Origin of the sequence: Pedobacter jeongneungensis, assembly GCF_039538295.1 — a bacterium.
Lineage (GTDB): Bacteria > Bacteroidota > Bacteroidia > Sphingobacteriales > Sphingobacteriaceae > Pedobacter > Pedobacter jeongneungensis.
Window position 1 is genome coordinate 1 of record NZ_BAABBY010000017.1, and the last position, 57,671, is coordinate 57,671.

Annotated in this window: 49 protein-coding genes (1 of these 49 running past the window's edge); 24 read left to right on the forward strand and 25 right to left on the reverse strand. The window is 38.3% G+C overall.

Annotated features, from left to right (window positions below):
- Nucleotides 1–6: 6 nt before the first annotated feature.
- Nucleotides 7–90, forward strand: coding sequence for an IS3 family transposase (locus ABD769_RS25040; RefSeq protein WP_425568871.1), 84 nt, complete (start codon nucleotides 7–9; stop codon nucleotides 88–90).
- A gap of 71 nt (nucleotides 91–161) precedes the next feature.
- On the opposite strand, the gene dnaB is transcribed toward ABD769_RS25040, so the two are convergent.
- Nucleotides 162–1,724 carry a replicative DNA helicase gene (gene dnaB, locus ABD769_RS23555; RefSeq protein WP_344853823.1) on the reverse strand — a complete coding sequence of 521 codons (1,563 nt, stop codon included), beginning with the start codon at nucleotides 1,722–1,724 and terminating at the stop codon, nucleotides 162–164.
- A 200-nt stretch (nucleotides 1,725–1,924) separates the two neighbouring features.
- Between dnaB and rlmB the strand changes: the two genes are divergently transcribed.
- Complete coding sequence (gene rlmB / locus ABD769_RS23560) at nucleotides 1,925–2,692, forward strand: 23S rRNA (guanosine(2251)-2'-O)-methyltransferase RlmB (protein ID WP_344853824.1); 768 nt, start codon at nucleotides 1,925–1,927, stop codon at nucleotides 2,690–2,692.
- A gap of 160 nt (nucleotides 2,693–2,852) precedes the next feature.
- On the opposite strand, the gene ABD769_RS23565 is transcribed toward rlmB, so the two are convergent.
- A complete protein-coding gene (locus ABD769_RS23565; RefSeq protein ID WP_344853825.1) occupies nucleotides 2,853–3,944 on the reverse strand; it encodes a mannose-1-phosphate guanylyltransferase in 1,092 nt (363 codons plus the stop codon).
- Nucleotides 3,945–3,959: 15 nt separating this feature from the next.
- Nucleotides 3,960–4,928 (reverse strand): KpsF/GutQ family sugar-phosphate isomerase, encoded by a 969-nt coding sequence (locus ABD769_RS23570; protein ID WP_344853826.1) that lies wholly within the window; start codon nucleotides 4,926–4,928, stop codon nucleotides 3,960–3,962.
- A 91-nt stretch (nucleotides 4,929–5,019) separates the two neighbouring features.
- On the opposite strand from ABD769_RS23570, the gene recQ reads away from it, so the two are divergent.
- The 3 genes from recQ (at nucleotide 5,020) to ABD769_RS23585 (ending at nucleotide 8,822) form a co-directional block, all read left to right on the forward strand.
- Nucleotides 5,020–7,209, forward strand: coding sequence for a DNA helicase RecQ (gene recQ / locus ABD769_RS23575; protein ID WP_344853876.1), 2,190 nt, complete (start codon nucleotides 5,020–5,022; stop codon nucleotides 7,207–7,209).
- Nucleotides 7,210–7,290: 81 nt separating this feature from the next.
- Complete coding sequence (gene kdsA, locus ABD769_RS23580; RefSeq protein ID WP_344853827.1) at nucleotides 7,291–8,103, forward strand: 3-deoxy-8-phosphooctulonate synthase; 813 nt, start codon at nucleotides 7,291–7,293, stop codon at nucleotides 8,101–8,103.
- 2 nt (nucleotides 8,104–8,105) lie between these two features.
- A complete protein-coding gene (locus ABD769_RS23585; RefSeq protein ID WP_344853828.1) occupies nucleotides 8,106–8,822 on the forward strand; it encodes a YqjF family protein in 717 nt (238 codons plus the stop codon).
- Between the two features lie 195 nt (nucleotides 8,823–9,017).
- Here the strand turns inward: ABD769_RS23585 and ABD769_RS23590 are convergent, their stop codons facing one another.
- Nucleotides 9,018–10,904, reverse strand: a complete 1,887-nt coding sequence (locus ABD769_RS23590; RefSeq protein WP_344853829.1) for an OmpA family protein — start codon at nucleotides 10,902–10,904, stop codon at nucleotides 9,018–9,020.
- Between the two features lie 36 nt (nucleotides 10,905–10,940).
- A complete protein-coding gene (locus ABD769_RS23595; RefSeq protein WP_344853830.1) occupies nucleotides 10,941–11,564 on the reverse strand; it encodes a 7-carboxy-7-deazaguanine synthase QueE in 624 nt (207 codons plus the stop codon).
- A 107-nt stretch (nucleotides 11,565–11,671) separates the two neighbouring features.
- Here ABD769_RS23595 and ABD769_RS23600 point away from each other — a divergent pair, with 107 nt between their 5' ends.
- A complete protein-coding gene (locus ABD769_RS23600) occupies nucleotides 11,672–12,007 on the forward strand; it encodes a Rieske (2Fe-2S) protein (protein WP_344853832.1) in 336 nt (111 codons plus the stop codon).
- Between the two features lie 320 nt (nucleotides 12,008–12,327).
- Here the strand turns inward: ABD769_RS23600 and ABD769_RS23605 are convergent, their stop codons facing one another.
- The 4 genes from ABD769_RS23605 to ABD769_RS23620 all read right to left on the reverse strand — a co-directional run bounded on the left by ABD769_RS23605 (nucleotide 12,328) and on the right by ABD769_RS23620 (nucleotide 17,535).
- A complete protein-coding gene (locus ABD769_RS23605) occupies nucleotides 12,328–13,209 on the reverse strand; it encodes a bifunctional 5,10-methylenetetrahydrofolate dehydrogenase/5,10-methenyltetrahydrofolate cyclohydrolase (protein WP_344853833.1) in 882 nt (293 codons plus the stop codon).
- A gap of 84 nt (nucleotides 13,210–13,293) precedes the next feature.
- On the reverse strand, nucleotides 13,294–15,081 hold the full coding sequence (lepA, locus tag ABD769_RS23610; protein ID WP_344853834.1) for a translation elongation factor 4: 1,788 nt from the start codon (nucleotides 15,079–15,081) through the stop codon (nucleotides 13,294–13,296).
- 248 nt (nucleotides 15,082–15,329) lie between these two features.
- A complete protein-coding gene (locus ABD769_RS23615; protein ID WP_344853835.1) occupies nucleotides 15,330–16,754 on the reverse strand; it encodes an MATE family efflux transporter in 1,425 nt (474 codons plus the stop codon).
- A gap of 361 nt (nucleotides 16,755–17,115) precedes the next feature.
- Nucleotides 17,116–17,535: an acyl-CoA thioesterase gene (locus tag ABD769_RS23620; RefSeq protein WP_344853836.1), complete on the reverse strand. Its 420-nt coding sequence runs from the start codon at nucleotides 17,533–17,535 to the stop codon at nucleotides 17,116–17,118.
- 70 nt (nucleotides 17,536–17,605) lie between these two features.
- On the opposite strand from ABD769_RS23620, the gene ABD769_RS23625 reads away from it, so the two are divergent.
- The 4 genes from ABD769_RS23625 to pnp all read left to right on the forward strand — a co-directional run bounded on the left by ABD769_RS23625 (nucleotide 17,606) and on the right by pnp (nucleotide 21,412).
- Entirely contained in the window at nucleotides 17,606–17,809 is a 204-nt protein-coding gene (locus ABD769_RS23625) for a hypothetical protein (RefSeq protein ID WP_344853837.1), read from the forward strand.
- 8 nt (nucleotides 17,810–17,817) lie between these two features.
- Nucleotides 17,818–18,294: a hypothetical protein gene (locus ABD769_RS23630; RefSeq protein ID WP_344853838.1), complete on the forward strand. Its 477-nt coding sequence runs from the start codon at nucleotides 17,818–17,820 to the stop codon at nucleotides 18,292–18,294.
- 521 nt (nucleotides 18,295–18,815) lie between these two features.
- Entirely contained in the window at nucleotides 18,816–19,100 is a 285-nt protein-coding gene (rpsO, locus tag ABD769_RS23635; protein ID WP_025146265.1) for a 30S ribosomal protein S15, read from the forward strand.
- A gap of 176 nt (nucleotides 19,101–19,276) precedes the next feature.
- The gene (gene pnp, locus ABD769_RS23640) at nucleotides 19,277–21,412 is read left to right on the forward strand and encodes a polyribonucleotide nucleotidyltransferase (RefSeq protein ID WP_344853839.1); all 2,136 of its coding nucleotides are present in this window, start codon (nucleotides 19,277–19,279) and stop codon (nucleotides 21,410–21,412) included.
- Nucleotides 21,413–21,481: 69 nt separating this feature from the next.
- Here pnp and ABD769_RS23645 read toward each other — a convergent pair whose 3' ends face one another.
- Nucleotides 21,482–22,102 carry a toxin-antitoxin system YwqK family antitoxin gene (locus ABD769_RS23645; protein ID WP_344853840.1) on the reverse strand — a complete coding sequence of 207 codons (621 nt, stop codon included), beginning with the start codon at nucleotides 22,100–22,102 and terminating at the stop codon, nucleotides 21,482–21,484.
- Nucleotides 22,103–22,180: 78 nt separating this feature from the next.
- On the opposite strand from ABD769_RS23645, the gene ABD769_RS23650 reads away from it, so the two are divergent.
- From ABD769_RS23650 to ABD769_RS23670, 5 genes are all read left to right on the forward strand, one after another.
- Nucleotides 22,181–22,765 (forward strand): hypothetical protein, encoded by a 585-nt coding sequence (locus ABD769_RS23650; protein ID WP_344853841.1) that lies wholly within the window; start codon nucleotides 22,181–22,183, stop codon nucleotides 22,763–22,765.
- A 62-nt stretch (nucleotides 22,766–22,827) separates the two neighbouring features.
- Nucleotides 22,828–23,499, forward strand: a complete 672-nt coding sequence (gene rpe, locus ABD769_RS23655) for a ribulose-phosphate 3-epimerase (protein WP_344853842.1) — start codon at nucleotides 22,828–22,830, stop codon at nucleotides 23,497–23,499.
- A gap of 105 nt (nucleotides 23,500–23,604) precedes the next feature.
- Nucleotides 23,605–26,025: a TonB-dependent receptor gene (locus ABD769_RS23660; protein ID WP_344853843.1), complete on the forward strand. Its 2,421-nt coding sequence runs from the start codon at nucleotides 23,605–23,607 to the stop codon at nucleotides 26,023–26,025.
- 481 nt (nucleotides 26,026–26,506) lie between these two features.
- A complete protein-coding gene (gene serC, locus ABD769_RS23665) occupies nucleotides 26,507–27,580 on the forward strand; it encodes a 3-phosphoserine/phosphohydroxythreonine transaminase (RefSeq protein WP_344853844.1) in 1,074 nt (357 codons plus the stop codon).
- 70 nt (nucleotides 27,581–27,650) lie between these two features.
- Nucleotides 27,651–28,601, forward strand: coding sequence for a D-2-hydroxyacid dehydrogenase (locus ABD769_RS23670; RefSeq protein ID WP_344853845.1), 951 nt, complete (start codon nucleotides 27,651–27,653; stop codon nucleotides 28,599–28,601).
- Between the two features lie 152 nt (nucleotides 28,602–28,753).
- Here ABD769_RS23670 and ABD769_RS23675 read toward each other — a convergent pair whose 3' ends face one another.
- From ABD769_RS23675 to ABD769_RS23685, 3 genes are all read right to left on the reverse strand, one after another.
- Nucleotides 28,754–28,900 (reverse strand): hypothetical protein, encoded by a 147-nt coding sequence (locus ABD769_RS23675; protein ID WP_344853846.1) that lies wholly within the window; start codon nucleotides 28,898–28,900, stop codon nucleotides 28,754–28,756.
- The gene (locus ABD769_RS23680) at nucleotides 28,881–29,498 is read right to left on the reverse strand and encodes a hypothetical protein (RefSeq protein ID WP_344853847.1); all 618 of its coding nucleotides are present in this window, start codon (nucleotides 29,496–29,498) and stop codon (nucleotides 28,881–28,883) included. The genes ABD769_RS23675 and ABD769_RS23680 overlap by 20 nt, the downstream gene beginning before the upstream one ends.
- A gap of 137 nt (nucleotides 29,499–29,635) precedes the next feature.
- Complete coding sequence (locus ABD769_RS23685) at nucleotides 29,636–30,415, reverse strand: SAM hydrolase/SAM-dependent halogenase family protein (protein ID WP_344853848.1); 780 nt, start codon at nucleotides 30,413–30,415, stop codon at nucleotides 29,636–29,638.
- A 103-nt stretch (nucleotides 30,416–30,518) separates the two neighbouring features.
- On the opposite strand from ABD769_RS23685, the gene ABD769_RS23690 reads away from it, so the two are divergent.
- From ABD769_RS23690 to ABD769_RS23705, 4 genes are all read left to right on the forward strand, one after another.
- A complete protein-coding gene (locus ABD769_RS23690) occupies nucleotides 30,519–31,478 on the forward strand; it encodes a PhoH family protein (protein ID WP_344853849.1) in 960 nt (319 codons plus the stop codon).
- A gap of 163 nt (nucleotides 31,479–31,641) precedes the next feature.
- Nucleotides 31,642–32,586, forward strand: a complete 945-nt coding sequence (locus tag ABD769_RS23695; RefSeq protein ID WP_344853850.1) for a phosphoribosylaminoimidazolesuccinocarboxamide synthase — start codon at nucleotides 31,642–31,644, stop codon at nucleotides 32,584–32,586.
- Between the two features lie 45 nt (nucleotides 32,587–32,631).
- Complete coding sequence (locus tag ABD769_RS23700; protein ID WP_344853851.1) at nucleotides 32,632–33,009, forward strand: STAS domain-containing protein; 378 nt, start codon at nucleotides 32,632–32,634, stop codon at nucleotides 33,007–33,009.
- Between the two features lie 70 nt (nucleotides 33,010–33,079).
- The gene (locus ABD769_RS23705) at nucleotides 33,080–33,985 is read left to right on the forward strand and encodes a ribonuclease Z (RefSeq protein WP_344853877.1); all 906 of its coding nucleotides are present in this window, start codon (nucleotides 33,080–33,082) and stop codon (nucleotides 33,983–33,985) included.
- Nucleotides 33,986–34,291: 306 nt separating this feature from the next.
- Here ABD769_RS23705 and ABD769_RS23710 read toward each other — a convergent pair whose 3' ends face one another.
- The 3 genes from ABD769_RS23710 to ABD769_RS23720 all read right to left on the reverse strand — a co-directional run bounded on the left by ABD769_RS23710 (nucleotide 34,292) and on the right by ABD769_RS23720 (nucleotide 37,067).
- Nucleotides 34,292–35,245, reverse strand: a complete 954-nt coding sequence (locus ABD769_RS23710) for an MlaD family protein (RefSeq protein ID WP_344853852.1) — start codon at nucleotides 35,243–35,245, stop codon at nucleotides 34,292–34,294.
- A 172-nt stretch (nucleotides 35,246–35,417) separates the two neighbouring features.
- A complete protein-coding gene (locus ABD769_RS23715; protein WP_344853853.1) occupies nucleotides 35,418–36,194 on the reverse strand; it encodes an N-acetylmuramoyl-L-alanine amidase family protein in 777 nt (258 codons plus the stop codon).
- Nucleotides 36,195–36,203: 9 nt separating this feature from the next.
- Complete coding sequence (locus ABD769_RS23720; protein ID WP_344853878.1) at nucleotides 36,204–37,067, reverse strand: N-acetylmuramoyl-L-alanine amidase family protein; 864 nt, start codon at nucleotides 37,065–37,067, stop codon at nucleotides 36,204–36,206.
- 164 nt (nucleotides 37,068–37,231) lie between these two features.
- On the opposite strand from ABD769_RS23720, the gene ABD769_RS23725 reads away from it, so the two are divergent.
- The 5 genes from ABD769_RS23725 (at nucleotide 37,232) to trxA (ending at nucleotide 43,591) form a co-directional block, all read left to right on the forward strand.
- Nucleotides 37,232–39,802 carry a putative LPS assembly protein LptD gene (locus tag ABD769_RS23725; protein WP_344853854.1) on the forward strand — a complete coding sequence of 857 codons (2,571 nt, stop codon included), beginning with the start codon at nucleotides 37,232–37,234 and terminating at the stop codon, nucleotides 39,800–39,802.
- A 3-nt stretch (nucleotides 39,803–39,805) separates the two neighbouring features.
- Nucleotides 39,806–41,050, forward strand: a complete 1,245-nt coding sequence (locus ABD769_RS23730) for a competence/damage-inducible protein A (RefSeq protein WP_344853855.1) — start codon at nucleotides 39,806–39,808, stop codon at nucleotides 41,048–41,050.
- 56 nt (nucleotides 41,051–41,106) lie between these two features.
- Nucleotides 41,107–42,453 carry a dihydrolipoamide acetyltransferase family protein gene (locus ABD769_RS23735; protein ID WP_344853856.1) on the forward strand — a complete coding sequence of 449 codons (1,347 nt, stop codon included), beginning with the start codon at nucleotides 41,107–41,109 and terminating at the stop codon, nucleotides 42,451–42,453.
- A gap of 65 nt (nucleotides 42,454–42,518) precedes the next feature.
- Nucleotides 42,519–43,133 (forward strand): hypothetical protein, encoded by a 615-nt coding sequence (locus ABD769_RS23740; protein WP_344853857.1) that lies wholly within the window; start codon nucleotides 42,519–42,521, stop codon nucleotides 43,131–43,133.
- A 161-nt stretch (nucleotides 43,134–43,294) separates the two neighbouring features.
- Nucleotides 43,295–43,591 (forward strand): thioredoxin, encoded by a 297-nt coding sequence (gene trxA / locus ABD769_RS23745; protein WP_344853858.1) that lies wholly within the window; start codon nucleotides 43,295–43,297, stop codon nucleotides 43,589–43,591.
- A 2-nt stretch (nucleotides 43,592–43,593) separates the two neighbouring features.
- On the opposite strand, the gene pdeM is transcribed toward trxA, so the two are convergent.
- From pdeM to ABD769_RS23790, 9 genes are all read right to left on the reverse strand, one after another.
- On the reverse strand, nucleotides 43,594–44,232 hold the full coding sequence (gene pdeM, locus ABD769_RS23750; protein WP_344853859.1) for a ligase-associated DNA damage response endonuclease PdeM: 639 nt from the start codon (nucleotides 44,230–44,232) through the stop codon (nucleotides 43,594–43,596).
- A gap of 74 nt (nucleotides 44,233–44,306) precedes the next feature.
- Nucleotides 44,307–46,781, reverse strand: a complete 2,475-nt coding sequence (locus ABD769_RS23755) for a ligase-associated DNA damage response DEXH box helicase (RefSeq protein WP_344853860.1) — start codon at nucleotides 46,779–46,781, stop codon at nucleotides 44,307–44,309.
- 295 nt (nucleotides 46,782–47,076) lie between these two features.
- A complete protein-coding gene (locus ABD769_RS23760) occupies nucleotides 47,077–48,666 on the reverse strand; it encodes an ATP-dependent DNA ligase (RefSeq protein WP_344853861.1) in 1,590 nt (529 codons plus the stop codon).
- Nucleotide 48,667: 1 nt separating this feature from the next.
- Entirely contained in the window at nucleotides 48,668–49,696 is a 1,029-nt protein-coding gene (locus ABD769_RS23765) for a ligase-associated DNA damage response exonuclease (RefSeq protein WP_344853862.1), read from the reverse strand.
- Between the two features lie 133 nt (nucleotides 49,697–49,829).
- Nucleotides 49,830–51,998 (reverse strand): S9 family peptidase, encoded by a 2,169-nt coding sequence (locus ABD769_RS23770; RefSeq protein ID WP_344853863.1) that lies wholly within the window; start codon nucleotides 51,996–51,998, stop codon nucleotides 49,830–49,832.
- Between the two features lie 97 nt (nucleotides 51,999–52,095).
- Nucleotides 52,096–52,779 carry a hypothetical protein gene (locus ABD769_RS23775; protein ID WP_344853864.1) on the reverse strand — a complete coding sequence of 228 codons (684 nt, stop codon included), beginning with the start codon at nucleotides 52,777–52,779 and terminating at the stop codon, nucleotides 52,096–52,098.
- A gap of 23 nt (nucleotides 52,780–52,802) precedes the next feature.
- On the reverse strand, nucleotides 52,803–53,579 hold the full coding sequence (locus ABD769_RS23780; protein WP_344853865.1) for an enoyl-CoA hydratase/isomerase family protein: 777 nt from the start codon (nucleotides 53,577–53,579) through the stop codon (nucleotides 52,803–52,805).
- Nucleotides 53,580–53,583: 4 nt separating this feature from the next.
- Nucleotides 53,584–55,665 (reverse strand): ComEC/Rec2 family competence protein, encoded by a 2,082-nt coding sequence (locus tag ABD769_RS23785; protein ID WP_344853866.1) that lies wholly within the window; start codon nucleotides 55,663–55,665, stop codon nucleotides 53,584–53,586.
- A 3-nt stretch (nucleotides 55,666–55,668) separates the two neighbouring features.
- Nucleotides 55,669–57,671, reverse strand: partial view of a helix-hairpin-helix domain-containing protein gene (locus ABD769_RS23790; protein WP_344853867.1) — the 3' portion only. Its footprint extends 31 nt past the window's final position; only the last 2,003 of its 2,034 coding nucleotides appear in the window; its start codon lies beyond the right edge, outside the window — the gene reads right to left on this strand; it ends in the stop codon at nucleotides 55,669–55,671.

A 57,671-nucleotide genomic window follows, 5' to 3' on the forward strand; every position in this document is an offset into this window, starting at 1 on the left:
GAATATATTCACTATTATAATAACGACAGAATCAGACTCAATTTAAACGGGATGAGCCCGATAAAATATCGAGCTCATCAGTCTAATTAATTTTTTAACTTTGTCCAACTTTTTGGGTTCAGTCTAATTTTAATTTGAGGCATTTTTTATGTAGCTATATTTTAAAACGGTGGATCATCGTCATTGTAGTCATCCATTTTGGAAGGGCGGATAATCACATTGCTTTGTTTTTCAAAATCCTGCGATGGATACATTCCTGCAGATGGATCAGCCGCGAACGAATTTGGCGGTGCATTAAAATCATCTTCAAGATCCTGAAATTTCACAAATTTACCTACGAATTTAAGTGGCACAATTCCGGTTTCACCATTACGGTGTTTTGCAATAATTACTTCGCCAATACCTGCCTGCGATCTTCCTTGCTCATCTTCGGTAATGCCGTAATATTCAGGGCGATAAAGGAATAATACCATATCCGCATCCTGCTCAATAGATCCCGATTCACGTAAATCGGATAACATTGGCCTTTTTCCCTGCAAGCCTGGCCTGCTCTCTACCGCACGACTTAACTGCGAAAGTGCCAATACCGGAACATCAAGTTCTTTTGCTACTGATTTTAGTGCCCTCGAGATACTACCAATTTCCTGCTCACGGTTACCACCACCTTTTCCTTCTCCTTTACCATGCATTAACTGCAAGTAATCGACAATTACCAGCTGGATATCGTACTGCGATTTTAATCTCCGGCATTTTGCCCTGAACTCAAATATATTTAGTGCCGGAGTATCATCTATCAATAGGGGAGCTTCGGTTAAGCGGCCAATTTTACTGTGCAGCTGTTGCCATTCCCATTCCTGTAAATTTCCTTTCCTGATTTTTTCCTGCTCAATTTCTGCTTCTCCTGAAATTAAACGATTCACCAGCTGAACCGACGACATCTCGAGTGAGAATACTACTGTTGGTTTTGCAAAATCGACGGTGGCATTACGCGCACAGGTAAGTACGAATGCCGTTTTTCCCATCGCCGGACGTGCAGCGATAATCACAAGATCCTGTTTTTGCCATCCACCGGTAATCCTGTCTAAGCCGGTAAAACCCGTTGGCACACCAGTTAAACCATCAGTTTTGGTACGAAGTTCTTCAAGTGTAGCAAGAGATTGTTTGATGATATCGTCCATTTTCTGGGTATCTCTACGCAGGTTATTCTGGGCAATTTCAAAAAGGCCTTTTTCAGCCTGATCCAATAAATCGAAAATATCAGTCGTATCTTCATAAGCATTGGTGATAATTTCGGTTGAGATCCTGATCAGTTCGCGCTGGATATATTTTTGCGAAATAATCCTCGCGTGAAATTCAATATTAGCTGCAGAAGCAACACGGTTGGTTAAATGCGTAATGTAATAAGCCCCCCCAACCATTTCTAACGAACCCAGCGTACGCAGTTCTGAAGTTACCGTTAAAATATCTACAGGTTTCGATTTCTGGAATAAAATGTGGATCGCTTCAAAGATTTTCTGGTGAGCGATGTTATAAAAAACTTCAGGCTTTAAAACGTCGATTACTGCTGACAGAGCATCTTTTTCGAGCATCAATGCACCTAAAACGGCTTCTTCCAGGTCTAATGCCTGTGGGGGAATTTTCCCTTGTGAACTAATGGTATTGCTTAATCTGCTTTTTCTAGCAGTCATACTGTTCTTTCCGCCTTGTTCATTATCGATACTCATTCAACAAAAGTAATCAAATTTTGACGGGGTTGTTTGAATTAGTTACTACTTGTTTGTTAACAAATTGAAGTATAATCAGATTAAATTTTACAGGCTTTTATTAAATCGTAAAAAATTTTAAACAATTAAATGTTAATAATAAGAATATAGATTAGGGCTAAAACATTTATTTGAATACTTTTGCCTAACAATTTCAAAACATGGATAATTTTAGAAGACCGCAACGCGCAAAAGAGAATAATGAGTTTGTATTCGGCATCAGGGCCGTAATAGAAGCCGTTAAAGCTGGAAGAGATATTGAAACCATTTACCAGCAACGCGGTTTGGGCGGCGAATTATTTTTGGAGTTGAAAGCACTTTTGAAAGATACACTGATCCCGTTAAATTCTGTTCCGGTAGAAAAACTGAACCGGATGTCGCAGAAAAACCACCAGGGGGTAATCGCCGTAATTTCGCCGATTACTTACCAGAATATTGAAGACATCGTTCCGGCGGTTTTTGAAAAAGGAGAGGTGCCCTTAATATTAGTTTTAGATAGCGTAACCGATGTGCGCAACATGGGCGCAATTGCCCGTACCGCTGCCTGCGTAGGCGTTCATGCCATTGTAGTGCCTTTAAAAAATGCTGCACAGATTAACGCTGATGCCATAAAAACATCTGCCGGAGCGTTGTTTAGTATCCCGATCTGCCGTCATAGTAATTTGCACAAAACCTGCCTGTTTTTGCAGGAAAGTGGTTTACAAATTGTAGCTTGTACTGAAAAAACAAATGATTTTATATATTCCCCTGATTATACCATGCCTACCGCAATTGTAATGGGATCAGAAGATGAAGGCATTTCTAACGAGCTTTTAAGAGTGGCCGATCATTTGGCTAAAATACCAATGGCAGGTAAAATTGAATCGCTCAATGTGTCTGTTGCTGCAGGCGTAATTCTATATGAAGCGGTTAGACAGCGGGGGAAGTAAGGAGGGATGTAAGATGGAAGAGGGGAAATGGATGATGGGGAATTAATGGAAAATGTAAAATGGGTGATGGGGGAATTGATGTTGATGTAAAAGGGAAAAGGTAAGATGGATGATGGGCAACTATGCTACATCATCCATCTTACATCTCACATCTTCCATTCTAAATAAACTTGTTTCCGAAGCGTGATTTTACCTCTGCAACAAACTCTTTAACACGTTGTTCTTCATCACGAGGGCAAATCATCAGCATATTGTTATTTTCTACCACAATATAATCGTGCAATCCCTGTAAGATCACCAGTTTATCTTTCGGAACATTAACCATACAGTTCGACGAATCGAACATAATGACCTGTTCTGAAGGGATAACTGCATTGCCAACGTAATCTTTCTCTGCCATTTCGTAAATAGAAGCCCAGGTGCCTAAATCAGACCACCCGAAATCAGACGGAAGCACATAAACATTCTCGGCCTTTTCCATGATGCCAAAATCGATCGATATATTGGTACATTGTAAATAGGCATTATTGATAAACGTTTTTTCGTTTTCGGTATTCAGTTCCGATCGGCCCAGACTGAATATTTCATACATGTCAGGCAGGTGTTTCTCGAAAGCGTTCAAAATGGTTTTTGCCGACCAGATAAATATTCCCGCGTTCCAAAGGAAATCACCACTTTGCATAAATGATTTTGCTAAATCAAGGTTTGGCTTCTCAGTAAAGGTTTTAACTTTATGCAGATCGGTGTCGGTATTAAGCACATAATCAGTGTGTTGTATATAGCCATAACCTGTATCCGGACGATTTGGTTTAATACCCAGCGTAATTAAACAATCGTTTTTAGAAGCTGCATCCAACGATTGCTCAATCGATTGTACGAAACCATCTATATCGGCAATGGTATGATCAGAAGGCGCTACAACGATTGTGGCATTTGGATTTAATTCGGCAATTTTTAAACTGCCATATGCAATGCATGGTGCTGTATTTCTAAGTAGGGGCTCAGCCAGGATCTGGTTAGGACTTAACTGGGGCAACTGTTCTTTTACGAGGTCAGAATAAATCTCATTCGTAACTATAAAAATATTTTCAGGAAGACAGATTTTTAAAAACCTGTCGTACGTACTTTGTATTAAAGTTTTACCTACACCGAAAAAATCGATAAACTGTTTTGGGTATTCTGTTCTGCTTACCGGCCAAAAGCGACTTCCGACGCCACCGGCCATAATTAATGCATAATAATTTTTATTCATTTTTTATTTTAAAAATTACACAATGCCTTCGTTAAGGAGATCGTGTAAGTGGATGATGCCAAAGTAAGTATTTTGTTCCAGAACTAACAATTGTGTTATATTGTTTTGTTTTATAATGTCTAAGGCATCAACTGCCAAAGCATCAAATTGTATGCTCTTAGGGCTTTTACCCATAATATCTTCGGCTTTTAAACCAGCAATAGAATTATTGTTTTCCAACATTCTCCTGATATCGCCGTCGGTAATCACACCTAATACATGGTTAGCTGAATCAACAACAGCAACAGCCCCCAAACGGTTTTTACTAATTTCAATTAGTACATCTTTTACAGATGCAGTTGGGCTAATAGATGGTTTTTCGTTTGATAAGGCTAAATCTCTTGCTTTTAAATAAAGTTTTTTACCCAATGATCCTCCGGGATGGTATTTGGCAAAATCTGCTTCATTAAATTCCCTGCATTCGAGCAGGCAGATTGCCAATGCATCGCCCAATGCCAATTGTGCAGTGGTGCTGGTGGTAGGGGCTAAATTATGTGGACAGGCTTCTTTTTCGAACGAAGTATTTAAAATCAGATCAGCCTGTTCTGCCAAAAATGAATTTAATTCGCCAACCATCCCGATCAACAGATTATTAGACGTTTTTAGCAGCGGAACCAATACTTTAATTTCTGGTGTATTCCCGCTTTTGGATAAGCAAATCACAATATCATCAACCTGGATCATACCCAAATCACCGTGTATGGCATCTGCAGCATGCATAAAAATTGCAGGGGTACCTGTTGAATTGAAAGTAGCTACCATTTTTTGCGCAATAATGGCACTTTTCCCGATACCGGTTACAATTACCCGTCCTTTGCCCTGTAAAATACTTGATACGACTTTTTCAAAATCGTTATCGAGATTCTTTGCAACATTTAATATTGCTGCTGCTTCGAGCTCTAATGTGCTTACAGCCGATTGAATTATTGATTTTTTACTTTTCAAAGAGAAAATAATTGTCTGTTAATACTTGAAATTCTTGTAAAATTATGTTATTTTGGATACAAAAATAGCATCGCATATTTTATTACACAAAATGGACGTGAAAAAGTCGTTATTTGATAACCTACAAAATTTCTTCGGGTTTGATAATTTCAAGGGTGATCAGGAGTCGATCATTACAAATATTTTAGAAGGCAATAACACTTTTGTTATTATGCCAACAGGTGGAGGGAAGTCTATTTGCTATCAGTTACCCGCTTTAATGAGCGAGGGAACAGCAATTGTTATTTCTCCATTAATTGCATTGATGAAAAACCAGGTAGACCAGTTAAGGGCTTTTGGTGGAAATGACAGTATTGCACATTTTCTTAATTCATCCCTAAATAAATCTGAAATTACTCAAGTTAAATCTGATCTTTTAAGCGGTCAGACCAAATTATTGTATGTTGCGCCCGAATCCCTGGCGAAGCAGGACAATATTGAATTTTTAAATCTGATTAAAATCTCCTTCGTTGCAGTTGACGAAGCGCACTGTATCTCTGAATGGGGGCACGATTTCAGACCAGAATACCGTAAAATCAAACAGGTTATTGCGGGTTTAGGAGATAATATTCCAATTATTGCATTAACAGCTACCGCTACACCAAAAGTGCAGCAGGATATTATGAAGAACCTGGGGATGACGGAAGCAACATTGTTCAAATCGTCGTTTAACAGGCCAAACCTGTTCTACGAAATCCGCCCTAAACGAGATATTACCAAAGAGATTATCAAATATATTAAATCAAATCCGGGTAAATCGGGGATTATTTATTGCCTCAGCCGTAAAAAAGTAGAGGAAGTTGCCGAAGCCTTAAACCTTAACGGAATCAGTGCTTTGCCTTATCACGCGGGTTTAGATCCCAAAGTGCGGGCCGAAACGCAGGATAAATTTTTGATGGAAGATGCTGAGGTTATTGTGGCCACCATTGCCTTTGGTATGGGGATCGATAAACCGGATGTACGTTTTGTAATCCACCACGATGTGCCAAAGAGTATGGAAGGTTACTACCAGGAAACAGGCAGGGCCGGACGTGATGGCGGGGAAGGTGTATGTATAGCTTTTTACTCTCAAAAAGATGTAGATAAGCTGGCCAAGTTTATGAAAGATAAACCGGTTTCGGAACGTGAAATTGGTACGCAGATATTAAAAGAAGTGATTGATTATGCAGAGTCGGGCGTTTGCAGGCGTAAGCAGATTCTTCATTATTTTGGTGAAAACTTTAACGAAACTGGCTGTAATTGCATGTGCGACAATTGCAAAAAGCCTAAAAAACAGTTTGATGCTGAAAACCAGTTATCTACCTTATTAAAGTTTATAGAAAAATCAGGCGAAAAATTTGACGATGCACATTTGTTGAACGTTTTCTTAGGCTTAGAAACCGCACAAACCATTGCCTATGAGCATAGTAAAGTGCCCGAATTTGGTGTTGGAAAGGAAGATGGAGAACTGATGTGGAAATCGATCATCCGTCAGGCTGTTTTAAACAATTACCTGTATAAAGATATCGATAATTATGGTTTATTAAAATTAACTAAACAGGGCAGGGATTTTATTGTAAATCCTTACAGCCTTAAATTTATATTAAACGAACCAATAGAAAGTGGTGCCGACGACGATGATGATGATGTAAAACAGGGCACTGGAGCTTTAGACACTCATTTGTTATCGTTGCTTAAAGATCTCCGCAAGAAAATTGCCAAACAGAAAAGTGTGCCACCCTTTGTTGTTTTCCAGGATCCATCTTTAGAAGAAATGTGTACACATTATCCGATTACGATGGAAGAACTTCGTCAGATTTCGGGTGTAGGTTCTGGTAAAGCCATGAAATTCGGAAGTCCTTTTATCGAATTGATCAAAAAATATGTAGAGGATAACGATATCGAGCGCCCGATTGACCTGATTATTAAAACCCAGGCCAATAAATCGCAGATGAAGGTTTCGATTATCCAAAATATCGACAGACAGATCGGTTTAGAGGATATCGCTGATTCAAAAGGCATTACCTATGAAGAAATCCTTAAAGAAGTAGAATCTATCGTTAATTCTGGCACCAAACTTAACCTGAATTATTTCATCGATGAAGTAATTGATGACGACCGCCAGGATGAAGTTTTCGATTATTTCAGGGCTGCAGAAAGCGACTCTATAGACGAAGCATTGAACGAATTAGGTGAAACCGATTACACCCGCGAAGAAATTCAATTGATGCGGATTAAATTTATGTCAGAACTAGGAAATTAAAAATTAGACGTGAGATATGAGATGCTAGATTTGAGATAAACTCACATCTCATGTCTCACTCTCATGTCTCACATCTCAACTATGCTTAACTATTTAGATAAATTAAAAAATACAGATTCAGGGAATTTCTTTTTAATGGCTGGTCCATGCGCTATCGAAGGCGAGGATATTGCCATGAGGATTGCTGATAAGATTATAAATATTACCGATAAACTGCAAATTCCATATATTTTTAAAGGCTCCTACCGGAAAGCGAACAGAAGTAAAGGCAGTTCTTTTACGGGCATTGGTGATGAAAAAGCCTTGCGCATTTTAGAAAGAATCGGTAGAGAATTTGGTGTGCCAACCGTTACCGATATCCACGAAAGTGGCGAGGCGGCCATGGCTGCAGCTTATGTAGATGTATTGCAGATTCCTGCATTTTTATGTCGCCAAACCGATTTATTAATCGCTGCTGCCGAAACCGGCAAAGTGGTAAACGTTAAAAAAGGCCAGTTCCTTTCTGCCGGTTCGATGAAATTTGCGGTGGAGAAAGTAAAAGAAGCCGGAAACGAGAAGGTAATTTTAACCGATAGGGGCAATACCTTTGGTTACCAGGATTTAATTGTTGATTACCGTGGCTTACCTGAAATGCAGAGTTTTGGCGTGCCTGTGGTGATGGATTGTACGCATTCTTTACAACAGCCCAATCAAAGCAGCGGCGTTACCGGTGGTAAACCCGAATTGATTTCGACTATCGCCAAAGCTGCCATTGCAGTTGGTGCGGATGGTTTATTTATCGAAACACACCCTGATCCGGCCAATGCAAAATCGGACGGTGCCAATATGCTGCACCTGGATTTACTGGAAGAAACATTAACCAAACTGATCAGGATCAGACAAGCCATACTATAATTTTGAACAGCCCGAAAGTATTTCTCACTGCCGGATGGCGAAAACTGGCTTTGGCGCAATATGCGGTTGATAAAGAAATACTTTCGAAATATTTGCCCCCGCACACCGAACTGGATGACTGGCAGGGGAAATATTATGTAAGTTTGGTTAGTTTTATGTTTGTTGATGTAAAGCTGCTTGGCTTTAATATTCCCTTTCATACCAATTTTGAAGAGGTTAACCTAAGGTTTTACGTCAAATTTAAAGATGGTGAAAACTGGAAACGGGGAGTGGTATTTATTAAGGAATTTGTGCCTAAACCAGCCATTACCTTTGTAGCCAATACCATTTACAAAGAAAATTACCAAACATTCCCGATGAAACATGTTTGGATTGAACAAGGGCACCAGCTCGAAGTAGATTATTTGTGGAAGAACAAAAACTGGCATAATTTTTCCGTAACTGCCGCTTCAAAAGCTGAAGAAATTTTAGCTGGTAGTGAAGAAGAATTTATTACCGAACATTATTGGGGGTACACTAAAATTGGCGCCAATAGAACTTCCGAATATGGTGTAGAGCACCCGCGCTGGCTGGCGTATCCGGTAAAAGATTATAAAATTAATGTCGATTTCGGAATTAATTATGGAAATGATTTTGCTTTTCTAAATCGGGCCAAACCCGATTCTGTAATGCTTGCAGAAGGATCGGAGATCAGGGTATTGAAAGGTAAAAAGTTTTAATTTTTATAAAGAAAACGTCATCTAGACCGTACTTGAGAGATCTGCATAGATTTCTCCCTGCCCATAGCAGGCGGGCATTTCGCTTTGCTCCAGTCGAAATGACACTTTTTTTATAGCATGATGGATTCTGAAACAAGTTCAGAATGACGGATCACATTAGTCCTATTGGTTGGTGTCTCACCAACCCAAATAAATCTAAACCTTCGTAATCACAAACGATGTTCTCCGGTTATTTTTCCTTCCCAATTCCGTTTTATTATCTGCAATTGGTTTACTTGCCCCAAAACCTTTAAATGTAAGTCTTTTCGCATCGATGCTATTTTTAACCAAATATTCGTAAACGGCATTGGCACGGTTAAACGATAGTTTTTCGTTCAGTTTATCATCTCCAATATTATCGGTATGTCCCTGGATTTCGATCTGAACAGTTTCATTTTGGTGCAGGAAATCAATAAGTAGATCCAGTTCGCGGATAGACGCGGGCAAAAGGTTAAATTTATTGGTATCGAAAAATATATTTCTTAAGGTAACATTTCCTCCCTGCTTAATTTTTTCAATATATACTTCAATCTGGTAAGGTTTATTGATGTCGCCGGTTTTGAGTTCGAAATTTTCTGAATAAAACATATAGCCTTCCGCATTAACATTAAACAGGTAATCACTTCCCATAGGCATTACAGCTAAAAACTGACCGGTTTCAGGATCGGTATAGTCATCAAAAACAGTTTTATTAGTTTTTAAATCCACTACCTGCACATTGCTTTCTATCGTTTTTTTTGTGTCCTTGTCCCTCACGATTCCCTTTACATAAGAAACTTTTAACGGTTTTGCTGATTCCGGTATGCCAAAACTATAAATATCCTGCAAACCAAATCCACCTTTTAAATTTGAGGAGAATAATCCGAAATTTCCATCAGCACTTACAACTAAACCACTTTCATCTTCGAAAGAATTGATCGGATAGCCTATATTAACAGGTTTCTGCCATTTACCATCGTTATCCATGCGGCTGTAGAAAATATCTTTATTTCCGAATCCCGGCCAGCCATCTGAAGAAAAATACAGAGTTTTCCCATCTGCATGCAGAAAAGGAGTGTTTTCATCGTAAATGGTATTGATATCAGGGCCGAGATTTACAGCTGGTCCCCATTTTGCATCATCGGTAATGGTACTTTTCCAGATATCATAACCACCTGATCCACCCGGGCGGTTGCTGATAAAATATAATGTCCTGCCGTCCGGACTGATTGCAGGCTGAGACTCCCAATATTCTGAATTAACAGGTTTTCCGATGTTATAAGGTTCGCCCCAGTCTTTTCCTTCGCGGTGTGAAACGTAGATATCGCACCTGCCTAAGCCATCAGGACGGTTGCAACCTGTAAAAAATAAATATTTACCATCAGGAGAGATCGTTTGTGCACCTTCATTATATCGCGTTGTATTTATTTTACTGGATAAGGGCAAGGCGACGTCCCATTTATTGTTTTTAAGCTGTGAAGTCCAGAAATCTTCATTTCCATTCATCTGGCGCGTAAAAACCAACGTTTCACCATCTGCAGTTAAAGCAGGGAAATATTCGGCATCTGCTGTATTTACACCTTCACCTAAATTTGTTGGACTATATTTTACAGGCTTTTTTATTGCTGTAGATGCAAAATCACAATCAAAAACGTATTTTTTTGCTTTTTTGGCTCGATCGGAGGAAGCATCCTGAGCTAAAAATTCTTCAAAATGCTGTTTTGCCTTTACATAATCCTGCGTAGCAAATTCGGTTTCGGCCAGGCCATAAAATACAGCAGGGGCAACCGCTTTATTAATGAGGATGGCTTTTTCATAAGCTGCCCTCGCTTCGGTATATTTCTTTTCCGCTTTATAAACACCAGCAAGTACAATGTAGGCATTCTGAAATAACGGATCAGCTTCAACAGCAGTTTTTAATACCTGCTCGGCACCTGCATAATCCAGCTTATCAATCAACGGAACTGCTTTTTCAAAAGAAATCTGTGCTTTTTTGTTAGGCGAACTTTGCCCGAAACAATAAATGCTCAATATGCTAAGGAAGAGGACTAAACAAAATTTCATTACATTAACATTTGGTATAAAGCTAATGTATTGTTTTTAAGGAATATTTAAAAATTTGTGTGTTTGCAAAGAAATTTCCCATTTAGGGTTGGCCATCACATAGTCAATAATTAAAGGTGTAATTTCTTTTGATTTAGACCACTCCGGCTGAAGGTATAATTTGCAGGTAGGCGATACCATTGCGGCATATTCTTCGGCCCATTTAAAATCGCTTTTATTAAAAACGATCACCTTTAATTCGTGTGCAAAAGGCGTAATATCTGGCCTTGGTGCTTTAAATTTCTTTGGCGATAAACAGATCCAGTCCCAATTGCCCGAAAGGGGATAAGCTCCGGAAGTTTCAATGAAAGTTAAGATTCCTCTTTCCTTTAATTTATTGGTCAGGTAATCCAGGTTATAAATTAAAGGTTCGCCGCCGGTAATTACAACCGCTTTGCCCGGAAATTGATCGGCATTTTCTACAATTACATCAGCTGGCGTAAGCGGGTGCATATCAGCATCCCAGCTTTCTTTTACATCGCACCAGTGGCAACCTACATCGCAACCACCCAGGCGGATAAAATATGCTGCTTTTCCGGTATTAAATCCTTCGCCCTGTATAGTATAAAATTCTTCCATTAAAGGAAGTAATGTGCCGTCTTCTGGTATGTCTTGTTTCATTTTTGAGGATGCAAATATCCTAAAAAAATATGGTGATGTGGTTCCTCTTTCGAAATTTAATGGAAAGATGAAATAAGACTGATATTTATTTGCTGTATTTTAGCATAATGAAGTGGTTTAAAGCGCTAAATAACAATCAGATTCCCCGGGTAGATACCATTAAAACCATGGAGGTTAATGGAAAACAGATCTGTCTGATCAATAATGAAGACAAAATTATTGCCACTCAGTCGCATTGTCCGCATGCTGGTGGGCATTTTAGTGGTGGCTGGTGTAAAAACGGAAACCTGGTTTGCCCGATTCATCGTTACGAGTATAGTTTAACTAATGGAAGAGGAGCTGAAGGTCAGGGAGATTATATCAATATCTATCCAACAGAATTACGTGAAGATGGGTTGTACATCGGTTTTGAGGAGAGTTGGTGGAGTAAATTGTGGGGATAAAGGTTCATTTGTCATTTGTTAACTGGTTAATTGTTTAAATCGGTTAACTGTGGCGGTGAACTGTTTTCAAACGCCAAATAAAAAAACGTCATCTCTACCGGAACATCGCGAAGTGGAGAGATCTATTTGTTTATCTTTCATCACTATTTTACATCTTCGATCATTAAAGATCCTTCACTGCGTTCAGGATGACAAAATGGAATGGGAATTTTTTTTTTTGCCTTTGTAGTCTAAAATAAGCAGGCAGCTCTCAAACGTTAAATAAAAAAAGCGATCCAATTATGAACCGCTTTCTCTGCTTTATCCTTTCAGCTTTAGGCTTAAGAATATATTTCTTTTCTGGCCGATGCCAATGTATTTTTTAATAAACCTACAATTGTCATCAATCCAACTCCACCAGGAACAGGAGTGATGTAAGAAGCTTTGGGCGCTACATTTTCGAAATCTACATCACCATATAACTTAAAGCCAGATTTAGTTTCGGTGGAATTTTCGCGGTTAATGCCTACATCGATAATAATGGCACCTGGTTTAACCATGTCAGCAGTAACAAAGTTCTTTTTGCCAATTGCTGCAATCACAATATCGGCCTGTAGGACCTGTTCTTTTAAATCTTTAGTGCGTGAGTGGGTAAGCGTTACGGTACAGTTACCCGGATTGGCATTACGGGCCATTAAAATACTCATTGGGCTACCTACAATGTTACTACGGCCAACCACAACGCAGTGCATTCCGGTAGTATCGATGCCGTATTCCTGTAACATCAATAAAATACCATATGGCGTTGCCGGGATAAAGCATGGTAAGTTACGCATCATCCTGCCCAAATTTACCGGGTGAAAACCATCAACATCTTTACGATGATCAATTGTTTCAGTTACTTTTTCAGGATCAATATGTTTTGGCAGAGGCAATTGAACAATTAGTCCATCTACATCATCATCCTGATTAATTTCTTCAATTTTAGCCAGTAATTCTGCTTCTGTTACCGAATTATCGTAGCGATGAAGTGAAGATTTGAAACCTACCTTTTCGCAGTTTTTCATCTTGCTGGCCACATAAGTTTCGCTACCACCATCATTACCCACTAAAATGGCAACTAAATGTGGCTTGCGGCCTGTTTTATTTAAAAATTCTGCAGCTTCTTCTGCAATCTGAACTTTAACTTTTTCTGATACGTATTTACCGTCTAATAATTTCATGTTTAAAGATGTGAGAAATGAGATTTGAGATTTGAGATCAACAAATTGTCTAATATCTCATATCTGTCATCTCATATCTAATTTCTAATCTAATTTCAAAACCGCCATAAATGCCGTTTGTGGAATTTCTACGTTACCCACCTGACGCATGCGTTTTTTACCTTTTTTCTGTTTTTCCAATAACTTACGTTTACGGGAAATATCACCACCATAACATTTGGCCGTTACATCTTTACGTAAAGCACTCAATGTTTCGCGGGCAATAACTTTAGCACCGATAGATGCCTGAATTTTGATTTCGAACTGCTGGCGTGGGATTAATTCCCTCAATTTCTCACAGATTTTCTTTCCGAAATCGTAAGCATTGCTACGGTGGATTAAAGATGATAATGCATCAACCGGCTCGTCATTTATTAACATGTCTAAACGAACCAGATCCGATTTGCGGTAGCCTGTTTGATGGTAATCGAAAGAGGCATATCCTTTAGAAATAGTTTTCAGTTTATCATAGAAATCGAATACAATTTCGCCCATTGGCATTTCGAAAACCAATTCTACACGGTCCGATGTTAAGTATGATTGATTAACAATGGTTCCTCTTTTCTGAATACATAGTGACATTACAGGACCAACAAAATCTGCTTTCGTAATAATGTTAGCTTTGATATAAGGTTCTTCAACAGAATCCAATTTACTTGGGTCGGGTAAATCGGATGGATTATTTACAAAAATTTCATCGCCTTTGGTTGTATGAGCAATGTAAGATACGTTAGGAACGGTAGTAATTACCGTCATATCGAACTCACGCTCCAAACGTTCCTGGATAATCTCCATGTGCAACATGCCGAGGAAACCGCAACGGAAACCAAAGCCTAATGCTGCAGAACTTTCAGGCTCAAAAACAATAGAAGCATCATTTAATTGCAACTTGTGCATAGCCTCACGCAATTCTTCAAACTCATCAGTATCAACAGGATAAATACCGGCGAAAACCATTGGTTTTACCTCTTCAAATCCCTGAATTGCATCTAATGATGGTCTTGCAGTTGTCGTAATTGTATCACCAACTTTTACTTCGCGGGCTTCTTTAATACCCGAAATAATATAACCCACATCCCCGGTTTTAACCACATTGCGTGGCGACATATCCAGTTTCAAAATACCTACCTCATCAGCCAGGTATTCTTTTCCGGTATTGATGAATTTTACTTTATCGCCTTTTTTAATCTCGCCGTTAACTACTTTATAATAGGCAATAATCCCTCTGAAGGAGTTAAAAACGGAGTCAAATATCAATGCTTGTAATGGTGCTTCCGGATCACCAACCGGGGCCGGAACACGGTCTACAATCGCCTGGATAATATCAGGGATTCCCATTCCGGTTTTACCCGATGCAGGAATAATATCCTCACGTTTACAGCCGATTAAATCAATAATCTGGTCTTTTACTTCCTCAGGCATTGCCCCGGGCAAATCCATTTTATTTAAAATCGGGATAATTTCAAGATCGTGCTCTAAAGCTAAATATAAATTGGAAATGGTTTGAGCCTGAATACCTTGCGAAGCATCTACAATCAATAAAGCACCTTCACAGGCTGCAATTGAACGCGATACCTCGTACGAGAAATCCACGTGCCCAGGCGTATCAATCAAATTGAAATTGTATTCGATATCGCCAACTTTATAGTTCATTTGTATGGCATGACTTTTAATGGTAATGCCTCTCTCACGCTCTAAATCCATGTTATCGAGCAATTGCGCCTGCGCTTCACGCTGCGAAATCGTCGCTGTATATTCTAATAACCTATCAGCCAGGGTGCTCTTGCCATGGTCGATATGTGCAATAATGCAAAAATTACGTATATGCTTCATCTTTGCGCAAAGATATGGTTTTTAATGGAAAATGTAAGAGGGAAAATGGAATGCTAAAAAGGCCAAATTTTTATTGTTTTAGAGCGCAAAAAACGAGGTTTCTACGATTATTGTAGTCCTGTTTTTAATTCATTGCAATGTTGCATTTTCCACATGAAGCAGGAAGTTACAGAAGTTAAATTAAACAGCATAAACACGGATAAAGTTATTCTATCTGTGTTCATCCGTGTCCATCTGGGGTTAAAAAATTAAACCATTGTTTTCTTCCATTTTCCTTTTTTGAAAAGGATAAATGCAGCTATTGCAATGCCTGCCTCGGCCGTTGGGATGGCGATAAAAACACCTGTCGGGCCCATTTCTAAATATTTTGCTAAAAAGTAAGCCAACGGAATCTGAAACAGCCAAAAAGCAAAAACATTGATTTTTGTGGGCGTCCAGGTATCGCCCGCACCATTAAATGCACTGCTAAAAACCATTGCAGCTCCGTAAATCACAAAACCGATACTTAAAATTTTTAATGCCTTGCTTGCAATAGCAATTACCTTTTCATCTGCCGTAAAAAATGAGGCAAACAAATGTCCGCAGGTAAGAAATAATACACTTACCACCGCCATGAATATTAAAATATACTTTAAGGTTTGAAAAACAGATTTTTCAGCACGGTCTATATGGCCAGCACCCAAATTTTGTCCAACTAAAGTAGCTGCAGCATTGCTCAGGCCCCAGGCCGGCAACATAAAAAACATCATTAAGCGTAAAGCGGTTTGGTAACCTGCTGAACCTTCATCGCCGCCTGTAGTGGCAACCAGTTCTGCTAAAAATACCCAGCTGCAACTTGCAATAACAAACTGAAAAATAGCTGGAGCAGCAATTTTAACAATCGCTTTAATCTGCGTAAAATCCGGAACAAAATGACTGATCCTTATTTTTAATGCATTTTTGCCGCTAAATAAATTATAAACCTGGTAAGTAACTCCCAAACCACGACCAATAGTTGTGGCAATTGCAGCACCTGTTAAACCAAATGCGGGTACCGGGCCAAAGCCGTTGATAAAAATAGGGCAGAGGATGATGTTGGCGATATTAGCGATCCATAAACTCTGCATGGCGATTGCAGCATTACCCGCTCCACGAAAAATGCCGTTAATTAAGAAAAGCAGTACAATAATGATACTCCCGCCCATCATAATGCGTACGAAGGTGGTGCCATGATCTGCAGTTTCTGTTGAAGCACCCATTAATAAAAGAATATCTCTGGCGTAAATGAGGCCGGCGATGCTGATTAAAACATTAACTGCAACCGCAATTACAATGGTTTGCATACCTGCTTTTGATGCCGCCTCAGGGTTTTTCTCACCAATACGCCTCGCAACCACTGCAGTAGCGGCCATACTTAAGCCAATGGCCAGTGAATAAATAATGGTTAAAACCGATTCGGTTAAACCAACGGTTTGTATGGCATGGCTGCTGTTTTTTAAATGACCTACAAAATAGAGATCAACTAAAGCAAAAACCGATTCCATGGCCATTTCCAGCATCATCGGGATAGCCAGTAAAACGATTGCCCTTTTAATACTGATTGAAGTGAGGTCAACCTCGTGACCTTTTAAAGACTGGACAAGGATATCGAAAAATGACGATAGTTTGCCCTGGGCCTTTGTAGACTGTGACATATAATAAAAATAAATGTTGATGTATAAACCAATGATACGCAGTTAAGCGTACATACCTAAAATTGAAATGGAGGGAATCCTCGGTTGCTTAAAACCTCAAACGGATTGCAGATACTATCATGGCTCTGGTCTTATTGATGGACCAAATATAGAGAAAATTTTTAATTGTCAAGTTTTGATGACTAATTTTTGTGAAAGTGATTAAGTTTTTAGCTGCCAATTAAGGGTTTGCTTTTGGTCTGGCTTTAGCGTCTCGCTAAGACCCATTTTTATATCATAAATATTTTGCCACGGAGACACGGAACTCACGGATTTATAATCTCATTAATCTGTGTAATCCCCAAACAGGTGTAATTACCTTCTATATGCTGTAGGCTTTAATCATTTCTTCGGTAACTTTTGTGCCTCTGCTGGTGTTCAAATCTATAAGCACATAATCAAAAACACCATCCGAAGCTACTTTTCCTGTTTTCCGGTTAATAATTTCGAATTGCACTGAACAACCTTTATCATTCATGGTAAGGATTCCGGTTCTAATCAGCATTAAATCATTCATCAATAGCGGACGTTTAAAACTGATATCAACATGGCTTACTACCCAGCCTAAACCTTGTTTGGTAAAGTGCTCCCAGGGCATGCCGTAAAATCTTTCCATTTGTTCATAACGTGCCGCCAGTACATAATCCAGGTATTTACTGTTATGTACATGGTTAAACATATCGATATCATCGGGGCGGACACGTAATTCGCTTTCAAAAATGCTATATTGATTCTTTTCCAAGGTTAAAATGTTTTAGGCAAAAGTATGCAATTGTATATTTTTATTGCTCTTTTTTCGTATTTTTGATGAAATGGGAAAACTCAAATTATATGATATCAATACTCCACGCGAAACAATAGTGGAGGAACGTGATGCTGTTTATTTGAGCCGCACCCCTGAGCAACGCTTTTTTGGTGTTTTGCAACTCAACCACATTTCAGTTACCATGAATGGTGGCCAGCCTTTAAAATCACCGCAGGGCAAAGGGCTTGTAATACGCAAGCCAGCCATATAATTTGCTTTATGTCTTTTGATAAAGAAAATCCTGAAATGCTCTTGTTGTTAGAAACATTTGAGCAATTTAATGTTAATTATCTGATTGTTGGCGGTTTCGCTGTTAACCGGTATGGCTATAACCGTACTACCGGCGATTTAGATATTTATTTAAAGGATACTAAAGAAAACAGGCAGAATTTGATTTACGCACTTGATAAAATGGGATATGGCAGATATGATATGTTATTGGATGTGCGCATTATTGCAGGTTATTGCGAAGTTTTAATGGATGACGGCATGTACGCAGATTTAATGACGGATATTCCGGGACTTGATAAACAAAAGTTTGATGAGTATTTCCAAATGGCTACAGTAGATGAAATAAATGGTATTAGGGCAAGGTTTCTGCATTATAATCACCTTTTAGATAATAAACGGGCTACCAACAGGCCTAAAGATCAGCTGGATGTTTTAGAATTGGAACGCATAAATAAGAAGAACTAGGTCTCTTGTACTATCTTGAGTTCTCTAAACCCGACTTAGCGGAAATCCTTTTAAAATGCGCAGCAACCCTAAATAAGCTGTCGTTCTGAGGGATAATTAATTTTATAAAAATCAATAAGAATGACCGAAGAATCTTCGCGCTATGATAAGCCGCTAAGTTCGTCATTGCGAGAAGGCTTTTTCAGCCGGCGAAGCAATCTTTCTAACAATAATCGCTAGCAGGAAAGATTGCTTCGTCGTTCCTCCTCGCAATGACGACCTTTCTAAATCTGTCAATGGTAGGTACGAAGAATCTGCAGCCGATGAAACTGATTCTTCGTGCTCAAAATGAAAGGCGTTTTTAAAAGATTGTAGCGAGGGCGGGAGTGAAGCAACCGATTAAAACTGAACTTTACTTTACCCTTAAATCGGCCCAAAGGGATTTTGATTTGCCAATTAAGAAATACTTGTTTCTAATTAAAAATAACCTTATCTTTGCGCCACAATTAATTAATTTTTATTGCTTTAATATTATTCAAGAAATGTATTTAAGTCCAGAAAAGAAAGCCGAAATCTTTAAACAACACGGCGAAGTAGAAACCAACACTGGTTCTGCAGAAGGTCAGGTAGCGTTATTTACATACCGTATTGCGCACTTAACAGAACACTTAAAGAAAAACCGTAAGGATTTTTCTACTCAGTTGTCACTTCAAAAATTGGTAGGTAAACGCCGCGGTATTTTGGCTTACCTGTACAAAAAAGATATTGAGCGCTATCGTGCTATCATCAAAGCTTTATCGCTTCGTGATATCATTAAACAAAAATAAGCGAATTTTATCAGCGAAAGCCATTCTTTAGGGAATGGCTTTTTAATTCCCTGTTAATTTTTTTAACGGGTTTTATTATAGATAGGCTTTTTTAATCTTATCTTCGTTTGCAAAAACAAAAACATATATAAACAACGGTGTGTAGAAAGAGGAAAACACACCATAATTCTAATTAAATGAATGTAATAAAAAAATCGTTCGATTTGGGCGATGGCAGAATTGTAGAAATTGAAACTGGTAAACTGGCTAAACAAGCTGATGGTTCGGTTGTAGTGAAAATGGGCGATACCATGTTGTTAGCAACTGTTGTATCTACTGTTGGTGCTAAACCAGGTACTGATTTTTTACCATTATCGGTTGATTACCAGGAAAAATATGCGGCTACAGGCCGTATCCCGGGTGGCTTTTTACGTCGTGAAGCAAGATTATCTGATTATGAGGTATTAATTTCACGTTTGGTTGATAGGGCTTTACGTCCAATGTTTCCAAGCGATTATCACTCTGATACACAAGTGATGATTTCTTTAATCTCTGCTGATAAAGATATTATGCCAGATTGTTTGGCAGGTTTAGCAGCATCTGCTGCGTTATCAGTTTCTGATATTCCTTTTAACGGTCCGATTTCTGAAGTGCGTGTTGCTAAAATTGATGGTAAGTTAATTATTAATCCAAAAGCTAGCGAATTAGAGCGTGCAACCTTAGAGTTTATGGTTGCCGGTTCAGCCAACGATATAGGCATGGTTGAAGGTGAGTGTGATGAAATTCAGGAAGATGAAATGGTTGAAGCTTTAAAATTTGCACACGATGCAATTAAAGTTCAATGTGCTGTTCAGGTTGAATTAACTGAAGCTACCGGCAAAACCGTTAAACGTGAATATAACCACGAAGACCATGATGCTGATTTAAAAGCTAAAGTATATGCTGATACTTACGATAAAGTTTATGCTGTAGCTAAAGCTGGTGGCAATAAAGATGTACGTAAAGAAGGTTTTACTGCAATCATTAACGAATTCTTCGAAGCAATGCCAGAAGATACTGCTGATTTAACCAAAGCAATGGCTAAACATTATTACCATGATGTTCAGTACGATGCGATCAGAAATTTATTGTTGGATGAAGGTATTCGTTTAGATGGCCGTAAAACAACTGAAATCCGCCCGATCTGGAGCGAAGTTGGTTACTTACCTGCTGCTCACGGTTCAGCTGTGTTTACACGTGGCGAAACGCAATCTTTAACATCGGTTACTTTAGGTAGCAAAGATGATGAGCAAATGATTGATGGTGCTTTCTTTAATGGCTATAACAAATTCTTATTGCACTATAATTTCCCTGGTTTCTCAACCGGTGAGGTTAGACCTAACAGAGGCGCTGGCCGTCGCGAAATTGGTCACGGTGCTTTAGCGCAACGTTCGTTGAAAAAAGTATTACCTCAGGGTGAAGCTAATCCTTATACTATCCGTATCGTTTCTGATATTCTAGAATCTAACGGTTCTTCATCAATGGCAACTGTTTGTGCTGGTACACTGGCGCTTATGGATGCAGGGATTAAAATCAAATCGCCTGTTTCTGGTATCGCAATGGGTTTAATTACTGATGAGAAAACTGGTAAATATGCAATTCTTTCTGATATTTTAGGTGATGAAGATCATTTAGGTGATATGGACTTTAAAGTAACTGGTACTGAACATGGTATTGTTGCTTGTCAAATGGACTTGAAAATCAATGGTTTATCTTATGAGGTATTAACTAAAGCTTTATTACAGGCTAAAGATGGTCGTTTACACATCTTAAACGAGATGAAGAAAACCATCAGCTCACCTAATGAAGATTATAAACCACATGCTCCACGTATCGTATCTTTAACTATTGATAAAGAATTTATCGGTGCAATTATTGGCCCTGGAGGTAAAATTATTCAGGAAATGCAGCGCGAAACCGGTGCTTCAATTTCAATCGAAGAAGTTGATGGTAAAGGTATTGTAGAAGTATTTGCCGATAATAAAGCAGCTATTGATGCCGCAGTAACCCGTATCCGTAATATCGTTGCTAAACCAGAAATTGGTGAAATTTACCAGGGTAAAGTAAAATCAATTATGCCATTCGGTGCATTTGTTGAGGTTATGCCAGGCAAAGATGGTTTATTGCACATCTCTGAAATTTCATGGGAACGTTTAGAAACCATGGATGGTGTGTTAAAAGAAGGTGATAAAATCGAGGTTAAATTATTAGACATCGATAAACAAGGTAAAATGAAACTTTCGCGCAAAGTTTTATTACCAAGACCAGAAAAACCAGCTGCGCCACAAGCATAGTCCGGTATTTTATAAAACAAAAAAGGCTGATTCGAATACCGAATCAGCCTTTTTCGTTAAGTAAATAACTTATTTAATTTTTACTCCGTTTTTATAGGTAGTTTTTTTTGTGATTTTCCCATTTTCATCCTGACAAGTGCTTTCTCCTTCCTGTTTGCCATTTACATAAGTAAACTGGCATTTTAATTTCCCGTTTGGAAAATAGTTTTTCCATATTCCTGTATATAATCCTTTCTCATAAGCGCCTTGCTCATCAATAGCACCGCCAGGATAGTATAATGTATATAAACCTTCCAGTTTATCATCAACATAGGTGTACGATTCTTTTACACTTCCATCCGGATGATATTTTTTAAATGCACCTTCTTTTATTTCTGCAAAATCTCTGTAAACAAATTTCTCTTCACCACTAATGGCACCGTTTTCATAATAATATTTCCAGATCCCGTTTTTCTTATCTTTTGTAAAATTCCCCGAAGCTTTCAAATTGCCATTTTCATAATAGTAATTGGCAATGCCATCTCTTTTGCCTTTTTTCCAGTTTTCTGATAAGCTTGTTTTTCCGTTTCCATAAAATTGTTTGCATGTACCTTCCTGTAAACCATCTTTCATCCCACACGGCTTTTCCTTTTGAGAAAATGCCTGAAAACCCGTGAAAACAAAAGATAAAATTAAAATATACTTTTTCATTGGTTGTTTTTTTGCCTAAAATACCATAATTATGCATTCTTGAAAAACAAAAAACAACATCTAATTTACTTATTGAAAATGAGAAACTTAACCTTTACCTTTTTAGTGCTAATATTTGTTAGCACACTTGTTAAGGCACAAAAAGCAGCCTATTATCCCCAGGTTCCTTTTGATTCTGTGGATGCAAAAAGCAGGCTTGCACTCGGAAAATCTACCATTGAAGGAACTGCTTTTACCCGATTGAAAAATGGCTATGGTATGAAAGTCGGTTCGAAAATTTTGGCCAAAAATGTGGAGGTAACCCTTTATCCTGTAACTTCTTACTTTGAAGAATGGTTTAACCTTCGTAAAAAAATGGAAAATAAAAAAAACAGTGTGTATATGTCTGAACAGGCTTTCCGTTACCGGATTACCATTAAAACAGATGATTATGGACGGTTTAAATTTACACAGATGAAACCTGGCAAATATTTTATTCAATCTTTCGCGAGTTATTCACGCAGTGGTTCTGTTCCGGTTTACAGGGGAAGCGGCTATAACAGCTATGGAGGCAGAACAGATTATTACGATTATCAAAGTTATACAAACAACTATTCGGATCGGGTAGAAGAATTTGTAGAAGTGACCAGAGATGGACAAGCAATTGAAATTAAATTACACTAGGCTAAAACCCTTTCCAAATCGAAAGGGTTTTTAGTTTATAACGATTTCCCTATCTTTATAAAATGAACTATATAATCGCCCCATCCATACTTTCTGCAGATTTCGGCAACTTACAACGCGATATTGAAATGATTAACCAGAGCGAGGCCAACTGGTTCCATGTTGATGTAATGGATGGTGTTTTTGTACCCAATATTTCTTTTGGTTTTCCGGTAATGGCCGCTGTTAAAAAACATGCCGCCAAACCATTGGATGTACATTTAATGATCGTTGAGCCTGATAAATATATTGAGGAATTTGCCAAAGCAGGAGCAGACAGGATAACCGTTCATTACGAAGCCTGTACCCATTTACACAGAACAATCCAATTGATAAAGGCATCTGGCTGTAAAGCGGGTGTGGCTTTAAATCCGCATACTCCCGTAACCTTGCTACAGGATGTAATTGAAGATCTGGATCTGGTGCTGATTATGTCGGTTAATCCGGGTTTTGGCGGACAAGCTTTTATCCATAATACCTACAAGAAAATTAAGGATTTAAAAAACCTGATTCAGGGTGTTAATGAGGATTTGGTTATCGAAGTTGACGGTGGTGTTGGTTTACAAAATATTGCTACATTAGTATCGGCAGGTGCCAACGCTTTCGTAGCCGGAAATGCAATTTTTGCAACAGAAAATCCAACAGATACGATTGCTAAGATGAAACAATTAACCAGTAATGCTGTAAGCATTTAATTGTTTTATTACTAAATTGATTATTGAAAATGGAGTAGTTGGTAGGTCATCTTCTTACTTAATACTCTTGTTTTGATATTAAATTACTTATCTCGATACCTAAAAATGCTCAAATTCCGGCTATTCCTTTTTTTTCTAATCGCTGGTTGCAGTTTTGCTGTGGCTCAGCCTTTAGTCAGGGTTTCGGGGATAGTTTATAACGATGAAAAATTACCGCTCTCTCAGGTTACCGTTATTGTTTTAGGGCAGGCACAATCAACGGTTACAGATGAATTTGGCGTTTATACCATTTATTCCAAATCTAAAACATTCAGTATAAAATATTCGCTTTTAGGTTATCAGCCTCAAACCATTAAATTTAATGAGCGTTCGGGTGCGCGGATTATCAAGCAAGTGAGCTTAATTGCTAATATTAATGAGTTAGAGCAGGTTAATATTACTAATAAACAGAACCAGTTAAGCAATACCACCACCATCAACATTGCCGATGTAACTTCGATGCCGCTGGTTTCAGGTAATTTCGAAACCATGCTCAAAACCCTGCCTGGAGTATCAACCAATAACGAATTAAGCGCTCAATATAGCGTTAGAGGAGGGAATTTTGATGAAAATTTAATCTATATCAACGATGTAGAAATTAACCGGCCGGTGCTAATCCGTAACGGACAGCAGGAGGGACTAAGCTTTATTAATTCAGACCTGGTAAGTAAGGCAAAATTCTCAGCCGGTGGTTTCGAAGCGAAATATGGCGATAAACTTTCATCAATCTTAGATATTAAGTATGATAAACCCGATAGCAATCAAACTACAATAAGTACCAGCCTTTTAAATACCTCATTAACTACAAAAAAAGTGTTTAAAAACAGCTTTTTATTGGCTGGTTTACGTTATAAAAATAATTCAAGTGTGCTCATCAAACAAGATGAAAAAGGAAGTTACAGTCCAAATTTTGCAGATGCCCAGCTACTTTATCAGTACGATTTTTCTCCAAAATTCAATATCAGTTATTTAGGGAGTTTCAACCTTGGTCAGTTTAAACTGGTGCCCACAAACAGGGAAACCCAGTTTGGTACATTAAGCACTACTTTAAGGTTAAATGTAGATTATACGGGGCAGGAAATTGATGATTACCAAACCTTGGGTAGTGCCATTACTGCTACTTATTCGCCCAAACCTAATTTGGTAATCAAATTTATCAATAGTTATTTTAATACCATTGAAAGGGAACGATTCGATATTGATGGCAGTTATATTTTTGATGAAATAGATAATAGCTTTGTGGGTGAGAATTTTGGACCGGTGAATAAAAACAGGGGCATTGGTAGTTATTACAATTATGGACGAAACAGCTTGAATACCAAGGTGTTTTCTTCAGAAATAAAGGTTGACCAGAATTTTGATAACCATGTTTTTTCCTGGGGTTTAAAATTCGACAGATCAAGGTACAACGATCAGTTGCATGAATATAATTATACCGACTCTGCCGGCTTTATCTTGCCAAACAATTCGAAAAACATTATTTTACAAAATGTAATTAATGTACAAAACAATATCGACATTAAAAACTACAGCGCTTACATTCAGGATAGCTATTCACTTTCAAGTTCAGCCGAATTGCAGCTGGGAGCACGCGCTACTTACAGCTCGCTAAGCAAACAATTGTTAATCAGTCCACGGTTATTGATTGCTTATCGTCCAAATTCGAACAATAAAATCCTGCGGTTTTCAGCTGGGGTGTACAAACAACCGCCATCTTACCGTACCATCCGCGATTTTTCCGGTCAGTTAAATATCAGCCAAAAAGCCCAGAGCTCTTATAATACTTCGCTGGGTTACGAATATGCTTTTGACGCTTTCGGCACCAGGTTAAAGTTTACTTCCGAAGCGTATTTTAAATATTCAGACAGGTTGATCCCTTACAAAATTGATAACCTGAGGATTAAATATCTGGCCAATGAAGTATCACAGGGATATGCTTATGGTGCCGATTTTAGCATTGGCGGTGAATTTGTAAAAGACCTGGTTTCCTATTTCAGAATGTCGGTAATGCATGCCAACGAAGATATTATAGGTGATAGTTACGTAGAAAACGGCACTACAATTTACCCTGGCTATTTAAAACGCCCCACCGATCAACGTTTAAATTTTTCCATATTTTTTCAGGATAAACTGTTAAATAGTCCAACTTATAAGGTTCACTTAAATGCCCTTTATGGCTCCAGGTTGCCAATCGGTCCATCGCAAACCCCCAGGTACCTCGATAAGTTTTTTATTCCGTCTTATAAACGTGTGGATATCGGCTTTTCCAAAGATTTTCTGGATGATGCCGCTTTGCATAAACCAAAGTTCCTTGATAAAAATTTCAGCTCGGTTATTCTGTTTTTCGAGGTTTTTAATATGCTGAACATCAATAATACAGTTTCTTATCTCTGGCTAAAAGATGTCGATAATGTGCAATATGCCATTCCCAATTATTTAACCGGACGGCAATTTAATTTAAAATTGATTGTAAAATTAAAAAATTAAGTTTCGTTAACTGCAAGCTGCAAGCTGCAAACTGTCAACTGAAAATTGCTAACTGCAAGCTGCAAACTGATATGAGCGTTACCCATGCTGCGCAAGGGTCAGGCTTTTCAGGGCTGCGCTTCGCTCCGGTACCGATGAAGGATCGGTACTGAACCCTTACAATCCTTAACGCGAACCCACCGTTTTGAGATCCTCTTTGAGTTTTAGTTAGATCAGTAAATCATTAGTTCATTATACAAATCGTATTCTGCTTTTCAACTGGTTTAGATAGCTGATTTTGCATTTAAACTAACCATATTTCGAAAATATTATCGGTTTGTTTTGATCTGTTTTTAGTAAAACGTTTTAATTGCAAAAACTGCAATAAATCAATCAATTTATGGCTTTTTTTTAACAAAATTTAATTTTTTAGGTGACGATTTTTGGGGCATAACTGCTTTAAAAATTTTACATTTACCGCCATAAAACATTATATAATAAGATGAAGCATAATTTTGGCGCAGGCCCTTGTATTTTACCTCAAGAAGTGTTTAAACAAGCAGCTCAGGCTGTTTTAGATTTTAACGATGGATTATCAATTTTAGAAATTTCGCACAGAACAACCGAATTTGAGGCAGTTGTTGCTGAAGCTGATAAGTTGGTAAAAGAATTATTAAATGTGCCGTCGGGTTATTCCGTTTTATTTTTACAGGGTGGTGCAAGTTTACAGTTTGCAATGGTTCCGATGAACTTATTGGGCGACGGACAAACAGCAAGTTATTTAGATTCGGGCGTTTGGGCTACCAAAGCTTTAAAGGAAGCTAAATTTATTGGTAATGTAAATGTAGTTGCTTCTTCAAAAGATGCGAACTATACTTTTATTCCAAAAGATTTTGAAATTCCTGCTGATAGTGCTTATTTCCACTATACCTCTAACAATACGATTTATGGTACCGAGCTGTTCGAAGTGCCTAAAACCAGTGTTCCTGTGGTGTGCGATATGTCATCTGATATTATGAGCCGTGTAATCGATGTTGCTCAATTTGATCTTATTTATGCTGGTGCACAAAAAAATATTGGTCCTGCAGGTTTAACCATTGCTATTGTAAAAGATGAAATTTTAGGTAAAATCGACCGTAAAATTCCGTCGATGCTAAATTATCAGTCCCATATCGATAATGGCTCAATGTACAATACACCTCCGGTTTTTTCGATCTATGTAGCTTTATTAAACCTTCGTTGGTTAAAATCAAAAGGTGGTGTTGCCGAAATTGAAAAAGAAAACAAACAAAAAGCTGAGGCGCTTTACAGAGAGATAGACCGTAACCCATTATTTAAAGGTACTTGTGCAGTTGAAGACCGTTCGAGAATGAACATTTGTTTCGTAATGGAAAATGCAGAACTGGAAAAACCATTCCTGAAATATGCAGAAGAGCAAGGGATTGTGGGTATTAAAGGACACAGAAGTGTGGGTGGTTTCCGTGCTTCTATGTACAATGCGTTACCAATTACAAGCGTTCACGCGTTGATCGATGCCATGCAGTCATTTGAAGAACAACAGGCAAAAGCAAATTAATTTAAATTTTAACCGATAATTGATTCGCATTTAAATCTGTGTAATCAATTTAATCAGTGAAATCATACATATGATTAAGATATTAGCAAACGATGGGATCGATCCGATCGGAAAAGAATTATTAGAAAAAGCAGGTTTTCAGGTAGATACAGAAACAATTCCACAAGATCAGTTAGCCGAAGCGTTAAAAAACTATGATGCCATTACCGTTCGTAGTGCAACAAAAGTTAGAAAAGAGTTAATTGATGCCGTTCCAAATATCAAATTAATTGGTAGAGGTGGGGTTGGTATGGATAATATCGACGTAGAATATGCACGCAGTCAGGGGGTTGCAGTAGTTAATACACCGGCTGCATCATCATTATCAGTTGCCGAGCTGGTATTTTCTCACTTATTTACCGGTATCAGGTTTTTACAGGATGCCAACCGTAAAATGCCTGTTGAAGGTTCAACACAATTCAACAACCTTAAAAAAGCTTATGCTAAAGGAACTGAATTAAGTGGTAAAACCATTGGTATTATCGGTTTCGGTCGTATCGGTCGCGCTACTGCAAAAGTGGCATTAGGCTTAGGCATGAATGTTTTGGCTTACGATTTATATCCTTCAGAATCTGAAATTACTTTAGAATTCCAGGGCGGAAAATCAGTAAGTATTCCAATTAAAACGGTATCATTGGATGAAGTTATTGCCGGTAGTGATTTCCTTAGTTTACACACCCCATTTGCCGATAAACCTATTTTAGGTGCAGAGGAATTTGCAAAAATGAAAAATGGCGTAGGTATTGTAAATTGCTCACGCGGTGGAACAATTGATGAACCAGCTTTAATTGAAGCATTAAATTCAGGGAAGGTTTCTTTTGCCGGTTTAGATGTTTTTGACAATGAGCCAACACCATTGGCAGAAATTTTAACACATCCTAAAATCTCTTTAACACCGCACATCGGTGCCTCAACAAACGAAGCACAAGAACGTATCGGTACGGAATTGGCTACGCTGATTATTGAGCATTTTAAGAAATAGATAGGGGCTTGCGCTCGTTTCCAAACGAGTGCATAAATAGCTTTACGATTCTATCGTTTGTAATTGATAAACTATTCAACGTTCGTTAAAAAACGAGCGTTAGCGCGGAAGTCCAGACCTTATAGGTTTTAAAACCTGTAAGGTCTTTTATCCTAATCCAGCGCATTCGTTGTAACCCAATAACGATAACCCAATATCGCTTTCTGAAAAGTAGTCAGCTTATTCGGATCTTTTTTATACAAACTTGGTAATACTACCTTGTTTATCTTTGCCAGTATTTTAAACAGTCCTCTTTTCATATCGCTGTAGTTTTTTATTGAAGAAATAAAATCCACCAATCATCACTAAAACAAGAAATGCAATAATGTAGTTTGATAAACTGCCTTTATTCTTTTTGTCTAAATCTTCTTTAAGCTGTGAATTTTGATCCTGAAGTTTTTTAATGGTACCCATATAGGCTTCAATGCGTTCCTGAGAGTTATCTGCAACCGCCACTTTTTGCTGGTTCTGCAGGTCTTTATAATCCATTAAAATTTTCAGCTCTTTAAAAATATTATTATCCGTTAATACCACTTGACGGAGAATTTCATTCGAGTTTTTAATATCTTTCTTCGTCTGCCAGCCAAAAATACCTGAACGCTGCGTTAAGCTTTCATCATACTGGCCAAACTTCGCGCTTCGCTCCTGGAGCAATGAATTTACTTTAACGCGTTGTGCTGCATAAGCCGCAGTATCTTGTTGTGCATAAACCTGAAAACTCATTAAAATAACCGGGAGCAGGTAAAAATATTTCTTCATGTGGATATAAACGCGAAAAGGGTGGAAGTTGTTTTGCTGGTTCATTGGTTCAGCCGTCATTGGTGTATTGGTAGTGCAAAGCGCCAAAATATTCGTCATCTTGACTGAAACGCAGTGGAACGCCCGCCTGCTTCGGGCAGGGAAAGATCTGCCTTGATAGATTTCTCGACTTCGTTGCACTCCGCTCGAAATGACGGCTTTCTGCTTTAGTCTTTCTCCTTTAGTCTTTCACCTCTCTAAGAATGAAACTCAACTCGTACAATATCTCCCAGATGCAAGCCCAATAATCCACTCGCTTTTCCTTTGTTAATGGCAATTTCGAGGTGATTACTGATTCCGAAGAGGCAAAGTTTTTCACCTTCCTGCACTTCGTTGTAATGCCAGCTCAGTTGAGTAATGGTTTCGCTTTTTCTGAAGTGTAAAGTAAAATCGCGGTTTTTCTGAATTTTGGTAAAAAGATCTTTCGTAATGTTAGTAATTACGTTGCAAAAGGTATCGATGTACACCACACTTCCGCGGATCACATCGCGCTCAATTACAGGGTGTAAAAGCATCTTCTGCTCAATCTCTGCTACAGGTAAACCAATATCCTTTAATTTACCACCTTTAGCCAGATGCGTTGCAGCCTTAACAAAAATATCAACTAGTGGGAAATGCAAATATTTTAAATCCTGCATGATATTCAGCTCCACAACATCCTCCGGTATATCATCAAAAAGAAGCGAGAAAATGCCATTATCTGCGCCAACAAAATAATGATCGCGGTGTTTTACGGCAATGTATTTCGTATTTTCACTATAAACCGAATCGATGCCGATTAAGTGTACCGTGTTCTTCGGAAAGTAAGGATAAGCGTTTTTTAAAACAAAAGCCGCATAAGAAATATTAAACGAAGGAACTTCGTGGGTAATATCAACTAAATTAACATTAGGCATAAGACTCAACAGACTACCTTTTAGAGCACTCTGGTAAAAATCTTTCGAACCTAAATCTGTTGTTAAAGTAATTATCCCCATTAAAAATTCATTATTATTGCTTATTCTTGTGTACAGGCCTAAGCGTCTGCAAATATTCAAATTTTAATTAATATACCCCGATAACTTTTTAAAATACTACAGTTTGAACGAATTAAAATTAACTCTGGATACCGTAAATCCTGCTCACTTTTGGGGGCCGAACAATGAGAATTACGAAATGATTAAAGGTGCTTTCGCGAAGTTAAAACTGGTGGCGAGAGGTAGTGATGTTAAGGTTCTCGGTGATGAACAGGAACTTAAGGCTTTCGAAGAGAAGTTTAACCAGCTGATTGCACACCTCGAAAAATATAGCTCACTAAGCAATAATGATGTAGAAACGATACTGGGCGCAAAGGCAGCAGGCGTTGCAAAAAAAGATGCAGAACAACCAACCGGAGGTGGCGGAGAAGTAATTGTTTTCGGTACTAACGGCTTATTGGTAAAGGCAAGAACGGCAAACCAGCGTAAAATGGTAAGCAGTATTGCTAAAAACGACATCCTTTTTGCCATTGGACCAGCCGGAACAGGTAAAACCTATACAGCTGTAGCTTTAGCGGTTAGAGCTTTGAAGAATAAAGAAATTAAAAGGATTATTTTAACCCGTCCCGCAGTTGAGGCAGGGGAAAACCTGGGTTTTTTACCGGGAGATTTAAAAGAAAAAATCGATCCGTATTTACGTCCGCTTTATGATGCGCTGGATGATATGATTCCTGCGGAGAAATTGAAATTTTATATCGAAAACCGCACCATCGAAATTGCCCCACTGGCATTTATGCGTGGCCGTACTTTAGATAACTGTTTTGTGATCCTCGATGAGGCCCAAAATGCCACCGATATGCAGTTAAAAATGTTTTTAACCCGTATGGGACCAACAGCAAAATTTATTGTTACGGGTGATGTTACACAAGTTGACTTACCTAAAAAACAAATGTCGGGTTTATTTAATGGGCTGAGAATTTTGGAAGATATTAAAGGAATCGATATTATTTATTTGAGCGGAGAAGATGTGGTAAGGCATAAACTGGTGAAAGATATTTTGAAAGCTTACGGAGATATTCAATAGTTATGTAAAATGTAAGATGGAAAATGGATGATGGACAGCGTTAAAGCTTTTAAAACCATCATCCATTTGACATTATTATTTTTGGTTTTTTAATAAATTATATCTTCTGACTTCTGACCGTGGTCTTCGGACTTTCGGACTTTTTCCCTATTTTTACTGCCTCATGAAAGCACTAAAAGAAACCCATTTCAATTTCCCGAATCAAAGTAATTTTTACAAAGGCAAAGTACGTGATGTATATACTATTGCTGATCAATCCATGGTAATGGTGGTATCAGACCGTATTTCTGCATTTGACGTAGTATTGCCTGAGGCGATTCCATTTAAAGGACAGGTATTAAACCAGATTGCTGCTAAATTTTTAGCTGCTACACAGGATATCGTTCCAAACTGGGTTTTGGCTGTTCCTGATCCGATGGTTACCATAGGCCGTATCTGCGAGCCCTTTAAAGTAGAAATGGTAATACGGGGTTACCTGGCTGGTCATGCCTGGAGAGAGTACAGCGCCGGTAAACGTTCGGTTTGTGGTGTTGCTTTGCCGGAAGGTTTGAAAGAAAACGATAAATTACCTCAGCCGATTATTACCCCAACAACAAAGGCCTCGGTTGGTCACGACGAAGATATTTCGAAAGAAGATATTCTGGCCAAAGGCATCGTTTCGATTACAGATTACGAAAAATTAGAAGAATATACTTACGCATTATACCAACGCGGAACTGAAATTGCCGCCAAAAGCGGATTGATTTTAGTAGATACAAAATATGAATTTGGTTCTGCAGATGGAGTAATTTACCTGATCGACGAAATTCATACACCAGATTCTTCACGTTATTTTTATGCTGAAGGTTATCAGGAACGTCAAGACAATAACGAGCCACAAAAGCAACTTTCGAAAGAGTTTGTAAGAAAATGGTTAATCGAAAACGGTTTTCAGGGGAAAGATGGTCAAACGATACCAGAAATGACACCTGAAATTGTAAACTCGATTTCTGAACGTTACATCGAACTTTACGAACATATTGTAGGAGAGACGTTTATAAAAGCAGATGCAGATGCCATATCAAGCCGTATCGAAAGCAATGTGGTAAAGGCTTTAGAAACTTTATAAAATTCGAAAGAAATTTCTACATTAGTAGAATTAAAGATTAGAGAGATGAAATTTTCAGTAGATAAACACGATAAATATGTAACCTTAAAGTTAGAGGAAACTAAGTTTACAAATGATAATGCACCAGGCTTAAAATCAGAATTCTATTTACTTAATGCCGAAGGCTTTCAGAACATTATTGTTGATTTAAGCCATGTTACAGAGTGTAACGACGCACAGGATTTAAGCTGCTTATTGGTTGGCGACAGGCTTTGCAAATCGGCAGGCGGATTATTTATCGTAACCGGGATTAATGATGAGCTTGCTTCAATTATTGAATTATCAAACATATTTCAATCTGTAACGTTTGTTAATACATTAGACGAAGCAACAGATTTCATCTTTATGGAAGAGTTGGAAAAAGAGTTTAGAGGCGCTAAATAACATATTATTTAAATAACATTACGGCCTCGTAGTTTCTAAAAATCTACGGGGCTTTTTATATCTGATCATGATGAAGTTTGAAGTTACAATTTTGGGAAGCAGTTCTGCAACACCTGTATTTAACAGGAATCCATCAGCACAGCTTTTAAATTGTAACGAAAAATACTATTTGATCGACTGTGGTGAAGGTACACAACAACAATTAGCCAGGTTTAACCTAAAGGCAGCCCGGATCGATTATATTTTCATCAGTCATTTACATGGTGATCATTATTTTGGCTTAATCGGTTTGCTATCAAGTCTGCATTTAAACGGCAGGATAAAACCCATGCAGATTTTCGGTCCGAAACCTTTGCTGGAGATCTTAGAGATCCAGTTTAAATATTCTGATACCGTTTTGAGGTACCCAATTGAATTTTTCCCGATCGAAGCAGATCAATCTACCCAGATTTTCGAAAACAGTGATCTGACTGTAAAAACCATTGTTTTAAATCACCGTATCCCCACCACAGGCTTTATTTTTCAGCAAAAGAAAAGACAGCGCAAACTGATTAAAGAAAAGGCTGATGAAGTGCCGATGGCTTATTATACCACTTTAAAAAAGGGAAATGATGTAGAATTGCCAAACGGCGATATTTTACGCAGTGCCGATTACACTACAGAAGCCGACCCACCGCGTTGTTACGCTTACTGCTCAGATACTTTATTCGACGAACGTTATTTTTCGACCATAAAAGATTGCGATACGCTATATCATGAAGCCACTTTTATGCATGATCTGTTAGACCGGGCTAATGAAACACACCATACTACAGCTTTACAGGCAGGGGAGGTGGCTAAAATTACCGAAGCAAAGAAATTGCTCATCGGGCATTTTTCTTCACGCTATAAAACTTTACAAATGCTATTGGAGGAAGCGCAATCTGTGTTCGAAAATACAGAGTTAGCTGTTGAGGGCAGGACTTTCCAGCTTTAATTTTTTACTATAGCAATGACCACGTAAGAATAACTCCGTGCTTATCTGTGTCTCCGTGGCAAAAAAATAATCTATTGAGTTACCTAAATTTAAAGATCCTTCGACTACGCTCAGGATGACAATGGAGAGCGATATGTCTCCGGGCTAAAGAAATAAGCCAAGTTTTATCTAATTAAAGATCCTTCACTGCGTTCAGGATGACAACAAAAAGAGAGATTCTCTTTTGTGCGTCTCTCCGTTGCAAAATAGCGCACAAAAAAAGCCCTGCAATTAAAAATTACAGGGCTTTCTGATTTATAAAATTAATTACTTGTCTTTTTTATTTCCGCCTCCGAATACTGAGAAGTGAACATAACGTTTAGGATTTGCTTTTAAATCAATCATTAATTCATCCAGGTTTTTTGATGCATTGTTTAAATTCTGATACATTTTATCATCATTTAACAATAAACCTAAACTGCCTTTTCCTCCTTTGATGCCCGAAATTACACTTTGTAAATCGGCAATGGCGTTGTTTGCATTATCTAAAGTTTGTTTAAAATTAGCAGCGGCAAACTTATCGGTAACCGTATTAATATTGGTTAAAATGTCGCTTATTTTTTGATTGTTGTTATTCAGGTTAGCAGTAATGCCTTCAACATTTCTAAAAATCGCTTCAATACGTTTGCTTTCAGAACCCACCAAACCATCAACTTTTTTAGAAGTCGTTTCTAATGAAGCTAAAGTACCTGCAATGCTGTTAAAACTCTTATCCACATTTTTCTGGAAATTTGGATTAAGGATAGAATTTACACTGCTTAAAATAGAATCCATTTTACCGATAATCAATTCAGCTTTTTTCTGTACCGGCTGAACCTGCTCCATCAATCCTTTTTCTACATTGGCATTTAAAGTGTAGCCATCTTCTGCCATTTTTTTAGAATTACCTAACGACATTACAATCGCTTTGCTACCTAAAAGATCAGTACCTTCTAAACGGGCAATACTATTTTCAGGAATTTCGTATTTACTATTAACACTTAAGGTTGCAATTACCGTACCATCATGCTGTAACTCCAGTTTAGCAACGCGGCCAATCTGATAGCCGTTAATTAATATCGGTTTTGATACCGTTAAACCATCAACCCTGGTGTACTTAGCATAAAGTGTTGTTTCGTTTGAGAAAATGGAATTACCTTTTAAAAAATTATATCCAATAATTAGTAAAGCTATGGCAAATGCGGCTAAAATACCTACCTTGGTTTCGTTCTTAATCTTCATAAGTGTTGTTATTAATGCTGCAGATTTAAGTTTGTTTTTAAAACCCGCTGGAGCGTAATTTCTTTTTTTATAACGTTAAACTTTATAAATACACAAAGTTTACATCAATTGTTTGTCTGGTACCTGTTAATATTTTTTGTAAAGTTAAAATAACTATCATTTATAATGCCACTTATTTAACTTCAATATTTTTTTTGTATGTTTTTATTGCTTCCAGAATAGAATTAGCAATTTCATTCTGACCTTTTTGCGAATTAATATATTTTTCTTCCTCGGTGTTTGAAATAAAACCAACCTCTGTTAAAACAGCCGGCATACCGCAACGTTGCAATACCAGAACGCCCTGTTCTTTTACACCACGGCTAAGTCTTTCATCCCTGCTGATGTAACTGTTCTGGATCAGTTTTGCAAATTTAATACTTTTATCCCGAAAGGTGTTTTTTAACAGCGACAAAAGAATAAAACTACTGGGGTTATTCGGGTCGTAACCATCATATTTACTTTTATAATTCTTTTCCAGTTTGATATCGGCGTTTTCACGGATGGCCGCATCCTGCTCTTTTAACCGGTGCGAACCGGCCACCAATGTTTCTACACCTTTAATGTGTTTGTTGCCCGGCGGCATTGAGTTGCAATGTACCGAAATAAACAGATCGGCATTGGCTTCGTTTGCAATTTCTGCACGGCGGTAGAGGTCTACATCAATATCGGTTTTACGGGTAAAAATTACTTTAACGTCAGGAAGTTCTTCTTTTATCAGTTCGCCCAGCTTTAATCCAACTTTTAACGAAATATCTTTTTCCTTTGTAAAACTGCCCGAAGCACCAGGTTTTCTGCCCCCGTGTCCGGGATCAATTACAATAGTTTTAATTTTGTAGCCTTGTGCGGATGATTGTTTGACAGCAAAAATAGAGAGGAAAAGTATTGTTATCAGAAGTTTAATCTTCATTATAAGTAATTAAAATGATGTTTCGGCTATGCGTTTATAATTTTTAATTGCCCTGATGATACCGCTTACAATTTCGTTCTGTCCTTCCTGTGAGTTCATATAGTCTTCGTCTTCCGGATTACTCACAAAACCAATTTCAGTTAAAACTGCCGGCATGGCTGCACGTGCCAGCACTGCTAAACTTTTTTCCTGCACACCACGGTTGGTACGGCCGGCATTAACATACTCTTGCTGTAACATCGAAGCAAACTTTAAACTCCTATCCCTGTTCGTTTGTTTCATTAAAGATAACATAATGTCGTTCTCTGGCGTATTCGCAATAAAACCCTCATAGTTTTTCTGGTAGTTATCCTCAAGAAACATCGATGCGTTCTCCCTTTTAATTACCTCATCCTGCTCGCCTAAACGGCCTGTTCCGGATACGAAAGTTTCTGTTCCCCTTGTAGACGTACTTTTCGAAGTTACGGTTGTATAAACCGGTACTTTTTTGCCCCGCACTTTTTTGTAATAATCAACCACCCGCGATACCCGCACAGGCATATCGTTTAAGTGGATGGAGATAAATAAATCCGCTTTTGCGTTATTGGCAATATTAATACGCTCGTACAAAGGAATAAAAACATCAGTTTGCCTGGTGTAGATTACCTTGATATCTTTTAAGCTGTCTTGAAGTGCTTTGCCAAGATTTAATGCAGTTTTAAGCGCAACGTCTTTTTCTTTCGAATAGACGCCGTGTGTGGCGCCGTCTTTGCCGCCGTGACCCGCATCAATTACAATTGTTTTAATTTTATATTCTTGCGCAAGCGCTTGATTATCAATTGTATTTGACAATACTAAATAAATAATAAATGTTAAAATGGATTTAAGATACATCAATGGTATATTTTTCACTAATTTTGAACGTTTTTGATTAAACATTTGTGCAAAAATAACATTCAAATACGAATTTGAAACTTCTTAAGAGCTCTATTTTACTAATTTCTGTCATTTTATTAACACTTGTTGTTGGTAAAGCTAACGCATTTTCGCGATTTTCATTGCAACAGATCATTCAACAAGACACTACAAAAAAGGATACAACCAAAAAAACGGGCAAGAATAACAGCAGTATCGATCAGAAAGTAGAGTACAAGGCAGATGACTCTGTAAAAATGAGTGCTGATAAAAACATCGTTTATCTATATGGAAATGCCAGGGTTATTTATGGTGATTTTGAGCTGGATGCGAGTTATATCAAATATGATAAAAAGCAGAATACCATTTTTGCCAGGGGTGTTAAAGATCCAAAAACGGGGCGATATACCGGCAGACCGATTTTTAAATCGGGTGCGGACGGAACTGCAATTGCCGATTCTATTTTTTACAATTCAGAAACAACCAGGGCTAAAGTTTATGGCGTTTTCTCTGAACAGGAGGGTGGGTTTTTCTCCGGAGGGCAGAGTAAAAAGCAAATAGATGATGAGCTGCACATTAAAAATGTGATGTACAGTACCTGTAATTTGCCGCATCCTCACTTTGGATTAATGATCTCGAAAGGGGTTGTAACCGAAAAGCAGATTATTACCGGACCGGTTTATATGATTATTGAGGATATTCCGACCTTTTTAGGGCTTCCTTTTGCATTTTTTCCCAAGCAAAATAAACGAACATCAGGTGTTATTTTACCAACGCCCGGTGAAGATGCCACGAGGGGATTTTTCCTGCAAAACGGGGGGTATTACCTCGGTTTAAACGATTACTGGGATGCCAAGTTAATGGGCTCGATTTATACCAATGGCTCTTACGAAACCAGTGTATTGAGTAATTACACCAAGCGTTATAAATATAACGGTAACATTAACCTGTCTTATTCGAGTTTTAAAGACGGTTTAGAAGGTACGGAGGCATTTGCAAACCCGACCAAAAACTTTAGCATCAACTGGAGCCACAGCCAAAACGCCAATGCCAATCCCGGAACTACCTTTAGTGCAAGTGTAAGGCTTGTATCCACCGGAAGAAAAGGTTATTACAAAAATACGGCAGCGGGTACCACTTACGATATTAATACCATTGCAACAAACTCTACCAGTAGTAGTGTGAGTTATGCCAAAGCTTTTTCAAACGGGATGAACTTCTCCATGGCGGCTTCAAGTGATCAGACTTTGAGTACCAGGGCCATATCATTAAGGTTACCCGAAGTAACATTTAACGTGCCTACCTTTAACCCTTTTAGTTCAAAAAATGCAGTTGGGGAGCAAAAATGGTATCAGAAAATAACAGTGGGTTACAGTTTGCAGGGAACAAACCGTATCGATACTTTCGATAGTTTACTTTTCCAGAACGATGGTTTAAAACGCTTAAGAAGTGGTTTTTCTCATAGTATCCCTGTAAATATGTCGTTTACCGCCCTTAAATATTTAAACTTTAGTTTAGGCGGAACATATAATGAAGTTTGGAATTTCCAGAGTGTAAGACGAAAATATACAGAATTTGCAGATAATACCTATAGCTTTAGAGAAGATACCTTAAGTGGCTTTAAAAGAGCAGGTAGTTATAGCTTATCTACCAGCATGTCGACTAAGATTTACGGAAGAAGGGATTTTAACCCTCAGGGAAAAATTCAGGCTTTGAGGCATGTAATGACACCAAATGTTTCATTCTCTTATTCGCCTGATTTTACCAAAGCGGGTTCCGGACCATATGAAGCTGCAATTAACCAAAATAATAAACCGATTTTAGTTAACGGAATACCTTTAAAGTACTCCATATTTGATGGTATGGCGCAGCCGGGCTCTTTTGGTGGCCCTAACGCTTCCATTGGGTTTGGATTGGATAATACCGTCGAGTTGAAAGTGCGGAACAAGAACGATACAACCGGAACGGGTTCGAAAAAAATCCCGATTATTCAGGGATTGAGTTTTAGCGGTTCATACAATTTCCTCGCAACTTCGTATAAGTTATCAAACATTGGTTTTAGCGGCCGGTCTCAGTTTACCGATAAACTGGGCATCAACTACAACGGAACATTAGATCCTTATTCGTTAAGGAACGATACTTTACCAGGTTCAACATTAAGAATCAGGCAAGACCGTTATTTCTGGCAAACAGGTAAATTTTTGCCACGCCTGGCAAATTTTGGTTTCTCGTTTGATTATAGTTTAAACCCCGAAGCTTTAAAACGTAAAAATGAAGCCAATGATAAGCTGGGTGAAGCGGCCAATAAAAAAGGTTTAACTGATATTCAGTCGGAACAACTGGCAGCCATTAGCCGCGATCCGAATGCTTTTGTTGATTTTAACATTCCTTGGAATTTTTCGTTCTCTTATAGTTTCCAATATTCGAATGATGGAAACACCACTACAACTTCAAATACCTTAAACTTTAATGGTGATGTAAACTTAACTCCGAAGTGGAAGGTTACGTTTAACTCCGGTTACGATTTTAAAAATAATGGTTTAACACCGATGAATCTGGCCATATACCGCGATTTGCATTGCTGGGATATGAGTGTAAACTGGGTTCCTTACGGCGCCTACAAGAGTTATTCGGTAACCATTAAAGTTAAGGCATCAATATTGCAGGATTTGAAATTGAGCAAAAGACAAGGGTTTTACAGCACATACCGATAAATTATGCTAGCCGAAATTATTACCATTGGCGATGAAATTCTCATCGGCCAGATTGTGGATACCAATTCTGCCTGGATGGCCAAACAGCTAAACCTGATTGGTGTTTCCGTGAAACAGATTACTTCAGTTTCTGATGAGGAACAACATATCCTCGAAGCTTTGGCTCAGGCCGAAAAACGGGCTGATATTATTTTAATTACCGGCGGTTTAGGTCCGACGAAGGATGATATCACTAAAAAAACGCTTGCAAAATATTTTAATATGGGCTTCCGTAACGATGCGGGAACACTTGAAATGGTTCGCCAGATTTTTGAAAAATACAAGCGTCCTTTATTGGATGTAAATATTCAGCAGGCTGATGTTCCAGATGGTTGTGAGGTAATTGTGAACAGAAACGGCACAGCGCCATGTATGTGGTTTGAGCAAAATAACCGGATTTTTGTTTCTATGCCTGGTGTGCCCTATGAGATGATGTACTTAATGGATGACGAGATTTTGCCGAGGATTACCAGCAGGTTTAAACTTCCGGCTATCGTTCATAAAACCATCCTTACTGCAAATATTGGCGAATCGTTTTTGGCCAAAGAGATTGAAGAAATAGAAGATAGTTTACCTCAGCATATCAAATTGGCTTATCTGCCTAAATTAGGTCAGGTACGTTTGCGTTTATCTGCCAAAGGAGATAATGAAGCAGAATTAAAAGCAGAGGTTGAAGTGTACGCCAAACAGATTATTGCCAAAGTAAATCAGTTTGTGGTGATTGATGAAGATATTGCGCTTGAAAAAGCAATCATCAATATCATGAAGGAAAAGGGCTTAACCCTATCAACGGCAGAAAGCTGTACCGGAGGATACATTGCTCATTTGATTACGCAACATCCAGGCTGTTCTTCGGTTTATTGGGGCGGGGCAGTAGCCTACGCTTATGAGTTAAAAGAATCAATTTTAGGTGTAAAAGAAAATACTTTAACCACTTTCGGGGCAGTAAGCGAAGAAACCGTTACCGAAATGGCAGAAGGCGCCATAAAACATTTCAAAACCGATTATGCTATTGCCGTTAGCGGAATAGCTGGTCCTGATGGCGGCACAGAAGATAAACCGGTTGGTACCGTATGGATTGCAATTTCTTCCAGGCATAAAACCGTAGCTAAGGTGTTTAATTTCAGCAACAAACGCATTCAAAATATAGAGCGTTCGGCAGCTTCCGCATTAACCATGCTACTAAATCTACTTAAAGAAACAGTTTAGAACGAATAAAAACTGTATTTTTGTGGCGTTACCAATATAAAATACTGTAATTTAATATGGCTCAATACGAACTATTGTTACCAAAAATGGGTGAAAGTGTTGCGGAAGCAACGGTGATTAAATGGGTAAAACAACCGGGTGATACGATCGATTTAGACGATACTATTCTCGAAATTGCTACGGATAAGGTAGATTCTGAAGTTCCTTCGCCCGTAGCCGGTAAGTTGGTAAAGCAATTATTTAAGGAGGATGAAGTTGCCCAGGTTGGTGATGTAATTGCCATAATAGAAACTGCAGGCGGAGATAGCCCGGCCGTTGAAACTCCTGTAGTTGATGCGCCAGCTGTAGCAGAAAAAGCAGAAACTATTCCAGGTATTGAGCAACTTCCCTCAGAAAATAAAGCTGCAGTAACAGATTTTAGTGCTTCTGAACGGTTTTATTCTCCTTTGGTAAAAAGCATTGCTGCGCAGGAAAATATTCCGCTGGCAGAGTTGGATGCCATTAAAGGTTCTGGCGCTGATGGCCGTTTAAATAAAGACGACCTGCTGGATTATATTGCCAATAAAAATGGAGGAGTTGCTTTAACCAATACGGTTATACTTAATCCACCTCCTGCGACTGAAACAGCAGTGCCTAAAACAGCTCAGGCTGAGACCGGACCTACAAATAAAACCTCTACAACAAGCGTAAGCGGAGCTGACGAAATTATTGAAATGGACAGGATGCGTAAACTGATTGCCGACCACATGGTAATGAGTAAAACCACCTCGCCACATGTAACTTCATTTGTAGAAGCCGATGTAACCAATATGGTTTTATGGCGCAATAAAGTAAAAAACAGTTTCGAGAAACGTGAAAATGAAAAAATAACCTTTACGCCAATATTTGTAGAGGCTGTTGCAAAAGCTATAAAAGATTTCCCGATGATTAATGTGTCAGTAAACGGAACACAAATTATTAAAAAAGGAAATATCAATATCGGTATGGCCGCTGCCTTACCAAGTGGAAATTTAATTGTTCCTGTAATCAGAAATGCCGATCAGCTTAACCTTGTTGGCTTAACCAAGGCAGTAAATGATTTGGCCACAAGGGCAAGAAATTCTAAATTAAAGCCAGATGAAACACAGGGCGGAACTTTTACATTAACCAATGTAGGTAGTTTTGGAAACGTGATGGGTACACCGATTATCAACCAGCCACAGGTAGCTATTTTAGCGGTTGGGGCCATTAAAAAGAAACCTGCTGTTTTAGAAACCGAACACGGTGATGTAATTGCGATCAGGCACATGATGTTCCTATCTTTATCTTACGATCATAGGGTAGTAGATGGTTCATTAGGTGGCATGTTTGTACGCAGGGTGGCCGATTATTTAGAAAGCTGGGACCTGAACAGGGAAATTTAATCAGTTTACAGTTAAAAGTTTTCAGTTGGCTTAATACCAACAATTTACCAGTTTAACAATTAAGAATGTTAGCTTCAAATTTAAAATCGATAGTTTCTGATAACGTATTGCATGCCAAATGGTTAAATACGTTGTCGTACATGGAGAATGCAGGTGCAAAGAAGATTTCAGCTTCTGAGCATAAAGAAAATGTAAACCTGATTATCCTTAAACATGCGGCAGAAGAACACCGTCATGCCTACTATTTAAAAAAGCAGATTTCGAAAGTTGATGAGTCGTTATGTAAAACCTATACAAATGCCGAGTTACTTTCACCAAATCATACTAAATACTATTTGCACGCTTTGGATATTGCGGTTTGCCGTTACTTAAAAGAACAGTTTAATCTTTCAGGCTACGACTTAAAATTTGCCGCCTATTTATTTGTTACCTATGCCATCGAAGTTCGTGCTGACGAGTTATATCCAATTTATCAGGCCGTTTTAGATGAAGCGAAGAGCAAGGTAAATGTGAAATCGATCATTCTGGAAGAAGAAGGCCATTTAGAAGAAATGATGAACCAGCTGGTGAGCTTTTCTGATGATTGGGAAAACCATGCTGCAGAAGTAATCAAAATTGAAAAAGCTTTATTTGATAACTGGGTTACTGCCTTAGCCGCTGAATTACCGATAAGCGCTTAATTTAAGAAGAATTATTTAATTTATTCGTCATCTCGACTGAAGCACAGCGAAATGGAGAGATCTATTATAGATTCCCCATTGCCTTTTATTCCGTTCGTAATGACGAATTTTCATTAAAAACCAATCCGGTTTATCTTTGTTTCTAAATAAAGACAAATATCATGGCTAAGTTTTCAGATTTAATTAATGGCGACAAACCTGTACTGGTTGATTTTTTTGCAGAGTGGTGCGGACCGTGTAAAATGATGAAACCGATCTTAGAACAGCTAAAATCACAAGTTGGCGATTCGGTTTCCATCCTTAAAGTTGACATCGATAAGAATCAACCTGCCGCTTCTTCGTTCAATGTACAGAGCGTTCCTACCTTAATCCTTTTCAAAAACGGAGTACAGGTTTGGAGGCAAAGTGGTGTTTTACAGGCATCGCAGTTGAAACAGGTGATTGATGCCCATGCTTAATCTTAAACCTCTACTACGACTTTTGGCGTAACTGCGAATATACGCTCGCTTGCTTTGGGATAAATATTATAGAGCCCGGTAAATAAGCTAAAAGCAGGTAATACTGCATATTCCTTACCAAAATAAAAGCAGGGAAATTTTAACCGTTGTTTTGCTTTTCCAACAATGGTAACGCCTGGATGGATGTGTCCGCTGATAGGGTATAATTCTTCTTCAGTACAATTTGGCGCATCATGTATAAAACAGAATGGACCTAGGCAATAGCTGGGTTCGTGTATTTCGATGTCCATTGCCGCATAATTGGCATGAGACAGGCGATCGTGATTCCCTTTAACCAATAAGAAATTCAGTTGCTGATAGTGTTTTCTCCATTCAGCAAATTCGTCAATATCAGTATTTAAGCCGTGGTGAAACATATCACCATTAATCAGCAATGTTTTAGGATTATATTGTTTAATTAACAAGCTTAAGCGCTGTAAATCAGTTTGGGTAATGGTTGCAGGTACCTGTAAACCTGCCTGCCTGAAATGTGCCGATTTGCCTAAATGCAGGTCGCTAATGGCTAAAAGTTGATGTTTTGGTAAAAATATAGCCCTTTCTTTATCTAAAATCAGTTCTTCACCCTGGCTTGTAATGGTCATTTATTTTATGCTAATTGTCATCCTGAGCTTGTCGGAAAGTCTTTTAATTCCCGACCGGGCACAAGATCATGTATCTATTTAATTTTCTCTGATTCCGCTTTCATCCTGGCAATCCGTTGCTCCAACTCTTCCGAACTCATATTTTCGCGTAAACTATCTACCTTAATCGGAAAAGAGAGCGGCGTAAAACTTTTCGGATTGGTAATGATAACTGCTCCATTCTGGATCCTTTCTAAAGCGGCTGCCAAGCGGGGTTCTTCCAGTTGCTGATAAAAAACCTCATCGTATGCCTGACGCAAAAGTAAATTATGTTTGTCGTAATCGCTAAAAACATTAAAAAACAAACCTGCAGATGACTGGAGATGTTTATTTGCGACATATTTACCCGGGTAACCCTGAAAAACCAATCCCGAAATACACGCAATATCCCTGAATTTACGCCTTGCCATTTCAGTGGAGTTAATACTTAACGTAATATCTTCCGTTAAATTTTTAGGGGAAAAAACTTCGTAAGCAATCGATTCATCCATAGGGATTTCCGTTTCACTTAACAATTCGAAACCATAATCGTTCATGGCGATCGAAAAACTGATGGGCAGCAATTTACTTAAGCGATAAGCAACCAAAGCGGCTAAAACCTCATGCACCAAACGCCCTTCAAACGGATAGGCAAATAAATGAAAACCTTCTTTGTTATTTATCAGCTCAATTAGTAATTCATCATTTCTTGGCACGTGAGAACGTTTTTCCTGCAATAAAAACAGCGGGTAAACAGAATCCAGTTCCTCATCCTGATGGGTTTTATCAAGCGCCTCATTGTATTTCTTCCGCAATACAGAACCTAAATTGGAAGATAAGGGTAGTCGGCCACCGTTCCAGCTAGGGGAAATGGCATTTTTTTGTTTGCTTACCCTTACTACAACCGTCATATCTTTCACCTGGATAAATTCTAAAACCCGGCCTGCCAGGCGGAAATTATCTCCTGCTTTTAAACGGGTAACAAAATATTCTTCCACCATACCAACGTAGCCCCCTGAAATAAATTTAACTTTCAGCATCGCATCACTTACAATAGTCCCGATGTGTAAACGGTGGCGCATGGCCAGTTGCCGGCTTTTTACTTTCCAAAGCCCGTCCTCTTTCACTACCTTTTTAAATTCCGTGTAAGCACTTAAACTATCGCCCCCCGAAGTAATAAATTGCATTACCCAGGTCCATTCTTCAGGGAGAATGAGTTTGAAAGCGTGGGTGTTTTTAATTTCTTCGTAGATGATTTTATCGTCAAATCCGTCGCCTATAGCCAATGTAACCAGGTATTGCACCAATGTATCAAACACCATAATAAAAGGCTCACGGCTTTCTATATTGTTGGTTTTAGCCGCTTCTTTAATAGCCGCGGCTTCTACCAGTTCAAGCGCATGGGTAGGCAGGAAATATATTTTGGAGTTTTCGTGAGGGGAGTGGCCAGAACGGCCTGCTCTCTGCAAAAACCTGGCGACACCCTTCGGAGATCCCACCTGCACCACAGTATCAACCGGCTTAAAATCTACACCCAAATCCAGCGACGAAGTGGCAATTACGGCTTTAAGTTGTCCCGTATGTAAAGCGTCTTCAATCCAGTTCCGGAGTTCAAAATCTATCGATCCGTGGTGTATGGCAATGCGCCCGGCCAGTTCAGGTTCGATATTCAGCAAGTGCTGGTACCACATTTCCGATTGTCCGCGGGTATTGATGAAAATTAAAGTGGTTTTGCTCTTTTCAATAATCGGCAAAAGTTTGTAAGCCAGCTTTAAACCTAAATGCCCTGCCCAGGGCAGGGTCTCAATATCATCGGGTATAATGGATTTAATTACAATTTTCTTTTCTAAATCAGCTTTAACAATGATACGTTTGGCTTCTAAATTAGGTTCGAGCACATCCAAAGCCTCGTCAATATTGCCAATAGTAGCAGAAATCCCCCAGATCCTTAAAAACTGGTTTTTCTCTAATTTTTGTAAACCTTTAATCCGCGATACCGCCAGCTCAACCAAAACCCCGCGTTTACTCCCTAAAAGTTCATGCCATTCATCAGCCACAATGCATTTAAGATTCCGGAACAGGGTAGAAGAACCCTTTTGTGCCAGCAACAGGTGCAGGCTCTCCGGGGTAATCAACAAAATTTCGGGCATCGATTTTTTTTGCTGTACTTTTTCTGCCTGCGAGGTATCGCCGTTGCGGACCCCCACGTGCCAATCCAGTTCCAGTTCCAATAAAGTTTCGCGCATGGCCCTTGCAATGTCTTTTGCTAAAGAGCGGAGCGGGGTAATCCAGATCAACTGTAAACGGTCTTTTGCTTTTTTATTACTGGCTTCTGATGCATTTAAAGCTTCAATTACCACCGCTAAAAATAACGAAAAGGTTTTTCCGAAGCCTGTGGGTGCATTAACCAAACCGCTGTAGCCATTAAGATAATATTGCCAGGCATCTTCCTGAAATTGAAAAGGCCTGCGTTTATTGGTTTTTAGCCAGCTTTTTATCTTTTTATAACCTTTGGTTTTGGTTTGGTCCATGCCTAATGTATTTCCCTATTGGTTTTATATTTATGAGTTTTGTTTTTTTTGAAAAGCAATACCAGTAATCCTTCGGTTGCTTCAGTCCCGCCATACGCTAAACCTTTTTTGTAATCAACGATAAAACTGATTATCCTTAAACAAAAAAGGGTATCGCTGCTGTCGGGTTTAAAATAGCAAGGCAAACCTACGTAGGCTAACTATTCTATTAAATCTCCCTCAGTTTGTGCCCATACAGACCGAAATCTTTTAGTTATGATCATAATGGTCTGTGTGCTCACAGACCATGGTCTCATTATAAAGTTGATTGCAGCAACTGCCTTAAATCTTCCAGCGTATTAATTTCATCTGCTTTTTTATCCTTCCGCCACCGCAATATACGCGGAAAACGTAAAGCTAATCCTGCTTTATGCCGTTTACTCTCCGCAATTCCTTCAAATGCAATTTCGAAAACCAGTTCAGGTTTTACCGTGCGTACAGGGCCAAACTTTTCGATCGCATTGCGGGTTACAAAACTGTTCACTTCTTTAATTTCCTTGTCTGTTAAACCCGAATAGGCTTTTGCAATCGTTACCAGGTTTTCTCCATCACGAACAGCAAAAGTATAATCAGTAAAGAAATTGGCCCTTCTACCGCTTCCTTTTTGAGCATAAATCATTACCGCATCAACAGTGTAGGGATTGATTTTCCATTTCCACCAATCTCCGCGCTTTCTGCCACTATGGTAATGCGAACTCAGTTTTTTAAGCATAATCCCTTCGCTATTGATCGAACGTGAAGTTTGCCTTAATTCGGCCAGTTCTTCCCACGTATTACAACTGATTACCGGAGAAATAATCACCGGACTTTCATCCAGTCCACCAATTAACTTCTCGAGTATTTTTCGCCTTACGCTTAAAGGTTCTTCCCTGAAATCTTTCGCTTCATATTCCAGGATATCGTAAACAAAAAATCCGATAGGCGCATCTTCCAGCTGTTTTTTATTAATCGTTTTACGATTTAAACGTTGTTGCAGGGTGCTGAATGATAAAACCTGTTTATCCTGTACCGCCAAAATTTCGCCATCTAAAACCACGCCGTCAGGCAATACATCAATCATAAAATGCAGTTCAGGAAACTGTTCCGTCACCAGTTCTTCGCCACGGCTCCAGATAAAAAGTTCGCCGTTACGTTTTACAATCTGCCCGCGGATGCCATCCCATTTCCATTCGGCCTGCCATTCAGAAATATCGCCCAGTTTTTCGGGTTCCTGTTCTAAAGCATAGGCCAGGCAAAAAGGGTAAGGCCAGGAGTTATCGGTATTTACATGGATGCCATTAATCAGTTCGTGAAAGGTAATCTCGTAAGGATTCCATTTACCCATAATGCTGTGCATAATCTGGGCACTATCTAAACTGCTTTGTTTGGCCAATGCATTTACGAGCATTTTATTGGAAACACCGATCCTGAAATTACCCGAAATTAGTTTGTTAAATATAAAACGTTCCTGTGTTTCGAGTTTGTTCCAGGCATTTAAAATAAAATCTTTCTTAGTTTCATCATCTTTGCCTTCCAGATCGTGCAATTCTTCAATCCAGGTATGCAATTGAAAATCCGACGTATTTTCAGCTGGTGGTAATAATAAAGCGATGGTTTCGCTTAAATCGCCAACATTAGAATAACTTTCGGCAAATAACCATTCAGGCGTTTCGGTAATGTCAATCGCCCAATATTTAAGTAAGGCTGATTTAATAGGCCTTTTAGGTTTTTTACCAGTAAATAAGGCAATCACCCATACTTTATCTTTATCATCAGCATGATTAAAATAATCAACCAATGCCGCAATTTTATCATTGGTTTTATTGCTCAGTTCGAGCTGCTGGATCAATTTTGCAAAACGTTTCATATTATTTATTTTCGTTTTGCTCAGCTAAATCCACCTTGTTTTCTTCATCATCTTCCTGACCAAACTTGGTTAAAACTTCTGCGGCTTCTATACCTTCATCATTTAAAAAACGACTAAAAGCCGCAGTAAAACCATGCGTAACATAAACTTTTTCTGCACCTGTTGCGGTAATGGCTTCCATCAATCCAGGCCAATCTGCATGATCACTTAATGCAAAACCGGCATCGGCACTTTGCCAGCGGCGGTGCGCCCGAACCTGCATCCAGCCAGAGCATATTCCGGTAACAGGATGTGATAAATTCTTGATCCAGCGGCTATCGCGCATCGCGGGCGGCACAATTACTATTCCTTTCTGCAAATCATCTTTAGTGGTTTCAGGGGTAATCCTAATCGTTTTTGGAAGGTTTACACCTGCTTCTATAATTACTTCGTTCAGGTTAGCAATACTGTTATGTACATAAATAGGAATATCGCCGGCTAGGTTTTTAATTAAACGCTGTGCTTTGCCCAAACTATAGGCAATTAATACGCTGGTTTTCTGTTGATTAATGTTATCATTTACCCAATTCCGGATTCCGTTAAAAACAATCTCCTGTTTTTGCCATTTGTAAACTGGCAGGCCAAAAGTGCTTTCGGAAACAAAGGAATGGCATTTTACGGGTTCAAATGGTACGGTGATCCCATCATCTTCAATTTTATAATCGCCCGATATTACGCAGATTTCGCCTTTATATTCTAAACGTACCTGTGCAGAACCAATAATGTGCCCTGCAGGGAAAAAAGAAATATTTACACCGTTACGAACAATACTTTCTCCGTATTCTAATGTCTCAACATTTAAATCCTCGCTAATCCTGCGTTTGATAATGGGCTTTGTTAAAGTATGGCAGAGGTAATATTTATTTCCAAACCGCACGTGATCGCTATGTCCATGTGTGGTTACGGCATAATCTACAGGCCACCAGGGGTCTACATAAAAATCGCCCTGTTTACAATAAATGCCTCTTTTGGTAAATTCGATTAATGCCATAGCTAGTAAACAATGGTTTCAGGGATTGGTTTTGAAACCATAGTGCTTAACTTTAACACGAAGGTTATCATATATATATAACCAAAGTTTTATCGCATAAAAAAAGCAGCCCGAAAGCTGCTTTTAAAATTTTCTACCTTGCTCCCGGAGGGCAGTTTTCTTTTAAAAACTTGGTGTAGGTTAGCGAAAGGTGCTCGCTTGTTCCTTCACCTTCTGAAATACTGTGTGTACGGTTAGGGTAACTCATTAACTGAAAAACTTTTCTGTTTTTAATTAGTTCGTTAATCAGCATTTCGGCATTTTGATAATGTACGTTATCATCGCCGGTACCATGAATATACAATAAATTACCTTTCAGGTTTTTAGCATAAGTAATAGGAGAACCTTTAACATAAGCTTCTTTACTAGGGAAAGGCGTACCCATATAACGTTCCTGATAAACATTATCGTAAGTTAACTGGTTACCAACCGCCGCAATGGCAATACCTGTTTTATAGATTTCAGGATATTGGAACATCAGGTTTAAGGTTGATGAACCACCACCGCTCCAGCCCCAAACTGCTACACGGTCTTTATCCATAAAGGCATTGGTAGCCAATAGTTTTTTAGCAGCCATGGCCTGATCGCGGATATTGATTACACCAATATTTTTGTAAATACTTTTACGCCAAGCGCTTCCTTTCGGCACCGGTGCACCTCTGTTATCCATTGATATATAGATATAACCATCTTTGGCCATATCGCCGGCATATAAGAAGTTTTTTCCGGCACCATAAGTATCTGATGCCGTTGGCGAAGCTGGCTCACCATAAACATAAAATACAACAGGATATTTTTTAGCAGGATTAAAATTATCAGGTTTTTTCATCCAGCCGTCCATTTCAATGCCATCTTCAGTGGTTACTTTGAAAAACTCAACCTTATTTTTAGGGGCTTCCTGTTTTGATAGTTGTGTAGTAATACTTCCATCCATAGTAAACGGATTGCCTGTGGTGAAATTCATCCATTCAGTAATTGGTCTTACAATCGAACTGTTATAAGTATGGCGGGCAAATGCAGCATTAGGAGAAATATCATAATTATGAGTACCAGGAAGGATAGAAGGGGTAACCTGTTCTAATTTTCCTTTTCCATCCAACTTTGTTTTAAAAAGATATTTCTGCGTGGCATTGGTTGGCGAGGCAAGGAAATAAACCGTATTGTTTTTTACATCGATTAATTTCACATCAATTACATCGTAATTGCCTTTTGTAACCAAAGTTTCTTTTTTTCCGTCAATGCTAATTCTGTACAAATGGTTCCAGCCATCTTTGTCTGATACAATGGTAAATTCTTTATTGTCGTTTAACCATTTCCATTCATCCTGCGGATCGATCCATGCTTTTGCTTTTTCAGTGTAGATGGCTTTTGCATCACCTGTACTAGCATTGCAGATAAATACTTTGCTTTCGTTCTGCTCGCGGTTAAGCTGTTGTAAAATAATGTTATTGCTGTTTGGCACCCACTGCATACGTGGAATGTAATGCTGGATATTATCGCCCGGAACATTTAACCAGTTTGTTTTGGCAGATGCAACATCAACCACACCAACCTTGCAAACAGAAGGATTTTCGCCTACTTTTGGATATTCTACCGGAATGGTATAAGGATAAATCGAATCCGTATTGTTGATCATCAAAAAGTTTTTAATCTTGCTTGCATCAATTTGCCAGTAAGCAATAGATTTCCCGTCAGGACTCCATCTAAAACCATCACGACAATCAAATTCTTCTTCGTAAACCCAATCAAAAGTACCGTTAATCAGACGATCGGTACCATCGGTAGTTAAAGCTTTAGCACCCGTTCCATCAATATTTTCTACATATAAATTGTGTTTGCTTACATAAGCTACTTTACTTCCATCGGGCGATAATTTTGCAAACATTAAAGATGATGCCGGTTTATCTTTCCCGATTTGGGTAATCTTGTTAGCCGTTAAATCAGCCAGCCAATAATCGCCACGGGTATCATAACGCCAAACTTTTTTACTGTTGGTGTAGATTAAAGCTTTTGTACCATCGTCAGATAACTGGAAACTTCTTACCGCAATGGCATTATTTTTTCCTGCTGGCGTTAATAACGCTCTGGAAATAATTGTTTTTTTGTCGCTTTTTGGAAGCGTAACCGAGATAATTTCTCCGCTTGCAATCTGGTAGTAAGAGTTACCATCTTTTGCCCAGTTGATACTTTGGGCTTTTGCATCAATTAACGTACATAAAGCGATGCAGGCAATTGATAATCTGAATAATAAGTTTTTAATCATATATAATGTGGGGCATAAAAAAAGCTTTTTAACTTTTCGGCTAATTTAAATAAAAAGCCGGCAGTTAAAAAGCCATTAATTAGCAGGATTTGGTTAATTATTCACCACCACCTTGCATTTTTGCTAAATCTTCCATTGTTACTACTTCGTAACCTGTTGGTACTTCTTTCGAAATGGCACCAACTTTACCTTCAACAACCGATTTTAGGGTAGTAGTAGTTTCTACACCTCTTTGAACCAATGTATATTTTACAGGAAAAGCAGCTAAACCAGGGAAATAGTTTTGAGAACCAACGTTTGGTAATTCAACATCTTTTGTAGCCCATAATTCAAGCATTGCACCTTTATCATCTTTATAAGAATATTTTTCAGCACTAAAACCACCAATAGTTTGTTTTTCGCCTGTAGCTTTGAAATCAGAATATTTAGGGATAGCGCCCATTGCTTTTTCAATATCAGCTTTAGTTTGTTTTACTGCAAACTGTTTTTGTGCAACCGGAACATCGATTAAAAGCAAACCTGTTCTTTCATTGTTATCAGAAACAATACCGATTAAAGCAGGACCTTGTTCCATTTCGATTTTGGTTAAACCATTATTAAATTTAACTTTCAATTCTGCAGGTGGTTCTTGTCCGCCCATTGCAGCTTTTTGTTCTTCAGTTAATTTATACGCCAGGCCATAGGTAATTGTACCTTCAGCTATTTTCTTTTGCGCATGGGCGATAACGGCGCTACTTACTAAGATTAAAGCAACAACGCTTGTTTTGATTGATTTTAACATGTTTTTTATTTCAGTTTAGTTATTTACCAGTTAATTTTTTCTTTGTTTAAAAATGAAGAAATTCCTTTTTTAAAATCTTCACTCTCCCGTACACGGGCATTAATCTGTACCGCAGTTTCCAGGCATTTTTCAAGCAGGGGATTGGTGGTTTGCGTAATCAATTGTTTTGTAACCATTAACGAATTGCCAGAACTCCCGCTACACAAACTTAATGCAAATTCTCTTACGTTTTGATGAATTTCGGATGAATTTGTTACAAAATTTATCAAATTATATTTAAGTGCCTGCTCAGCAGAGAAGGTTTTTCCGGTCAATAAGATTTCTTTAGCAACCGATTCGCTAACCTTTTGTTTTAAAAAGCAGGAAACAATGGCTGGCACAAAACCTATTTTAACCTCAGTATAACCAAAATTACTTTCGGGGGTTGCAAAAACAATGTCGCAGATTGTTGCCAAACCGCAACCACCGGCAATGGCATGTCCTTCAACCTGTGCTATAACTACTTTTGGCAGGTAATAAATGGTGGTAAACAGTTTTTTTAGATGATTGGAATCAGCAACATTTTCTTCAAAGGTATTGTGTTGCAACTGTTGCAGGTAGCCTAAATCGGCACCGGCACTAAACAAATCGCCATTCGCATTTAAAATAACTACCTTAACCAGGTCATCTTCTGCCGCACGGATAAATGCAGCTGTTAAAGCTGAAATGAGCTGAGGATTTAGGGCATTTCTTTTTTCAGGCCGGTTAATGGTTAAGGTTGCAATTCTTTCTGCAACCTGATATAAAACCAGATTTTCCATATTATTAGGTTAGTTGCACCAAATATGCTTTATTTTTCTTTAAAATATGAAAATCTAAATGATTATTCTCTGCAGTTTTTTTAAGAATCTCAATCTTATAATCCTTATTGGTAGCATCAATGATAAGGTTTTTATATTTTATTTCAGGCGCTAACCTTTCTAACTTAAATCTTGTATTGCCGCTAATCCAGATGGAAAACACACCGTTTCCACTCATTTTTTTATAATTTAGACATTCATCAGCCACTAATAGCTTATAATGATGAAATACAAGCTGATGGTTTCTCAACACAAAATTCTTAAGCACCGTATCTTTCTTTAAATTAATAAAACTGATGTTATTTATTTGTAGCTGTGTGAGTGCCGGTTTTACAAAAAAGTCATAATTTTTATCCGTAATTTTTAAATCGGTAACCAGAATGCTTTCTTTTCCTGTGATAAAGGCAGCCGCATAGTTTTTCCTTAACGAAAAGAAAATAATCTTTTGTTGATGAAATGCAGCCAGGTCATCATAGGCAACCAATACCTGATAGCCGGCGAAAATAAGGAGTGATGAAAATATAAAGCGCTTGTTGAAATTTGCCAGGCCATATATAAACAAGCCAAGTGCAAAACTCAATAAAATAAATTCGGGCAGATTAATCCATATTGATGAAAAAGTAGCATATGGCAAGTCAGCGATCCATTTCAATACTGAATTGGTAAAGTTAATGATCCACTCGAAAACTGGCGCTAAAAAACTAAACCATGGAACCAAAACAGCAATCCCAAGGTACATCATCAGCACCAATGGTATCGTGATAAAAAGATTACCAAAAAGAAAATAAAGTGGAAATTGATGGAAATAATAAATGCTTAAAGGAAAAGTGACAATTTGCGCTGCTAACGACATGGCAATAAAACTCCATAATTTATCTGTCCATTTATGTTTAATATAGAGCAGGTTATAAATTTTTGGCTGAAGATAAACCAAACCGAAAACAGCAATATAGGAGAGCTGGAAGCCAACGTCCCAAATTAAAAAGGGATCATAAAGCAATTGGCAAAATGCAGAGAACGCCAAAATATTATAACTATTGGTATTTTTGGATAAAACTTTTGCTGTAATTAAAATACTAATCATAATGGCCGAGCGCACAACAGAAGGAGATAAGCCTGTTAGCAGTGCATAGCCCCATATCAAAGTGCAGATCAGTATCAATTTGACGATTTTTAATGAACGATTCCTGTTCAGAAACATCAGCATAAAATCTAACACCACATAAATAATAGCAACATGTGCCCCTGAAACTGATAAAGCATGTATAGTGCCGGTTTTGGTATATGATGATAAAGTTTCTTTACTTAAATCGCCCCGATAACCCAAAATTAAGGTAGAAGCCACTGCAAAAGCCTCGTTGCTTCTAATTAAATTCCGGTATTTTTTCACCTGTTTTTCCCTCAGGATTAAGGCATGTTTTATAACTGGATTGCCTATGTTATTGTTGGTTTTAATGAGGTGCGCCTGATCAATAAAAGCCTGGTGGTAAATATTCTGATGCGAGAGCCAGGCCTTAAAATCAAATTCGGCCGGATTATATGGCGGCTCTATTTCCGTATATTTTGCAGAGATGATGATTTCATCGCCATATTTTAGTTGGATTGGTTTTAGGCTATCTAATCTTAGAGCCACCAGCAATTGGCCTGACAACCTAACCTGCTTATCTTTTTGATAGCCGGTAATTACTTTTGCCTTAAACCGCAGTATATTACCATTTTGCTGTGGTTCATCTTTTACCCAGATTTTTAAAGAAGTATAATTGCTGTTTCCAAAATAATCATTTTTTAGGGTTTGGTTATTTAATAAACAAAGTAAGCCGCCAAGGTTAAAGAAAAATAGATACAGCAAAACACCAATTGTTCCTTTATAGCGATAAATATTCAGCCTTTCATAGCAAATATTTAAACACAGAATGCACAGAAAATTTAGTAAAACTACAACGGAAAGAAATTGCAGGCACACTTTTGAGGGAAAGATATAAAAAATACCTGTCCCAATCAGAAAAGGGAATAATATCCTTACAAAAACGTATTCAGCTTTAAACATTCTTTAAAATTGGTAGCGCACCTGAACTTTAATTTCCGATTTCTTATTACCCTTAATCTCATCCAGGTAAGTACCTACTGTTTCAACATCCTGGTAAATAAACAACCCATACCGCATCCAGATATTTAACTTTTTAGCCAAATTGTATTTCAGGTTTAGATAAGTCCTGAAACCCTTTCCGCTATACATACCAAAACTAAAACTATATAATACATCATCTTCATAGGCATATATCCTGCTGTTGTAACTTGGTGTATTGAAATAAGAAAACCTCACATTGCCGGTAATTTTCGAGAACATGGGAGAATAATCAACGTCCTGATAAATGAGGTAACCAAATTCTGTATTTGCATTTCCCTTTTTATATTGAGAAACTTCAGCACGATTTTGAAAGCTCCAATTCTTGTTGAGCAACCAGTTTACTTCAATCCGGTATCCTTGTTTGTTTACATCATCTAAAAAATTAATGGGTACATCCAGGTCGGTATTCTGTTGTTTTTTTTCTGTTTTAAAGCGCGCTAAAATTTTAAAGGTTTTATCCGGGGTATAAACAACCTGTCCTAATGCTTCGTAACCTTTTGATGGTTCATCCACGCGGTATTTTAACCAAGGAAACTTAAAAAAATCACCATACATTGAAATTGCCCACTGTTTATTTGGATTAACATTTACGCCGATATACAAGCCTTTTTCGTTAACAGCTTCGCTGGATTCGGATACCGCCTGATTAAAGAAATTATGGTAATCTTTGGCATAATCGCGATAGGTTAGGGCAGCAGAAACCGCTTTGGATAAACTAACGAGTACACCGTTAATATAAGCAACGCCACCGCGGGCACCTTTGGCCGCCTCGCCATAGAGGTACATGTTTTTATAAGTATAATTATAAAACAACCCTAAATTGGTTAATGATTTGCCGGTAAAACTGTATTTATCGTAAGCAGCAGTTTGTACCACAAAATCATTTCCATAAGTACTTTGGTAAGCAACTGCGCCAAGACCAAATTCATTTTTGGTATATTGGAGAACAGCTCCGTATAATTGCTGACTTAAAACATTTTTATTTTTTATTTCGGAAGGTGTTCGGTGCAAGCCGGTTTGATTGATGGTCGATTGAACCAGATTTCCTTCCTTATCGGTTTTCTGGCTTGCATCAAGATTTCTAAAAGAAACAAATGGGGTAATGTCTATATTTTTGAAAAGATTAACGGTTGCCGATACTCCTCTGAAAAAAGAATATTCGTTGGTAGAATTGTATGGCCTTAAACCCAAATCCTTTTTGGCTACGCTGGTTACATCCGGTCCTTTACCAAAAGAGAAGCCCGACCACAAAGTTAAACCTTGTCCGAATTGTAAAGTATAATCGCCAACAACAAGTTTTTTAATCCTGCCTAATTTAAACAAGGCTACATTACCGGAGTAAAAATCAAAAGGCTTGCTGAAAAATTTTTCACCGGCATCCTTATCCATTGTGAGGCCAGCAGAAAGTATAGTACTATAATTAAAACGATAACGTGTCTGAAACCTTTCCGGGGTACCCAAATATCGGTTTCCGGGCAAATCGGTAAAGCCTTTTTGCTTTTCTAAGTTCTGTGCATAGCGCATCATCAGGTCATTTTCGCCAAGATTATAAATGTTTTTAAAATTAAGCTGCTGGTACTCCGGTAGAACATTAACCGCTACAAAAGGTAATAAATTCTGAACCGTTTTAACATCAAAACCATCAATGCTTTGTAACTCCAGCACATCTGCAAATTGTCCGTTTTCTTTAACGTAAGAGAAAAAGTTACTAACCTGCAATGGAGAAAGAAAAACCAGACTCTTTAATTCTTCCGGAGAGGTGTGGTTAAGGTCGATCGGATGTTTACGATACCTCATTAGCACATCAACCAGCTCAGTCATATCGTAATCATCCGGCAGGCTTTCGGTAACACTTTCCAGAATATCGCGGATATCTATTTCTGTTTCGTTGCTCTGTTGTGCATTTGCAATGAATCCCATCATCA

What these genes read in the sequence shown, in the direction of transcription:
- ABD769_RS23650 (WP_344853841.1), top strand. Translation starts at nt 22,181, where the DNA reads ATGAGAAACTTAACCTTTACCTTTTTAGTGCTAATATTTGTTAGCACA.
- ABD769_RS23740 (WP_344853857.1), top strand. Translation starts at nt 42,519, where the DNA reads ATGTTAGCTTCAAATTTAAAATCGATAGTTTCTGATAACGTATTGCAT.
- dnaB (WP_344853823.1), bottom strand. Translation starts at nt 1,724, where the DNA reads ATGAGTATCGATAATGAACAAGGCGGAAAGAACAGTATGACTGCTAGA.
- rpe (WP_344853842.1), top strand. Translation starts at nt 22,828, where the DNA reads ATGAACTATATAATCGCCCCATCCATACTTTCTGCAGATTTCGGCAAC.
- ABD769_RS23770 (WP_344853863.1), bottom strand. Translation starts at nt 51,998, where the DNA reads ATGATTAAAAACTTATTATTCAGATTATCAATTGCCTGCATCGCTTTA.
- lepA (WP_344853834.1), bottom strand. Translation starts at nt 15,081, where the DNA reads ATGAAGCATATACGTAATTTTTGCATTATTGCACATATCGACCATGGC.
- ABD769_RS23705 (WP_344853877.1), top strand. Translation starts at nt 33,080, where the DNA reads ATGAAGTTTGAAGTTACAATTTTGGGAAGCAGTTCTGCAACACCTGTA.
- rlmB (WP_344853824.1), top strand. Translation starts at nt 1,925, where the DNA reads ATGGATAATTTTAGAAGACCGCAACGCGCAAAAGAGAATAATGAGTTT.
- rpsO (WP_025146265.1), top strand. Translation starts at nt 18,816, where the DNA reads ATGTATTTAAGTCCAGAAAAGAAAGCCGAAATCTTTAAACAACACGGC.
- ABD769_RS23785 (WP_344853866.1), bottom strand. Translation starts at nt 55,665, where the DNA reads ATGTTTAAAGCTGAATACGTTTTTGTAAGGATATTATTCCCTTTTCTG.
- serC (WP_344853844.1), top strand. Translation starts at nt 26,507, where the DNA reads ATGAAGCATAATTTTGGCGCAGGCCCTTGTATTTTACCTCAAGAAGTG.
- ABD769_RS23780 (WP_344853865.1), bottom strand. Translation starts at nt 53,579, where the DNA reads ATGGAAAATCTGGTTTTATATCAGGTTGCAGAAAGAATTGCAACCTTA.
- ABD769_RS23685 (WP_344853848.1), bottom strand. Translation starts at nt 30,415, where the DNA reads ATGGGGATAATTACTTTAACAACAGATTTAGGTTCGAAAGATTTTTAC.
- ABD769_RS23760 (WP_344853861.1), bottom strand. Translation starts at nt 48,666, where the DNA reads ATGAAACGTTTTGCAAAATTGATCCAGCAGCTCGAACTGAGCAATAAA.
- ABD769_RS23595 (WP_344853830.1), bottom strand. Translation starts at nt 11,564, where the DNA reads ATGAAACAAGACATACCAGAAGACGGCACATTACTTCCTTTAATGGAA.
- ABD769_RS23775 (WP_344853864.1), bottom strand. Translation starts at nt 52,779, where the DNA reads ATGTTAAAATCAATCAAAACAAGCGTTGTTGCTTTAATCTTAGTAAGT.
- trxA (WP_344853858.1), top strand. Translation starts at nt 43,295, where the DNA reads ATGGCTAAGTTTTCAGATTTAATTAATGGCGACAAACCTGTACTGGTT.
- ABD769_RS23675 (WP_344853846.1), bottom strand. Translation starts at nt 28,900, where the DNA reads ATGAAAAGAGGACTGTTTAAAATACTGGCAAAGATAAACAAGGTAGTA.
- recQ (WP_344853876.1), top strand. Translation starts at nt 5,020, where the DNA reads ATGGACGTGAAAAAGTCGTTATTTGATAACCTACAAAATTTCTTCGGG.
- ABD769_RS23625 (WP_344853837.1), top strand. Translation starts at nt 17,606, where the DNA reads ATGGGAAAACTCAAATTATATGATATCAATACTCCACGCGAAACAATA.
- ABD769_RS23600 (WP_344853832.1), top strand. Translation starts at nt 11,672, where the DNA reads ATGAAGTGGTTTAAAGCGCTAAATAACAATCAGATTCCCCGGGTAGAT.
- ABD769_RS23700 (WP_344853851.1), top strand. Translation starts at nt 32,632, where the DNA reads ATGAAATTTTCAGTAGATAAACACGATAAATATGTAACCTTAAAGTTA.
- ABD769_RS23695 (WP_344853850.1), top strand. Translation starts at nt 31,642, where the DNA reads ATGAAAGCACTAAAAGAAACCCATTTCAATTTCCCGAATCAAAGTAAT.
- ABD769_RS23590 (WP_344853829.1), bottom strand. Translation starts at nt 10,904, where the DNA reads ATGAAATTTTGTTTAGTCCTCTTCCTTAGCATATTGAGCATTTATTGT.
- ABD769_RS23615 (WP_344853835.1), bottom strand. Translation starts at nt 16,754, where the DNA reads ATGTCACAGTCTACAAAGGCCCAGGGCAAACTATCGTCATTTTTCGAT.
- kdsA (WP_344853827.1), top strand. Translation starts at nt 7,291, where the DNA reads ATGCTTAACTATTTAGATAAATTAAAAAATACAGATTCAGGGAATTTC.
- ABD769_RS23670 (WP_344853845.1), top strand. Translation starts at nt 27,651, where the DNA reads ATGATTAAGATATTAGCAAACGATGGGATCGATCCGATCGGAAAAGAA.
- pdeM (WP_344853859.1), bottom strand. Translation starts at nt 44,232, where the DNA reads ATGACCATTACAAGCCAGGGTGAAGAACTGATTTTAGATAAAGAAAGG.
- ABD769_RS23735 (WP_344853856.1), top strand. Translation starts at nt 41,107, where the DNA reads ATGGCTCAATACGAACTATTGTTACCAAAAATGGGTGAAAGTGTTGCG.
- ABD769_RS23765 (WP_344853862.1), bottom strand. Translation starts at nt 49,696, where the DNA reads ATGGCATTAATCGAATTTACCAAAAGAGGCATTTATTGTAAACAGGGC.
- ABD769_RS23680 (WP_344853847.1), bottom strand. Translation starts at nt 29,498, where the DNA reads ATGACGAATATTTTGGCGCTTTGCACTACCAATACACCAATGACGGCT.
- ABD769_RS23730 (WP_344853855.1), top strand. Translation starts at nt 39,806, where the DNA reads ATGCTAGCCGAAATTATTACCATTGGCGATGAAATTCTCATCGGCCAG.
- ABD769_RS23715 (WP_344853853.1), bottom strand. Translation starts at nt 36,194, where the DNA reads ATGAAGATTAAACTTCTGATAACAATACTTTTCCTCTCTATTTTTGCT.
- ABD769_RS23660 (WP_344853843.1), top strand. Translation starts at nt 23,605, where the DNA reads ATGCTCAAATTCCGGCTATTCCTTTTTTTTCTAATCGCTGGTTGCAGT.
- ABD769_RS23720 (WP_344853878.1), bottom strand. Translation starts at nt 37,067, where the DNA reads ATGTATCTTAAATCCATTTTAACATTTATTATTTATTTAGTATTGTCA.
- pnp (WP_344853839.1), top strand. Translation starts at nt 19,277, where the DNA reads ATGAATGTAATAAAAAAATCGTTCGATTTGGGCGATGGCAGAATTGTA.
- ABD769_RS23630 (WP_344853838.1), top strand. Translation starts at nt 17,818, where the DNA reads ATGTCTTTTGATAAAGAAAATCCTGAAATGCTCTTGTTGTTAGAAACA.
- ABD769_RS23755 (WP_344853860.1), bottom strand. Translation starts at nt 46,781, where the DNA reads ATGGACCAAACCAAAACCAAAGGTTATAAAAAGATAAAAAGCTGGCTA.
- ABD769_RS23645 (WP_344853840.1), bottom strand. Translation starts at nt 22,102, where the DNA reads ATGAAAAAGTATATTTTAATTTTATCTTTTGTTTTCACGGGTTTTCAG.
- ABD769_RS23565 (WP_344853825.1), bottom strand. Translation starts at nt 3,944, where the DNA reads ATGAATAAAAATTATTATGCATTAATTATGGCCGGTGGCGTCGGAAGT.
- ABD769_RS23710 (WP_344853852.1), bottom strand. Translation starts at nt 35,245, where the DNA reads ATGAAGATTAAGAACGAAACCAAGGTAGGTATTTTAGCCGCATTTGCC.
- ABD769_RS23605 (WP_344853833.1), bottom strand. Translation starts at nt 13,209, where the DNA reads ATGAAATTATTAGACGGTAAATACGTATCAGAAAAAGTTAAAGTTCAG.